Origin of the sequence: Anabaena lutea FACHB-196 (assembly GCF_014698305.1) — a bacterium.
In the GTDB taxonomy this organism is placed as follows: Bacteria; Cyanobacteriota; Cyanobacteriia; order Cyanobacteriales; family Nostocaceae; genus Anabaena; species Anabaena lutea.
Map to the genome: position 1 here is coordinate 1 of NZ_JACJST010000028.1, position 57,671 is coordinate 57,671.

48 protein-coding genes and 1 pseudogene are annotated in these 57,671 nt (G+C 40.1%); 31 read left to right on the top strand and 18 right to left on the bottom strand.

Annotated features, from left to right (window positions below):
• Positions 1-211 precede the first annotated feature (211 nt).
• Complete coding sequence (locus H6G59_RS22995) at positions 212-634, top strand: response regulator (protein WP_190718977.1); 423 nt, start codon at positions 212-214, stop codon at positions 632-634.
• 568 nt (positions 635-1,202) lie between these two features.
• Positions 1,203-2,804 (top strand): hybrid sensor histidine kinase/response regulator, encoded by a 1,602-nt coding sequence (locus tag H6G59_RS23000; RefSeq protein ID WP_190718979.1) that lies wholly within the window; start codon positions 1,203-1,205, stop codon positions 2,802-2,804.
• A gap of 526 nt (positions 2,805-3,330) precedes the next feature.
• Here the strand turns inward: H6G59_RS23000 and miaB are convergent.
• The 4 genes and pseudogenes from miaB to H6G59_RS23020 form a co-directional block, all read right to left on the bottom strand.
• Positions 3,331-4,695, bottom strand: coding sequence for a tRNA (N6-isopentenyl adenosine(37)-C2)-methylthiotransferase MiaB (gene miaB / locus H6G59_RS23005; protein ID WP_190718982.1), 1,365 nt, complete (start codon positions 4,693-4,695; stop codon positions 3,331-3,333).
• A gap of 163 nt (positions 4,696-4,858) precedes the next feature.
• The gene (locus tag H6G59_RS23010; protein WP_190718985.1) at positions 4,859-5,221 is read right to left on the bottom strand and encodes a four-helix bundle copper-binding protein; all 363 of its coding nucleotides are present in this window, start codon (positions 5,219-5,221) and stop codon (positions 4,859-4,861) included.
• Between the two features lie 404 nt (positions 5,222-5,625).
• Positions 5,626-6,774: pseudogene (locus H6G59_RS23015) on the bottom strand (cystathionine gamma-synthase); the annotation flags it as partial.
• Positions 6,775-6,848: 74 nt separating this feature from the next.
• Positions 6,849-8,210 carry a cystathionine beta-synthase gene (locus H6G59_RS23020; RefSeq protein ID WP_190718991.1) on the bottom strand — a complete coding sequence of 454 codons (1,362 nt, stop codon included), beginning with the start codon at positions 8,208-8,210 and terminating at the stop codon, positions 6,849-6,851.
• Positions 8,211-8,451: 241 nt separating this feature from the next.
• Between H6G59_RS23020 and H6G59_RS23025 the strand changes: the two genes are divergently transcribed.
• The 3 genes from H6G59_RS23025 (at position 8,452) to H6G59_RS27885 (ending at position 12,550) form a co-directional block, all read left to right on the top strand.
• The gene (locus H6G59_RS23025; protein ID WP_190718994.1) at positions 8,452-9,075 is read left to right on the top strand and encodes an MBL fold metallo-hydrolase; all 624 of its coding nucleotides are present in this window, start codon (positions 8,452-8,454) and stop codon (positions 9,073-9,075) included.
• 195 nt (positions 9,076-9,270) lie between these two features.
• Positions 9,271-12,258, top strand: coding sequence for a hypothetical protein (locus tag H6G59_RS23030; RefSeq protein WP_190718997.1), 2,988 nt, complete (start codon positions 9,271-9,273; stop codon positions 12,256-12,258).
• A gap of 190 nt (positions 12,259-12,448) precedes the next feature.
• Positions 12,449-12,550 (top strand): element excision factor XisI family protein, encoded by a 102-nt coding sequence (locus tag H6G59_RS27885; protein ID WP_422602989.1) that lies wholly within the window; start codon positions 12,449-12,451, stop codon positions 12,548-12,550.
• A gap of 120 nt (positions 12,551-12,670) precedes the next feature.
• Here the strand turns inward: H6G59_RS27885 and H6G59_RS23040 are convergent, their stop codons facing one another.
• The 3 genes from H6G59_RS23040 to H6G59_RS23050 all read right to left on the bottom strand — a co-directional run bounded on the left by H6G59_RS23040 (position 12,671) and on the right by H6G59_RS23050 (position 14,529).
• Positions 12,671-13,009: a hypothetical protein gene (locus H6G59_RS23040; protein WP_190719000.1), complete on the bottom strand. Its 339-nt coding sequence runs from the start codon at positions 13,007-13,009 to the stop codon at positions 12,671-12,673.
• Positions 13,010-13,183: 174 nt separating this feature from the next.
• On the bottom strand, positions 13,184-13,678 hold the full coding sequence (gene msrB, locus H6G59_RS23045) for a peptide-methionine (R)-S-oxide reductase MsrB (protein ID WP_190719003.1): 495 nt from the start codon (positions 13,676-13,678) through the stop codon (positions 13,184-13,186).
• A gap of 323 nt (positions 13,679-14,001) precedes the next feature.
• Positions 14,002-14,529 carry an MgtC/SapB family protein gene (locus H6G59_RS23050; protein WP_190719007.1) on the bottom strand — a complete coding sequence of 176 codons (528 nt, stop codon included), beginning with the start codon at positions 14,527-14,529 and terminating at the stop codon, positions 14,002-14,004.
• Between the two features lie 387 nt (positions 14,530-14,916).
• On the opposite strand from H6G59_RS23050, the gene H6G59_RS23055 reads away from it, so the two are divergent.
• On the top strand, positions 14,917-15,696 hold the full coding sequence (locus H6G59_RS23055; RefSeq protein WP_190719010.1) for a class II glutamine amidotransferase: 780 nt from the start codon (positions 14,917-14,919) through the stop codon (positions 15,694-15,696).
• 21 nt (positions 15,697-15,717) lie between these two features.
• Here H6G59_RS23055 and H6G59_RS23060 read toward each other — a convergent pair whose 3' ends face one another.
• Together H6G59_RS23060 and H6G59_RS23065 are read right to left on the bottom strand one after the other, a co-directional pair.
• Entirely contained in the window at positions 15,718-16,899 is a 1,182-nt protein-coding gene (locus H6G59_RS23060; RefSeq protein ID WP_190719013.1) for a response regulator, read from the bottom strand.
• A 463-nt stretch (positions 16,900-17,362) separates the two neighbouring features.
• Entirely contained in the window at positions 17,363-18,466 is a 1,104-nt protein-coding gene (locus tag H6G59_RS23065) for a sulfate ABC transporter substrate-binding protein (protein WP_190719016.1), read from the bottom strand.
• Between the two features lie 518 nt (positions 18,467-18,984).
• On the opposite strand from H6G59_RS23065, the gene H6G59_RS23070 reads away from it, so the two are divergent.
• From H6G59_RS23070 to H6G59_RS23085, 4 genes are all read left to right on the top strand, one after another.
• Positions 18,985-20,112, top strand: a complete 1,128-nt coding sequence (locus H6G59_RS23070; RefSeq protein WP_190719019.1) for a sulfate ABC transporter substrate-binding protein — start codon at positions 18,985-18,987, stop codon at positions 20,110-20,112.
• Positions 20,113-20,154: 42 nt separating this feature from the next.
• Positions 20,155-21,024 (top strand): sulfate ABC transporter permease subunit CysT, encoded by an 870-nt coding sequence (gene cysT, locus H6G59_RS23075; RefSeq protein WP_190719022.1) that lies wholly within the window; start codon positions 20,155-20,157, stop codon positions 21,022-21,024.
• Positions 21,011-21,850 (top strand): sulfate ABC transporter permease subunit CysW, encoded by an 840-nt coding sequence (gene cysW, locus H6G59_RS23080; protein WP_190719025.1) that lies wholly within the window; start codon positions 21,011-21,013, stop codon positions 21,848-21,850. Before cysT ends, cysW begins: the two co-directional genes overlap by 14 nt.
• A 209-nt stretch (positions 21,851-22,059) precedes the next feature.
• Positions 22,060-22,326 carry an NIL domain-containing protein gene (locus H6G59_RS23085; RefSeq protein ID WP_127051985.1) on the top strand — a complete coding sequence of 89 codons (267 nt, stop codon included), beginning with the start codon at positions 22,060-22,062 and terminating at the stop codon, positions 22,324-22,326.
• Between the two features lie 135 nt (positions 22,327-22,461).
• Here the strand turns inward: H6G59_RS23085 and H6G59_RS23090 are convergent, their stop codons facing one another.
• Entirely contained in the window at positions 22,462-23,001 is a 540-nt protein-coding gene (locus tag H6G59_RS23090) for a Uma2 family endonuclease (RefSeq protein WP_190719028.1), read from the bottom strand.
• 104 nt (positions 23,002-23,105) lie between these two features.
• Between H6G59_RS23090 and H6G59_RS23095 the strand changes: the two genes are divergently transcribed.
• The 4 genes from H6G59_RS23095 (at position 23,106) to H6G59_RS23110 (ending at position 26,174) form a co-directional block, all read left to right on the top strand.
• On the top strand, positions 23,106-23,885 hold the full coding sequence (locus tag H6G59_RS23095) for a GTP-binding protein (RefSeq protein ID WP_190719032.1): 780 nt from the start codon (positions 23,106-23,108) through the stop codon (positions 23,883-23,885).
• Positions 23,882-24,694 carry a metallophosphoesterase family protein gene (locus H6G59_RS23100; protein ID WP_190719035.1) on the top strand — a complete coding sequence of 271 codons (813 nt, stop codon included), beginning with the start codon at positions 23,882-23,884 and terminating at the stop codon, positions 24,692-24,694. The genes H6G59_RS23095 and H6G59_RS23100 overlap by 4 nt, the downstream gene beginning before the upstream one ends.
• Before the next feature lie 191 nt (positions 24,695-24,885).
• Complete coding sequence (locus H6G59_RS23105) at positions 24,886-25,635, top strand: metallophosphoesterase family protein (RefSeq protein WP_190719038.1); 750 nt, start codon at positions 24,886-24,888, stop codon at positions 25,633-25,635.
• 167 nt (positions 25,636-25,802) lie between these two features.
• The gene (locus H6G59_RS23110) at positions 25,803-26,174 is read left to right on the top strand and encodes a hypothetical protein (RefSeq protein WP_190719041.1); all 372 of its coding nucleotides are present in this window, start codon (positions 25,803-25,805) and stop codon (positions 26,172-26,174) included.
• A 205-nt stretch (positions 26,175-26,379) separates the two neighbouring features.
• Here the strand turns inward: H6G59_RS23110 and psaK are convergent, their stop codons facing one another.
• Positions 26,380-26,640 carry a photosystem I reaction center subunit PsaK gene (psaK, locus tag H6G59_RS23115; protein ID WP_190719134.1) on the bottom strand — a complete coding sequence of 87 codons (261 nt, stop codon included), beginning with the start codon at positions 26,638-26,640 and terminating at the stop codon, positions 26,380-26,382.
• Between the two features lie 284 nt (positions 26,641-26,924).
• Here psaK and H6G59_RS23120 point away from each other — a divergent pair, with 284 nt between their 5' ends.
• The 13 genes from H6G59_RS23120 (at position 26,925) to H6G59_RS23180 (ending at position 39,356) form a co-directional block, all read left to right on the top strand.
• Positions 26,925-27,359 carry a SufE family protein gene (locus H6G59_RS23120; protein ID WP_127051990.1) on the top strand — a complete coding sequence of 145 codons (435 nt, stop codon included), beginning with the start codon at positions 26,925-26,927 and terminating at the stop codon, positions 27,357-27,359.
• 87 nt (positions 27,360-27,446) lie between these two features.
• Positions 27,447-28,355: an alpha/beta fold hydrolase gene (locus H6G59_RS23125; protein ID WP_190719043.1), complete on the top strand. Its 909-nt coding sequence runs from the start codon at positions 27,447-27,449 to the stop codon at positions 28,353-28,355.
• A gap of 44 nt (positions 28,356-28,399) precedes the next feature.
• On the top strand, positions 28,400-29,371 hold the full coding sequence (locus tag H6G59_RS23130; protein WP_190719046.1) for a CobW family GTP-binding protein: 972 nt from the start codon (positions 28,400-28,402) through the stop codon (positions 29,369-29,371).
• A 269-nt stretch (positions 29,372-29,640) separates the two neighbouring features.
• Positions 29,641-30,696, top strand: coding sequence for a WD40 repeat domain-containing protein (locus H6G59_RS23135; protein ID WP_190719049.1), 1,056 nt, complete (start codon positions 29,641-29,643; stop codon positions 30,694-30,696).
• Positions 30,697-30,746: 50 nt separating this feature from the next.
• Complete coding sequence (locus H6G59_RS23140; protein WP_190719051.1) at positions 30,747-31,010, top strand: hypothetical protein; 264 nt, start codon at positions 30,747-30,749, stop codon at positions 31,008-31,010.
• A gap of 89 nt (positions 31,011-31,099) precedes the next feature.
• The gene (locus H6G59_RS23145; protein ID WP_190719054.1) at positions 31,100-32,107 is read left to right on the top strand and encodes a metal ABC transporter solute-binding protein, Zn/Mn family; all 1,008 of its coding nucleotides are present in this window, start codon (positions 31,100-31,102) and stop codon (positions 32,105-32,107) included.
• Between the two features lie 6 nt (positions 32,108-32,113).
• Positions 32,114-33,355, top strand: a complete 1,242-nt coding sequence (locus tag H6G59_RS23150) for an acetate kinase (RefSeq protein ID WP_190719057.1) — start codon at positions 32,114-32,116, stop codon at positions 33,353-33,355.
• A gap of 259 nt (positions 33,356-33,614) precedes the next feature.
• The gene (locus H6G59_RS23155) at positions 33,615-34,400 is read left to right on the top strand and encodes a hypothetical protein (protein WP_190719060.1); all 786 of its coding nucleotides are present in this window, start codon (positions 33,615-33,617) and stop codon (positions 34,398-34,400) included.
• Between the two features lie 116 nt (positions 34,401-34,516).
• Complete coding sequence (locus tag H6G59_RS23160; RefSeq protein ID WP_190719064.1) at positions 34,517-35,308, top strand: aminotransferase class IV; 792 nt, start codon at positions 34,517-34,519, stop codon at positions 35,306-35,308.
• A gap of 114 nt (positions 35,309-35,422) precedes the next feature.
• Positions 35,423-37,264, top strand: a complete 1,842-nt coding sequence (ftsH3, locus tag H6G59_RS23165) for an ATP-dependent zinc metalloprotease FtsH3 (RefSeq protein ID WP_190719068.1) — start codon at positions 35,423-35,425, stop codon at positions 37,262-37,264.
• A gap of 138 nt (positions 37,265-37,402) precedes the next feature.
• On the top strand, positions 37,403-37,648 hold the full coding sequence (locus tag H6G59_RS23170) for an AbrB/MazE/SpoVT family DNA-binding domain-containing protein (RefSeq protein WP_190719070.1): 246 nt from the start codon (positions 37,403-37,405) through the stop codon (positions 37,646-37,648).
• Positions 37,635-38,021 carry a PIN domain-containing protein gene (locus H6G59_RS23175; RefSeq protein ID WP_190719073.1) on the top strand — a complete coding sequence of 129 codons (387 nt, stop codon included), beginning with the start codon at positions 37,635-37,637 and terminating at the stop codon, positions 38,019-38,021. Before H6G59_RS23170 ends, H6G59_RS23175 begins: the two co-directional genes overlap by 14 nt.
• Before the next feature lie 138 nt (positions 38,022-38,159).
• Positions 38,160-39,356 carry a pentapeptide repeat-containing protein gene (locus H6G59_RS23180; RefSeq protein WP_242038960.1) on the top strand — a complete coding sequence of 399 codons (1,197 nt, stop codon included), beginning with the start codon at positions 38,160-38,162 and terminating at the stop codon, positions 39,354-39,356.
• Between the two features lie 105 nt (positions 39,357-39,461).
• Here the strand turns inward: H6G59_RS23180 and H6G59_RS23190 are convergent, their stop codons facing one another.
• Entirely contained in the window at positions 39,462-40,100 is a 639-nt protein-coding gene (locus H6G59_RS23190) for a hypothetical protein (RefSeq protein ID WP_190719077.1), read from the bottom strand.
• A 436-nt stretch (positions 40,101-40,536) separates the two neighbouring features.
• A complete protein-coding gene (locus tag H6G59_RS23195; RefSeq protein ID WP_190719081.1) occupies positions 40,537-41,952 on the bottom strand; it encodes a hypothetical protein in 1,416 nt (471 codons plus the stop codon).
• A 156-nt stretch (positions 41,953-42,108) separates the two neighbouring features.
• On the opposite strand from H6G59_RS23195, the gene uvsE reads away from it, so the two are divergent.
• Entirely contained in the window at positions 42,109-43,053 is a 945-nt protein-coding gene (gene uvsE / locus H6G59_RS23200; protein ID WP_190719085.1) for a UV DNA damage repair endonuclease UvsE, read from the top strand.
• A 61-nt stretch (positions 43,054-43,114) separates the two neighbouring features.
• Complete coding sequence (locus H6G59_RS23205; protein ID WP_190719088.1) at positions 43,115-44,713, top strand: Hsp70 family protein; 1,599 nt, start codon at positions 43,115-43,117, stop codon at positions 44,711-44,713.
• Between the two features lie 51 nt (positions 44,714-44,764).
• Here the strand turns inward: H6G59_RS23205 and H6G59_RS23210 are convergent, their stop codons facing one another.
• The 4 genes from H6G59_RS23210 to H6G59_RS23225 form a co-directional block, all read right to left on the bottom strand.
• Entirely contained in the window at positions 44,765-45,298 is a 534-nt protein-coding gene (locus tag H6G59_RS23210; protein ID WP_190719091.1) for a L,D-transpeptidase, read from the bottom strand.
• Positions 45,299-45,584: 286 nt separating this feature from the next.
• Positions 45,585-46,094, bottom strand: a complete 510-nt coding sequence (locus tag H6G59_RS23215; RefSeq protein ID WP_190719095.1) for a L,D-transpeptidase — start codon at positions 46,092-46,094, stop codon at positions 45,585-45,587.
• 76 nt (positions 46,095-46,170) lie between these two features.
• Positions 46,171-46,803: a bifunctional 4-hydroxy-2-oxoglutarate aldolase/2-dehydro-3-deoxy-phosphogluconate aldolase gene (locus tag H6G59_RS23220; RefSeq protein ID WP_190719098.1), complete on the bottom strand. Its 633-nt coding sequence runs from the start codon at positions 46,801-46,803 to the stop codon at positions 46,171-46,173.
• Between the two features lie 433 nt (positions 46,804-47,236).
• Complete coding sequence (locus H6G59_RS23225; protein ID WP_190719100.1) at positions 47,237-49,108, bottom strand: hybrid sensor histidine kinase/response regulator; 1,872 nt, start codon at positions 49,106-49,108, stop codon at positions 47,237-47,239.
• Between the two features lie 309 nt (positions 49,109-49,417).
• On the opposite strand from H6G59_RS23225, the gene H6G59_RS23230 reads away from it, so the two are divergent.
• Positions 49,418-49,795: a response regulator transcription factor gene (locus H6G59_RS23230; RefSeq protein WP_190719103.1), complete on the top strand. Its 378-nt coding sequence runs from the start codon at positions 49,418-49,420 to the stop codon at positions 49,793-49,795.
• A complete protein-coding gene (locus tag H6G59_RS23235) occupies positions 49,792-51,243 on the top strand; it encodes a sensor histidine kinase (RefSeq protein ID WP_190719106.1) in 1,452 nt (483 codons plus the stop codon). The genes H6G59_RS23230 and H6G59_RS23235 overlap by 4 nt, the downstream gene beginning before the upstream one ends.
• On the opposite strand, the gene H6G59_RS23240 is transcribed toward H6G59_RS23235, so the two are convergent.
• Positions 51,240-57,032: a HAMP domain-containing protein gene (locus H6G59_RS23240; RefSeq protein ID WP_190719109.1), complete on the bottom strand. Its 5,793-nt coding sequence runs from the start codon at positions 57,030-57,032 to the stop codon at positions 51,240-51,242. The genes H6G59_RS23235 and H6G59_RS23240 overlap by 4 nt on opposite strands.
• Positions 57,033-57,671 lie beyond the last annotated feature (639 nt).

The following is a 57,671-nucleotide window of genomic DNA, read 5'->3' on the forward strand; positions in this document are numbered from 1 at the left end:
TAACAATTATATGATTCGAGTTCTCAGTTCCTGTTTCATTGACTCTACATTAGATTCCTCTCATCCCTTATGTCAAGCCTAATTGAGATGCTCTTACCCTGATGCTCTAATACCGAACAGATGATTGAGAAAGAGGGAGAAAAAATTTTCCTATCTTCAAAAAATCTTTAAACCTTTTGTGTACAGTAAAAATATCTGAGGTTAAAAGTCAATGGAAAGTCAGCTACAATCTTGTGTTCTTAATAAAGATGTTAAGAAAAGAATTTTGGTGATTGATGATAACGCTGATACCTTAATCTTATTACAGTGTGTTTTAGAAGATATATGTAAATGGGATGTAATCACAGTCAAATCAGCAGATGAAGGGTTAGTTAAAGCGACAACAGAAACATTAGATGTAATTATTCTCGATGGGGTCATGCCAGAAATGGATGCTTTAAATTTTTTAACCCAATTGAGAAGTAATCCAAACACGCAGACTTTACCAGTAATTCTGTTAACTGGGAGTATAATTATAGCCGAGCAAATTTCGTTTTTAGATTATAACGTTTCGGGAGTAATTATTAAACCCTTTGATCCTCTTTCTCTCTGTGAACAGGTGGCTCAATTTCTCGGTTGGACAATAGCAATGTAAGTAGGTTAGCGTTAAAAATTGTCGTTATGGCAAGGCAAAAAGCAAGATGCAAAAAGCAAGAGTCAAGAGAGTTTTACTTTGATTTTTTCACGCCGTTTTACTTAAAACTTTTTGCACAATTTTATAGCTGTAGCCAGGATAATTAGGACATTATTAATCCTTGAAACCTAGATACAGCACTTCCCGGTGTAATGAGGTACAAAAACCCAACCCATCCCCGCAAGCGATGAGGGGGCTATGATGTACTTCATAACAAAGGGATCTGCTGTATAACAAGGCTTTCCCTCCAGCAAGACAGCCTTCTGCCTCCTGCTATAGAACCAACCTCATAAGCTGTTGTGCATTTAATTTGTACAAGTCTGGTGTGCAGGATGCCGACCCCACAGGATTTAACCATTTTAGGATTATCCAATTTAGGTGCGTAACAGCTTACCATTTACCCCCCGGTTTCGCTGTCCCCCATTGCTAAGGGAGGTCTATGGCAATTGAGCTTTTTTTGATGTGTATTACTTTTACTGAACTGTATTACCACTACCAGGTAAGTTGAAGTCAAGGAGGTTCGGTTTTTATGTGTAATAAAATACCAAGGAATACACCAAATCATACCTTATGTAGTTATGTTTCCAGAGTGGAAGTATCAGAGAAGAAACTGGTAAAAAACGCTGATAGTAAAACTTATACTTGTAATGCTAGTGATATGTTGCGTCAATTTGCAGAGAACATTACTGATGCAGTATTTTGGATGTCAGATATCCAGAATCATCAACTCCTTTACGTTAGTCCTACTTATGAACGCATTTGGGGACGCTCTTGTTCTCTCTTATATGCCAATTTTTATGATTGGCTAGAAGCAATTCATACAGAAGACCGTGAGCAGGTACGAACTATTTTCTGTGAGCAAGCGCATATAGGTGGTTATGACCAGGAGTATCGAATTATCCGTCCCGATGGCGAGATGCGGTGGATACGAGACCGGGGATTTCCAATTAAAGATGAATCGGGAGAACCTTATCGAGTAGTAGGTATAGCCGAAGACATTACTAACCGTAAACAAGCTGAAGTAGAAAAACAACTTTTGCTGCAACGAGAACAAGTTGAGGGGGCAGATGCAGAGAAAGCTAACCGCCTCAGAGATGATTTTTTCGCCATTATTTCTCACGAACTTCGTACCCCACTAAGTCCGATTCTGGGGTGGACTAAACTACTGATGAGCGGCAAGTTAAATGGGGAACAGACAACAGAAGCCTTAAAAAGTATTGAGCGCAATACACAGGCTCAAGTGAAATTGATTGAAGATTTGCTAGATGTCTCCCGCATTCTCCACGGGAAAATTAGGCTGAATATTTGTCCAGTAAATTTGAGTTCTATCATCTCTACTGCTATAGAAAAAGTCCGCCAGTCTACTGCAATTAATTCAATTCAACTAATTACTGATATAGACCCCGATGTAGGGCAAGTTAGCGGTGATTTAACTCGCTTACAGCAGCTAATTGATCATCTCTTATCCAATGCTATTAAGTTTACGCCAGAGGGAGGAAGAGTTATCGTTGAACTGTCAAAAGTCATAGAAACTAAAAAACCATTAACAGAGAGAAATTCAATTTCGGCTACCGATTATCCTGCTTATGCTCAAATCAAAATTAGCGATACAGGTAAAGGTATTAGCCCAGAATTTTTGCCACAAATATTTGAATATTTTAGGCAAGAGGATAGCACAATTACCAGAAAATTTAACGGGTTAGGGTTGGGACTGGCAATTGTTCGTAACTTAGTTGAATTACACAACGGCACTGTTGAAGCAGAAAGTTCTGGTGTTGGCCACGGTGCAACCTTTACTGTCAGGCTACCGCTATTGGCTGCTGATGGCAACTTTCCTGATACTTGCCAGAGCCAGCCGACTAATGTATCTTTTAACTTGAGTGGCATGAAAATATTGGTTGTAGATGATGATACTGATTCACGGGACTTTGTTGCCTTTGTGCTGAAACAGTCTGGAGCAGAAGTTACAGCAGTATCCGATGCCTTAAGCGGACTGCAAGCAATACCACAGTTAAAACCCAATGTTTTGATTAGTGATATTGGCATGCCGCACATGAATGGCTATGAACTGGTCAGAGAAATTAGAACCTGGACACTTGAACAAGGGGAAAAATTCCCGCGATCGCCCTGACTGCATATACTGAAGAATTTGAGCAACGACAGGCATTGGAGGCGGGGTTTCAAATGCATATATCCAAACCAGTAGAACCAGAGGCTTTAACAACTGCTGTTGGGCAAGTGTTAGGGATAGCAACAGAGATATGAACTATTTGCACAATGAACCCAGTGCGGCTGATAATCCTCCATCTGGTGCTTTTTCTTGTAACGCTTGCCATAGACGGCATTTTTACAATAGTTGATCATTTAAAGTCTTATTTTTTAATTGGCTTGTAGTCAGGGCTACAGCCTTACTGTGAATTGCCAAAGTTCAGGCAGCGCCTTTTTTGACAAGCCCCTTCGGAGCGAGAAGAGGAAACAGAAAAGAGAATTAGCCCAGAAGAAAGGTTTAAAGCCGAACTTCGTTCCGCTGCGAAGTTAGCCCCTTGTGGGCGGCTTAGTTTTCCCTGTTGCCCGTTGCCTGTTCCCTATTCCCTTTCATCCTACATCATGGAATCATGTCGTCTCCGTGTCTGGAGCGTCTGTAAAGTGAAATGGAATTACACTGTTACGACTTGCCGTACTTCCACTGGTTCCCCAGTCAAGCTAAAGGGGCGAACTTCAGTAATTTTCACTTTTACTATTTGCCCTTTAAGTTCATTGATATCGCCGCTGAAGAAAGTCAGACGATTACCGCGAGTGCGTCCCATTACTTGGGTTTGATCTTTGGTATTTTGGTCTTCAACTAGTATTTCTTCAATTCTGCCAAAATAACGTTGCGATCGCTCGGCGGCTTTGACATTGACGAGATGATTTAATCTTTGCAAGCGATCGCTCTTGACTTCTTCACTCAATTGATTATCCCACAAGGCCGCAGGTGTTCCCGGACGAGGTGAATAAGCAGCAGTATTCAACAAATCAAAACCAATATCATCCACCAATTTCAGCGTATTTTCAAACTGTTCCTCTGTCTCTCCCGGAAAACCCACAATTGCATCTCCACTAATCGACGCATCGGGCATATAGCGGCGGATAGTATCAATAATCCGGCGATATTTCTCTTGGGTATAACCTCGTGACATCGCCTTTAATAGCTCGTTATCCCCAGATTGAAAAGGAATATGAAAATGTTCGCACACCTTCGGCAACTCTGCACAAGCCTTAATTAGTCGTTCTGTAAAATAACGGGGATGACTTGTAGCAAAACGTAACCGTTCAATCCCTGGCACATCATGTACATAATACAGTAAATCTGTCAATGTGTGCAGGTGACGACCTTCAGGAGTTGCACCTGGTAAATCTCTGCCGTAAGCATCAATATTTTGACCGAGTAGGGTAATTTCTTTATAACCTTGTTTACCTAATTCTGTGATTTCCGCCCGAATAGCCTCTGGTGTCCGAGACTGTTCCACACCACGCACGTTAGGAACTACGCAATAAGTACAACGTTCGTTACAGCCATAAATCACATTTACCCAAGCTGTCACCTGACTATCTCGGCGTGGTTGGGTGATATCTTCCATGATATGCACCTCTTCTGTAGCCACAACCTGATTGCCTTCAAAAACTGACTCTAGCAAATCTTTGAGACGATTAGCGTGTTGTGGCCCCATCACCAAATCTAATTCTGGCACACGTCGCAATAAAGCTTCTCCTTCCTGCTGGGCAACGCAACCAGCTACAATTAAAGTTAAATCTGGCTGTTCATGTTTGCGCTTTGCTTGTCTACCAAGATAAGAATAAACTTTCTGCTCGGCATTATCCCGAATTGTACAAGTATTATAAAGAATTACATCTGCATGATTTGGGTCTTCTGACCACTCAAAGCCCATGTCTTCTAAGATGCCTGCCATGCGCTCTGAGTCGGCTTTATTCATTTGGCAACCGAAGGTAGTAATGTGGTAGCGGCGGGATGAAGTGGTCATGGGGAATTACGCTTAGTCAGTTATTGTATTTTACGTCCATTTATCATTCTATCGAAAGCTCTAGGTTACAGTGTAGATGGTTCACAAGTGTAAGCGCCCAAACTGAAACAGCCTGAGCGCTTGACTAATAGGTTGCAGAGAAAATTCTGCTGTGTGAATCGAATTAAACAGGCATCATTTGCATAGATCTGCAAGATTCAGCACACTTGCGACAAGCAGCAGCACATTCCATCATTTTTCTATCGTCGCTCATCTTTTCACAAGCTGTTGCACAGCGATCGCACATTTCTGCACAAAGCATACAAGTGCGTCCCATTAACTCGGAACCACTCATGATCATATTTGTACACATCATGCACATTTCCGAGCAATCGCGCATTATGCTCATCATGGTCATATCCATATGCTTACCGCCTTTGCTCATACAGTAAGCCATAGTTTCCATGCACATTTTGTGACATTCCATGCAAGCGTTCATAGCTGTTTGCATTTGGGAAGTCATAGATTCATTCATCATCATCATCATAGGAAGTACTCCTGATTTTCTGATATATATTGACAGCCCTTAGTTGGACTTACTTCAACATTAGTTCAAATTTTTTAAGAGTCAATAGGGTTTTTGATCCTGAATTCATAAGCTCATAATTCCGATATAATTACCGGACTTTATTTAAGGTTATATATAAGTTAGTGATGATTTTTTCCGAAGTTCTTACAAAATAAGGCTGACAACCTCTCGTATCCAACTTGAGATTCGTCAACCCATTAAACTTCACAGATAGGAATCCAAACAGAAAGCTATTTATTACTAAATATTAATGTCATCAATTTTTGATATTTGTGCCAAAATGGCTTTTATTCAATTCTATAAAGGCAGAAGTTTTAGTTTTTAGATAACATCTTTTTAGCTTCTGCCATCTACCTTAGAGCTTATTTATCAGCCAAAGCATTTTCCACATCAGCTTGCAAATCTAGATAATGCTCAATTCCCACAGAAAGTCTGACTAAATTATCCTTAATACCCCGTTTTAGTCTTTCTGCTTCTGGTAAAGAACCATGAGTCATTTTGGCTGGATAGCAAAGTAATGATTCCACTCCTCCTAAACTTTCTGCTAACAAAAATAATTGCAGTCGAGAAGCAAATCTTTCTACTTCCGTCAAACCACCCTTTAATTCCAAACTAATCATCCCCCCAAAGCCAGACATTTGCTCTTTTGCCAGATGATATTGTTCATGAGTTGGCAAACCTGGATAATAAATACGTTCAACTTTGGGATGCTTTTCTAAATATTTCGCCAAAAACAAAGCATTTTTTTCATGTTCGCGCATTCGCACCGCTAAAGTTTTAATTCCTCGCAACACTAACCAACTATCAAAGGGACTGGGAACCGCACCAATGGCATTTTGATAAAACTTGAGTTGTTGGTATAGTTCCTCATTAGAGGTGACAACTGCACCACCAATAATATCGCTATGTCCACCTAGATATTTAGTTGTGCTGTGAACAACAATATCTGCACCTAAATTTAAAGGTTGTTGGAAATAAGGACTAGCAAAGGTATTATCAACTACTAAGATGATATTATTTTGATGGGCAAAATTTGCCAATGCAGCAATATCAATAATTTTTAATAGCGGGTTTGTTGGTGTTTCAATCCAAATCAATTTTGTATTAGATTGAATGGCGCTTTCAAAATCATGGATGTTATCAATATCGACATAAGTCGTATCTACGCCCCAATTTTTGACTACCTTTTCTAATAACCGATAAGTTCCTCCATACAAATCATCACCAGCAACAATATGATCACCTGTTTTCAGAAGACTTAATACAGTTGTAGTTGCAGCCAAACCAGAAGCAAAAGCCAACCCGAATTTAGCATTTTCCAGAGAAGCTAAAGCATCTTCCAAAGCTTGGCGGGTGGGGTTTCCTGTGCGAGAATATTCATAACCTTTGTGCTGGCCAATTGCTTCTTGTTCATAGGTAGAAGTTAAATAAATTGGTACAATTACCGCTCCAGTTTGAGGATCTGGTTTTTGTCCTTCGTGAATTGCTCTAGTTTCAAATTCCATTATTTTCTCTTTCTTATTCCTGGGGTTTTAACTGTGTCAGCCTAATGTGTAATTACGAATTACGAATTACGAATTACGAATTACGAATTAGTTTGACTAATCCAATATTTAATTAAATCGGCTCTGGTAATTAAGCCAGTGGGGACATCATCATGGGTAATTATAATTCCTGTTGTTCCTGATAATAGAACTCGGTAAGCTTCAGAAATATCAACTTCTTCATCTAATAGCGGTAATGGTTTACCCATAACTGCGGAAACTTCTTGATTAGAAAAGTTGATCCCATCATGTAAACATTTCATCAAAGATGCTTCATTCAAACTACCTAATACATGATGATTATCAATTACAGGTAACTGGGAAATATTTAGTTTTTGCAGTAAGTTGGTAGCCGTGCTTAAAGTGTCACGAGAAGTAACGGAAATGAGTGAGGGGAAATCTGTTTTTTGTGAGAGAATTTCTCCTACTCTAATAGTTCTGGCTTTTGTTCCTTCCCAAAAACCATTTTCCTGCATCCAAACATCAGAATAAATTTTATTGATGTAGTTTCTGCCTGTGTCTGGTAACAGCACAACAATATATTTAGGTTCGGTTAATCTGGCTGCATATTTGAGAGCGGCAGCTACTGCTGTTCCACAAGAACCTCCCACTAATAAGCCTTCTTCTCGTGCGAGACGACGCGCCATATTAAAGGATTCTTTATCACTGACGCGAACCATTTCATCAACTAATTGACGATTAAATGTTTTAGGAATAAAGTCTTCGCCAATGCCTTCAACTTTGTAAGATTTGGGACTATCACCAGAGAGAATTGATCCTTCAGGATCTGCACCGACAATGGTAATATTGGGGTTTTGTTCTTTGAGATATTTAGCAACTCCAGAAATTGTTCCTCCTGTTCCCATGCCGGCGACAAAAACATCTATTTTTCCGTTACTATCTGCCCAAATTTCTGGGGCTGTGCTGAGATAATGGGCAAGGGGATTATTGGGGTTTTCAAATTGATTTGGTCGATACGCACCGGGAATTTCTTTAGCGAGTCTATCGGCTACGCCGTTATAACTTTCGGGTGAATCGGGTGCTACAGATGTGGGGGTAACTACAACTTCTGCGCCGTAAGCTTTGAGCAGATTTATTTTATCTTGGCTCATTTTATCGGGCATAACAAATATGCAACGATATTTTTTGACTGCGGCGATAAGTGCAAGTCCGACTCCTGTGTTACCTGCGGTGGCTTCGATGATGGTTCCACCTGGTTGTAATTGTCCTGATGTTTCGGCGGCTTCTATCATGGACAGGGCGATTCTATCTTTGGTACTCCCGCCAGGATTGAGATATTCGACTTTGGTGTAAATGGTTGAGGAAATGTCTTCTGTAATGCGGTTGAGTTTGACTAATGGGGTTCTGCCGATGGTTTGTAGGATATTATCGTAGGTTGCCATGATTCCTCGTTGTTAGTGAGAGGATTTTGGTGGTGATGGATTTTTAAGAGAAAGGAACCGCAGAGGCGCTGAGAACGCAGAGAGAATGGGCAACATTTAAATTACTAAAATTCGATAGTGTTAATGTAGTATATCCGATTTTGACTTTAAGGAATACAAGTTTTGAACTTATAGATTGATTCTTGATACAGTATTGATGCTGACCTATAGGAACTATTGAAGGTTATCAACCCGAATCACCATGAAATCTCTGCATCGTCCTGATTTATATAGCTGGTCTTGTTTCAACCCTGCAAGGAATATTGATTTTAATGGGTTCGCCTGGATTCGTCCAGAGGGTAATATCTTGATTGATCCAGTAGCTTTATCAAACCATGATTGGAATCATCTGGAATCTCTCGGTGGTGTGGTTTGGATTATTTTGACGAATTCGGATCATTTGAGATCAGCCAAGGAAATTGCTAATCAAACCTATGCCAAGATTGCTGTCCCTGCTGGGGAAAAAGAGTATTTTCCGATTTTATGCGATGCCTGCGGTGATGGAAGCTATCGCTGGTTGACTGATGGTGAGGAGTTTGTCCCTGGACTGAAGGTGATAGAAATGCAAGGTTCTAAAACTCCTGGTGAGTTGGCGTTGCTGTTGGAGGAAACGACCTTGATTACTGGGGATTTAGTGCGATCGCACAAAGCCGGTACTTTAACTATTTTACCAGATGAAAAGCTGATGAATCGAGATCAAGCTGTGGCTTCTGTTCGCAGGTTGGCAGGTTTGGAGAAGGTGGAAGCGGTGCTAGTAGGTGATGGTTGGTCTGTTTTTCGAGATGGTAGGGAACGATTGCAGGAGTTGGTAGCGACTTTGGGGTGATGTGGAGGACGGAGAGCGATCGCATGACTTCAGAACAACATGGTACAAAATTTAACGTAGGCTGGAAAATGCTCACTTTATACTGTGTAAGTATCTACTACTCTAATTAAGAAGCCTTTTCAAGTTAGACATATTCGCCTAAAAACTGCCTTCTTTCATTTTGAAAAATTTCAGTTGATTAGAATACATATGATTGTGAAAAAACTCAAAACCTATTGGTCAGGTGCTTTGAAAAATCTGCAAGTATTTCAGGCTTGGAATCAGAGAAGTTTAGCGAACCAAAAAATCATTTTGTATGGAGCTTACTTCTTAATCGGTATGAGTTTAGGCTCTCTTTTGGGATTATTTAAACATAATTTAATTATTCTTAATAGTTCATCTATTTTTTCCTGGATTCAATCTTGTTTAAATTGGATAATTTCTATATCACCTAACACTGGCTTCCTCTCAGATATAGTAGCTTTTCAAGGGGCAATAATTGCTATTGCTATACCTCTCAGCTTAGAAATTATTTCTAGAATATCTGAGCGATATCAATCAGGAGTTATTACCAAGAAATTTAGCCAAGAGTCGGAAATTAAGCTGCTACCAATATTGTTAACTATAGATATCATAGCTGCTATTTTTATAAAATTTTTCACCCCTGCTGATTCAATTTCTGGTTATTGGAAAATAATTGCATGGATTACTTTTATAGTATTTATATTTACGATTTATATACTCTATAAATTTTTTGCTACCCTGCGACGTTATATAACTGATACTAATTTCTTATTAGATGAGCTTTTCAATGATATGGGAGAATCACTTACTCTCCAAACTCAAAATAATAAAGTAGATAATCAAGGTTTGAAATTAAAACAAAAACAATTTGTTGAAGCCCTGGAAGCTACTGGTGATATTTTAGTATTTGAAACAAAGAATAAGAAAGGAGAAGAAAAAATCAAAATAGGACTAAATAGAATTAGAGAGAAAATGAGACAATTTCTTGATATGCAAAAAAGTAGTCCTAAAGAATTTGAACGCTTACTTTTATCTCAAGATTTTTTTGATGTATATGATCAGGATAAAACTAATGCTACACTACTATTAACATTCAATCCTAAAAAACATCTTGTTTCATTTACAGCAGCAGTAAATCAACTTTTGAGAATCCGCGAAGCAGCTTTAGAAGTAAACAATAGTGAAATTGAGCGGTTTGCAACTGATCATATTATTTCGTTACTTACAGATATATCTCAGATTCCTAATAATAATTTGCTTGTAGAACAATTGCTTCAAAATCTTGCCGAAATCAGAAGAAGTATTAAAGAAAATCAAAGCAGTTCAGCACATCTGGTTTCAACAAGCTGGTACATTGATATAGTATTTAATCCTTTGTTTGATATTTCATATTTGCATCTATTTGATAGATACTTTTTTTATGAAATTCAAGATATTATTTCTAATGAGAAACCTTCTTTCTTCAAAGGAATTGTTTCTATTTTAAAAGATTCTGGTATGCTTAAATGTTACCCTAACTTACCTGATTCTGCTTCAAAGATTGTTGTTTATGAAGATTTCCTTATTAATTACAACACAGAAAATTATTATGAATTAGAACAAAATTATGAAGCAATCAATAAATTAGAATCTCTTAAAAAGATTCTTGAAAATGTGCGTACCATAGAAACCATAGAAAATCTAGATAGTTGTCTCGTAAATATTGATGAAATAGAAATTTTATTAAAGCCTTATTTTGAACCTTTTCCAAAGATAGAGTATCAGAGATATCAGAAATATGAAGATATAGGAAACAACATTAGAGGAATTATAAAATTAAATTTCAAGCGTAATAATCTTCAGAGTATTATATTTAATGCTGGAGCATACTGTATTTTCAAAAAACGATTTGACTATATTCAATATTTATGGGAATATAATCTACCTTCTGATGCTGATGCAATACGGTTAAATCATGATATTTATCCTATAACTGTTGGGGGTTTGATAAATTTCGGAATAAATGCTATTCAGATTGCTTCATTTTGGGAAGATCATCACGAAAGTAAAATATATCATCAAAAATATTTATTGTTTCTCTTAATTCGAGAAATTCAGAGAAATAATAAGCAAGAAATTATTGATAACTTTAGATTTTCAGAAGCTCTAGATTCCCGCGAATTAGATAATATAAGTTACTCGGTAGATAGTTTTATCGAACTTGCTAATAAACTCAAAGAAGATACTGAAAATTTAACAATACTTGGACTGGACATTAATAATATTGAATCTGCATTAATTCCATTTTTGGAAAGTTTAAAACCAAAAGTAGAAGAACGGATAAAAAGTTTACTAAGAACTAAAAATATAAGTTCTCAAAAAGTCGATCAATTTAAACAAGATTTTACTGATAACTTTGATAAATCAACAATAATTAGAAATATTCTCAGTTATCATGGATTGTATGAAGATAGAATTCATGCGGGTTTAGAAATTGGAATTAATCCATTTGGTATCATAGAGGTTTCAGAAAAAGCTGCTTTCTTTGAAGAATGGTATTTGCAATATTCTGATATGGGTATTACCTACGGTAGAGAGTTAGCAATATGCGAAAATTTAAGAATTATAGAAGAAATAGAAAATTTGTGCCACGAGATTGATATCAGTCAGTTCGACGCAGCAATTGATGTATTTAAAGAAAATTTAGGAAATATAATTATTCTAACTATAAATTTGGATATGAATAGTCTTCTTAAAAATAGAGACAATTTCAAATCCAAGCAGCAAAATGATTGTCCAAAAATAGAATTGAAAGGTTTTCAGGGATGCTATACAATTGAAAATTTTGATATTCCAGTCTTTACTGTGTATGACAATACTGGTAACAAGAGAATTTTAATCTTTGATAAATCTAGGCTAGGTAAACTAGTTCAATATTCACCCAGCAATGAGAGCGAGACGGAAGAATTGACAGGTATATTTCATATTAGTATCCAGTCTTTTTCAGAAAATCAAGAAATAATGAATGATTTACTACAAAATCCACCAACCTGGTTAACAGATTTGGGTGATCAAATCAAACAAAAAGAATATCTGGAGGAAAAAGTTAAAATCGAAATTTATGAAAAATTCCAATTGGAGAAACATCAAGACTTTCAGGGGTATTTAATAAAATTACCTCATCAAGATTCCTCTAATTGAGATCATGTTAGAGGGTGTTTGAAAAGTCTACGGTTGTATCAAGATCCCCTCTAACCCCCCTTAGCAAGGGGGGAACAACCTACTCAAAGTCCTCATTTTTAAGGAGGATTTAGGAGGATCTAAAGTTTTTAATATATCTGGAAAAATTGAAGTAGAGACAATCTTCGATACACAAAGGGATCATGATCAGATTGTCCATATTGGCAGGGAAAATAAATGTCGAGTATATGGCTGTTCTCTGCAACTCGACATCAAAAATGAAAAAATCTGGATTCAATGGAATGGAAAATAAGTTGATATTGCTGAAGAATTAGTTCAACTTAGTGTTCCCAAATAAGACATTGTTATCGGGTTTCATTCCCCTTAATATGCGAAAATTTACCGATTATGTAGTAAGTTAAGCTAAAACCTCTTACAATTCAATCAACTTAAAGCCCCAAATTTTTAAAACAGTAGTTGCTATTTCTGGATCTACACCATCATAAGCCTCCCATTCCGAGTTCTTATCTTTAGGATGTCCATCACCTACATGACCTGCAACTTTTATCACCGGGACACCCACCATATAATCACGTTCCATCCCTTTGGGGAGAGCTAGTTGAATTCTGCGGCCTACGAACTTTGATGTACTAGTTTTAGCCACAGATTCACGAACTAGACAAATATCACCAGCAGTCCCCCAAGTAGTTTGGTAGATGTGGAGGAACGATATATAACTTTCTGGTCTGATGGCTCTTTTGAGAACTTGCATTATCTAATCCTTACTTATCGTTTTTGATTCAACAATTTCATTAAAACCTCATCAGAAACAACTACAAGTTTCAATACTAGACACGGTTTCTATGACAATTTCCTCCTTATAATAAAATAAAACAAGGAGTTTAACCCCCTTGTTAAAATTTAAAAGTTTAGGCTTATTAGTAATCTACGCAGGTGTAAACTGCAACGATACACCGTTCATACAGTAACGCAAGCCTGTTGGTTTAGGTCCATCATTGAACACGTGGCCTAAATGTCCACCGCAGTTACTGCAATGTACTTCCACTCTAGTCATGAAAAATGACCGATCTGTAGTAGTTGCGATCGCACCCTCAATCGGTTTAAAAAAGCTCGGCCAGCCAGTACCACTGTCAAACTTGGTTTCTGAAGTAAACAAAGCCTGTCCACACCCTGCACAAACATAAGTACCTGGGGCATAATTTTTGTCTAGAGGGCTAGTGTGGGCGCGTTCTGTGCCATGTTTCCGCAACACCTGAAACTGTTCCGGCGTTAAAATTGATTTCCACTCGTTTTCAGGTTTCGTCACTGCAAACTCACTCTGAGAAGTTGCCATAGTTTCTGAACTCCAATTGATATAACGTGAAAAAAAGGCCGTACCAACTAGAACGGCACTAATTTGCAAAAAATGGCGTTTGTCCATATATCTATTATTTGCTATTTTTCTCTTCTAGAGCCAACCCACTTCAGCCAGACATTCACCGAAGAGGACGCGGGAACGCGGGGACGCGGAGAGTTCCCTTGTCAGATGCCAGACGCGGGACATGAAGCCCCCTCAACTTCGATCCAGACGCTTGGAATTGAGCGGGGTTGCAATCCTCGTCCAATTCCTGTCTCCGCGTCTCCTCATCTGGAGCGTAAGAGCGTCTCTTCATGAACTAGCATCCGCGATCGCCCTGAATTACTCCTGAGAGAATAATTAAAATTTGCTCAAAAATTTGCTCAAAAATTGCCGAAAAAAGCGCATCAATCGTCATCATCAACGACTGTTAACTCCTGAGTTGTTTCCTGATTACCCTGACGAATTAAAACCTTAAATAGACGATTTAACCGCTTCACCCCACTTAGGGTAATCAGAGTTAGAAACGCTCCCAATAATCCCATTTGCCAAAGACCACAGCCAATGGCCGCCCCCAACCCAGCCGCAGTCCACACACAAGCTGCTGTAGTTAAACCCCGCACTTTTGGCACTTCATCTCTTCTGGGCGATTCTTGGAGTATCAATCCGGCTCCCAGAAATCCGACCCCAGTTGCTACACCCTGAATCGTCCGACTCAATGCATTGGTAGCTGCATAGGGGCTTTCACCTTCAGCCTGTAAAGGAATCATCACAAATAGGGCAGCACCCATACTCACCAACATGAATGTTCGCATACCCGCTGGTCTACCGCCTTTTTGACGGTTTAATCCAATAATACAACCCACCAAGAGCGCCAGCGTTAATCTGAATGCTATGTGTGGCAAATCATTGGCAGCTAGAAACATTGGATTCATCTCAACCTCCAGGAAATTTTGCGCCTATTGCCAGTAGGCTGGATGGCTACCCAAAGTTATGGGTGTAAATATAAATACCAAAAGTCTATAGGATTATAGTTGTTTATGTTTAGTTTAACAGTAGGTTAAAAATAAGTAAATTCATATACGTCATACAACATTTATGTGGCGCAATCTCACATATAGCAGTCCTAAATGATTCATGAACACTTCTGTTCCCTATTAAGAGTTCCCTAGAATTGGTATAAAACCCTTTTCCCCTGCTCCCTGCCTTATAATCGCTAAGTGTGAAATACTTAAAGTAAAGCGATCGCATCAACATAGATCAGCTATTGTGAAGTATCTTTGTAAAAAGTCACTAATTTAAACCTCAGAACTGCAACACTAATGTGTCAACTGCTGGGAATGAACTGCAATGTACCAACGGATATTTGCTTTTCCTTTGAAGGGTTTTCTGCACGAGGAGGCAAAACCGATGAACATAGTGATGGTTGGGGTATTGCTTTTTTTGAAGGTAAAGGATGCCGGATTTTTCTCGATGCTAAACCCTCTATCGATTCTCCACTAGCAGAGTTAGTGCGGCGCTATCCTATCCATTCTACCCATGTGATTGCCCATATCCGCAAAGCTACTCAAGGTGAAGTCACCCTAGAAAACTGTCATCCTTTCCGTCGGGAACTATGGGGAAGATATTGGGTATTTGCCCACAATGGTAACTTGCCAGATTTTCAAGTAGAACGTAAAGGTATTTTTCAACCTGTAGGTGACACAGATAGCGAACAAGCATTTTGCTTGATGCTCAACACTTTACGAGAAAATTTTCCTCAAGGACAACCCCCGTTAGAAGAACTTTATCAAGTACTGCGTAAAATTACGGAACAAATAGCATCAATAGGAGTTTTTAACTATCTACTATCAGATGGAAAACATTTCTTTACTCATTGTTCAACCAAACTCTGCTACATTATCCGACAAGCACCTTTTGCAGCTGCTCACTTGATTGATGAAGATATGACTGTCGATTTTAGTGAATTGACAACACAGCGCGATCGCGTTGCTATCATCGCTACTACACCCCTGACGGATAACGAAGTTTGGACACCAATCCAACCAGGAGAACTATTAGTATTTCAGGACGGATTACCACTCAAATTCACTCACATTTAAGTAATTCCTTGAGAAGAATATCTAATCAGATAATATCAACTCAGGTATATTTATTATCTCTGATGATTTAGTCTGTAAATACTGATACACTATTTGCATTACGTTATCATTATATACAGGTTTGTTAATAAAATCGTCCGCCCCAAATACCTTAGCCCTGAATCTATCGAAAACACCTTCGCTACCTGTTAATATGACAATTGGCGTATTAGCAAAATAAGAACAGCGTCGTAATTGTTCGCAAATTTGATAACCACTACTAACGGGCATAATCAAATCTAAAAATATCAGATTTGGTTGATGCTGAATTAAAATCGGTAGAGCTTGTAATGGATCTTGAATGCCAAGAAATCTCATACCGTTAGATACAATAATCCTCTCTAATATTTTACACGCTAGCAGACTATCATCAATACAGGCAATAAGAGGCGAATTTCCTTTATTTAGTTGTTTATAGTTAAAGCTTTGTTGAATTTTTCTTATTGATGATGGCAAATCAGGTACTTCTATAAGTTCGACAATTCCTTTATCAATAAACATCCGCAATGAATAAGTGATAGCTAACACACTTTGCCGCATTTTCGCAGCTAAATCTAATAGAGTATATTGACCATTTATTAACCTTTCAAAGTTTTTGTAGAAACTTTTACTTACTTGCTGTCTAAGTTTTTCCGGCTGCCGAATAACTGGAGATAAATTAGGTGAAATCCTTCTTAAACCAGCTTGCGACCAGTTATGCCAGGCATCTTGCATTGCCTTAATAAACATATTTGTACTGGTGGAAATCATCAGTGCTTTTAAAATTGTGTCTTGATTGATTTCGCAGATGAAGTCAGCAACATTCACCTGTTGAGCTAAATCAAATAAAATTTCCTCTATAGTATGGGTGACAAAATCATTAAATTGTTTCTGCTTGATCTGTCCTGTATGATATAAGTTTTCTAGCAGTAAATAATCCCAATACTCAATTAAGATATTCTCATCCCGCAGATCAATTTTATCAATATCAATTTCTGGGCAAATTAAATCCATATTTCTCAGCCAACGTCTACGAGGATGAACTCCTCCTGTTGCCCAAACTATCTGTCCTAATTGATAATAAAAAGTCCATTTATTTCCCTGTATACCTTGAATAATTAGCTGTCCATTGTGTTGTAATAGACTGCATTTTTTAAATTCTTGCAATAATGTATTCAAGTTCATGACTTTTTACTTAATTACAACCTAGTTATTTGTATCATTTTGTAGTGTTTATTAAGTATCAACCAGGTTAAATTTTGTTTAAAACTAAGTTATTACCCTGTTAGTCAATTTTAAAAATAATTGTGATATGTAGAAAACTGCAAAACTTATAGAGTCGGTATTATACAATCCGAAATGACATAAGATGTTCTAATTTTTTGCTTTTGTTGAGAATCTTATAGTTTAATTTGCGTGGTGTTAGCGCTAAACACTCTAAATTACGTAGGTTGGATTGTAGCTTGTTTCCCCATAAGAGGAAAACAAAAACCAACAAAATTACGAAAATGTTATACCAACAGCACACTAAGCGTTTGCGTTAGCTGTCTGTCAGCACGACACTATCGTTTTACCCAACCTCACATTAGCCTCAATTTAACTGTATCATCTTCATCATCTTAGTGTGTAAGTCTTAAGATAGATAAATTTAACGCCGTCCACCTTGAATTTTATCAAAGATAGCACCATCATTAAAGAACTTCTTCTGTACAGCATCCCAACCACCAAGACTTCCGACAGTGTAGAGTTGAGTAATTTTGGGGAATTTATTCTGCACTTCTTTGGCCACAGTGGCGTTAACTGGTCTAAAACCAACTTTAGCAAACTCACGCTGTGCTTCTGGAGTGAAAAGAAACTTAACGAAAGCTTCTGAAACCGCACGGGTTCCATGCTTATCAACGTTTTTATCCACAACTGCCACAGGGCCTTCTATGGAAATATTGACAGAAGGAACTTCGTAAGAAACATCAGTCTTTCCTTGTTGTGCAGCTAAGATGACTTCGTTTTCATAATTTAGTAAGACATCCCCCTGACCTTTTTTGTAAAAAGCATCACTAGATTCTCTCGCGTCTTTGGGTAAAACAACTACATTTCTAAACACATCATTTACAAATTTTAAAGCCTGGGTTTCATTTCCCCCATTCTTAGTCACTGCACCCCACAAAGCTAAGAAATTCCATCTAGCACCACCAGAGGTTTTGGGATTAGCTGTGACAATCTTCACACCTGGTTTGATTAAATCATTCCAAGTTTTAATCTTTTTGGGATTACCAGCACGAGTTTCGAGTGCAACTACTGAACGGGTAATAATTGAACCATTGGGGGCTTCTTTCTCCCAACCTGGGTTAATCAATCCTGCTTGTTCAATTTTTTTGGTATCTAGTGCTAATGCCAGAGCTACCACATCTGCGGGTAAGCCATCAATCACAGCACGAGTTTGGGAGCCAGAACCACCATAGCTCTGCCTAATTACCACTTCTTGACCTTTTTCCTTCTTCCATTTCGCCACAAAATTAGGAATGATTTTTTCATAAGCAGCTTTAGTGACTGCGTAACTAACTAAGGTAATTTCAACTTTTTTACCACCTTGACTAATGAGTTGGGTTTTTTGGGCTGTACCTGCAAACACTGGCAGGATACTGCTTATACTCAACCCTGCTGCTAAAAATAACGCAGAAGAAGATTTAAAAGGTGAAAAGAGTGGTTTTCTTGTTGGCAGGAATTGGGAAGTTTTTGAGAAATTATGTGTCATGGATTTGCCTTGCATAAGGATAAATACAATTAACGGTTATTTGGTCGAGTTACCGTAGTTGCTGTCTAAAAAAGAGCGTATCAGATGCGACATAGAAAATCAATAGTTTTTACACTTAAAAACAACTATTTTCCAATCGGGCATTGTATGTATTTTTTGTTACTATTTAAAAATAAAAATACTTATAGGCTTGAATTGTTGATAAATGATTTATTTCTAGAAATTGGGGAAATAAAATCTGGAATATACTTTAAAACCAATATTGATAATTTGTATAAAATATAACTAGACGCTTAGTGAAAAATGTATGATTTGACTAAATAATTATGGTCATAAATTGATACTAGCTAATTTATGGTATTGTAATTTTTCATGAAACTGCTAAAATCCCCATATTACCTATCGCTAATGTGATGTTTTGTCTAGGATTCATAACTAGATACCTGCGATCGCGTATTAGCATAAAGTATATGTACTTTATTTCTATCAACTAACTGTAGTTTAACAGGAGGAAAAAAATGAATTTATGGCAGCGCTTACTGAAACAATGGCAACTTAGGTTAAGACCAAATTCGCTCAAAGGCTTTGTATCACTATTTTTAGTTGGGGGAATTTTGACTGTAGCACTTGCTTCTTGCTCTGGTGCGAATAACACTGCTGCGAATAACACTAGTACTACCACTGAAACTGCTGCTGGCGAAAAGAAGCAAAATGTAGAACTAACCCTTGTCTCTTTTGCTGTCACCAAAGCTGCTCACGAAGCCATTATTCCTAAATTTGTGGAAAAATGGCAAAAAGAACATAACCAAACTGTCACCTTTAAACAAAGTTATGGTGGTTCTGGTTCTCAAACTCGCGCCGTCATTGATGGTTTAGAAGCAGATGTTGTTCACTTAGCACTGGCTGGGGACACATCAAAAATTGAAAAAGCGGGATTAATTCAGCCAGGATGGGAAAAAGAAAGTCCCAATAATGCTATTGTTTCTAAGTCTGTAGCAGCTTTAGTCACTCGTGAAGGCAACCCGAAAGGTATCAAGAATTGGGCAGATTTAGCAAAAGATAATGTTAAACTGATTACCGCTGATCCCAAAACTTCAGGAGTTGCACGTTGGAATTTTCTGGCATTGTGGAACTCAGTCATTAAAACTGGTGGAGATGAAGCCAAAGCCACTGATTTTGTGACTAAAGTTTACAACAATGTTCCCATCTTGACAAAAGATGCTCGTGAAGCTACAGATGCATTTTTCAAGCAAGGTCAAGGTGATGCGCTGATCAACTATGAAAATGAAATTGTACTAGCAGAACAAAAGGGTGAAAAAGTGACTGCGATTATCCCTGATGTGAATATTTCCATTGATAATCCCATCGCTGTTGTAGATAAGAATGTTGATAAACACGGTAATCGTGAAGTAGCAGAAGGTTTCGTCAAATTCCTATTTACTCCAGAAGCACAACAGGAATTTGCCAAGGTGGGATTTCGTCCTGTAGATGATACTGTTGCTAAAACTAAGGAATTTGCCGATAAATATCCTCCAGTAAAAACTTTGGGTACAGTTGAGGACTTCGGTGGTTGGGATGCAGTTCAGAATAAGTTTTTTGCTGACGGGACAGTTTTTGACCAAATCCAAGCCAAAAAGAAGCGGTAATTGGTAATTTGTGAAAAATAACTATTGACTCAATTATGAATTATGACTGTATCTTCTCCTGTGCAAGCTAACATTAAACCTTCTGTTTGGAAGGTATTCTTAGATAATGTGATTCACCTTCCTTGGACTTGGCGAATTACCATAGGATACCTATTTGTGATGTTGTTTGTTCCCATAACGGCCATGTTCCTCAAAGCCAGTACGGAACCTCCGGCTAAGTTTTGGGAAATCGCTACCAATGAGTTAGCATTGTCCACTTACAATGTTACTTTTGTAACTTCACTGTTTGCGGCGCTACTCAATGGTGTGTTTGGAACTTTGATTGCTTGGGTATTGGTACGTTATGATTTCCCTTTCAAACGGATAATTGATGCCACGGTTGATTTACCTTTTGCTTTACCAACATCAGTTGCTGGTTTAACTTTAGCAACTGTTTACAGCGATAATGGTTGGATTGGTTCACTGTTAGCACCACTGGGAATTAAGGTATCTTTTACCCGGTTGGGGGTTGGGGTAGCAATGATATTTATATCTCTGCCTTTTATCGTGCGGACTGTGCAACCTGTGCTTCAGGAAATGGAACATGAAATTGAAGAAGCAGCTTGGTGTCTGGGTGCGACTCAATGGCAGACTTTCTGGAAAGTAATTTTACCGCCTTTATTTCCCACAATTTTGACGGGTGTGGCTTTGGGTTTTTCCCGCGCAGTCGGGGAGTATGGTTCAACGGTAATTATTTCTTCCAATACCTCTTTTAAAGATTTGATTGCACCTGTGCTAATTTTTCAGCGCTTGGAACAGTATGACTATTCTGGTGCAACAGTCATTGGTGTGGTTTTACTAGCAATTTCTTTAGTGCTGTTACTGGCAATTAATTTCTTACAAGCTTGGGCGAGAAGATATGACAACAGATAAGAGGAATAGTACTAAACAGCAAAGTTGGGTTCCAGGTGTTTTGATTGCGATCGCGATCGCTTATTTATTTTTAGTCCAATATATCCCAACGATCAACCTTTTTTTTGAAGCTTTCAAAAAAGGATTCACCCCATTTCTATCTAACCTCACAAAACCGGAATTTCTCCATGCCGCTTGGCTAACTTTGTTACTGGCTTTAATTGCTTTGCCTGTAAATACAGTATTTGGTTTATGTGCCGCTTGGGCGATCGCTCGCCATAAATTCCCAGGACGCGCTATAGTTCTGAGTATAATCGACCTCCCCTTTTCTATTTCCCCAGTCGTAGCTGGTTTAATGATTGTGCTACTTTATGGAAGACAAGGCTGGTTTGGCCCTTGGCTTCAGGCACATAATATCCAGATTATCTTTGCATTTCCCGGCATGGTTCTAGCTACAGCATTTGTGAGTATGCCTTTTGTAGCCAGAGAAGTAATTCCCATCTTAGAAGAATATGGCAAAGATCAAGAAGAAGCAGCTAGAACCCTAGGTGCAAATGATTGGCAGACATTTTGGCGTGTCACCTTACCCAGTATCCGTTGGGGCTTACTCTATGGCTTAATTTTAACCAATGCCAGAGCAATGGGTGAATTTGGGGCTGTTTCCGTCGTATCTGGTAACATTGCCAACACAACTCAGAGTCTACCGTTATTTGTAGAAGACGCTTATAAACAGTATGAATCCGAAGCTGCTTTTTCAGCGGCTGTAATTTTGGCGCTTTTAGCAGTAGTAACTTTGGTACTGAAAGAGATTCTAGAACGGAAAACCAAAATTAAAGAAGTTGAATAATTCGTAATTGCAATGATTGAAATATCAATGGATTTCATAATTTTGTGCAGCCTTATATCATATCCAGTTTAATACTTATCATTTAGACTGACGCGGAGACGCGGGGACGCGGAGAATTTTTTTGATAAGTGATGAGGCGGACATGATATTACATAAAATTGGCATTACTAGAAAAAATATCAAATTCCTTTCTTTGCAAGAGGTTTTTTATGGCTAGTGAAAATGCACTTATCTATCAAAGAATTCGGGTGAGAATTCCTAAAGACTATCACCAAGAACCTGTAATTTCTCGTTTAGTATCTGACTACGGACTGACTGTGAATATCAAAGTAGCAATTCTAGGACGTGATGCTATTGGTGATGGTTGGTTTGAGCTAGATTTACAAGGAACAAAAGCACAAATTCAAAACGGGTTAATCTATCTCCAAGAACTGGATTTAGAAGTTTGGGATGATAAAAAAATTAGTCATTGGTGATTACAGCAGTTTTCACTCATAGCATTTCCTAGTCTAATGAAGTACAAAATTATCTGCGTTCATCTGCGTTTAATGATTACTGCTTGTACCTCACTTGAATAGGAATTGCTATATAATGATTAGGAAGCAATGGATTTACTCAAACACTGGCGACCAAATATCAGAAATTGCTACTTCCCAACCAGGTAATAAATTAGGAAGAGTTAGAATATCACCATCTTTCAATATTAGTTTTTCACCAGAATTGTAAACTTCTAAAGTTCTAGTTTTCGGATTAATTAAAATCCCAACTTGAGAACCAAGACTGATAAATTCTTGAATTTTGGTGCGGAGTTTTTCTAAAGAATCAGTTTTTGATTTTACCTCAACCACCAAATCAGGAACTAATTCCGCATAGTCTTCCGTCGAACGTTTTAACCTGTCAGCCCGCACAAAAGAAACATCAGGCGCTCGTAAATCTGTATTCGGTAATCTAAAACCCGCACTCGAACCAACTACACGCCCTAGTTTACGCGGTCTTACCCAGTTACCTAACATTCTCGCAAACTCGGTTCCTACTTCTTCAGACTCATAACCTGACGGACTCATAACAATTATGCTCCCATCGACTAATTCCATGCGATAGTCAGGATAAGCTACCTGCATTTTCTCTAGGTCTTGGACAGTCAGAGACATAAGGCTTGCTCCTCAAGTATCTAAATCTATTTTGGCATTTCTGGTGAACTTTATATTACCTGACTTAACTTGGCAAAATACACAATAATGATTATCATTAAAATATGAATATACCAATTATCACAGTTGTTGCTGGACTCGCAGGCTGTGGGAAAACTACCTGGATTTGCCAAAAGTTGCAAAATACCGCCTCCCTTGACAATGTAATTTATTATAGTCCTGGAAATGGCAAAGTTCCCATAGACCAAACACGCCTAGCTGCGGAATTCCCAGAAGTAAAAATCTTTGGAGATGGTCAAGAAATCGAATTTTATACCCAGCTAGAAACCGCCAAACTAGCCTATATTGAACTGGGGTTTTATTTGGAATTAACGGCAATTCAGCAAATATTAAACGATGTACCTTATATTTCTATAGCTATTTTACCACCACACCTCAAAGATTCTGAATATCATAATTGGGCAGAAAAAATTATCACAGGTGCAAATATTGATATCAGTATTTCCCCAAGTCAACTTTGGCGCGTTCCCAGTAGTGGTCAAGTTATTGACGAAGACAGTTTACATGATTTTTGGTATGAAATTACTCATCATGCTTATGGTCAAGTTACCCGTGCTAAAGGTATCTTTGATGTAGCTGATGGTCGGTCAATTTACGGTGATTTTGTCGCGGGTATCCCCACTACAGATTTTCTGGAATTGGATATTCCACGTCATTTAGAAGGCAGACCACAGCGCTTTAGTGGTATAGAAGTATGGGGTAAAAATTTAGACGAGTCAGCAATTAAACAAACTTTACAAGATTGTTATTTGTCAGACATGGGCATCAAACAATACCAAGAACAGGTCAAACAGATTTTATCAGAAGGGGAGATAACTCAGTGAAAATAGCAATTATGTCCTGTATTCATGGCAATTCTGAAGCTTTGGATGCAGTTTTATTAGATATCGATCACCAAAAAGCTGAAAAAATCTTTTGTCTGGGAGATTTAGTCGGATATGGCCCCTATCCAAATGAGGTAGTAACACAAATTCGTGCTTTGGATATTCCTACTTGTGCTGGTTGTTGGGATGAAGATATTGTTGAAGGTTTAAATGCTTGTGATTGCAGTTATCCTTCGTTATTAGCTGAAAACAGGGGTAAAATAGCTCATGAATGGACTAATAAACAAATCAATCTCGAAAATAGAGAATTTTTAGCCCAATTACCCCATAGTTTCCGTGAGGAAAATTTAGCTTTTGTTCACGGTAGTCCTCACAGCAATCACGAATACTTGTTACCTGAACTTGACGCTTTTACCGCTTTAGAACGAGTACTTTTTACAGATGCAGATGTGCTATTTTGTGGTCATACTCATGTCCCTTATGTCCGTAATTTGGATGCAGGTAGTTTGCAAGTGCGTGTTCAAGGTGAAGGTACAGAAGCAAGGGAAATCAATTTTACAGCTAACCTGAAACGGATTATTAATGTTGGTTCTGTGGGAGAACCTCGACATGGAAGACCTAATGCAACTTATGTGATTTATGACACCGATAATCAAGAAGTGAAGCTGAGGGAAGTTGCTTACGATTATCAAAAAACCTGTGCCGCGATTATTGAGAAGGGTTTACCTGCTATTTTTGCTTGGCGTTTGTCTCAAGGTTTGGAATATGCTGAAAGGGCTGATGATGCAACTCATGTTTGTACTAAGTAAGTGGGCGTTAAAAAATATAAGATCAACCTAACTCCCAACTCCCTACCTCTTTCTTTGTACGGAGAGGTTTTATAAGAAGTAATTAAACGCAAATAAACGCAGATAAACGCAGATAAATGCAGATGATATCTGGATGATGGCAAAAGTTGATTCAAACCGCTGAGGCGCAGGGGGCGCAGAGAAAGAAGAAAATGACTAAATGGGCTATTTTAAGCGGAATTGAGGGTAATTTAGCGGCTTATGAGGCTGTAATGGCTGATGTTAAGCGTCTGCGGGATGTTGAGGCTTTATATATTTTGGGTGATTTGGTGGGGCCAAATCAAGATTCTGAGAAGTTGGTTGCAAGAGTTCGTAATCCAAAGCGCGGGGAGTTGGAACCTTTAGTTTGTAAGGGTTGGTGGGAAGAACAATGTTTTATTCTGCACGGTGTGGCTGGGACTGGGGAACCGACGGAGTTAATGGCTAAGTATGGGGGAGATACTGTTAAGTTACTTTGGGATTCGGTTTCTCGTCCGACTGTGCAATGGTTGCGAAATTTGGATTTTGGTTTTTTTGAACTTGATTGTTTATTAATTCACGGTTCAACGGTAGCAATTGATGAAACACTAACGCCGGAAACACCTCCTATCCAAATGCTTGACCGTTTGGGACGTATGCAAGCAAATAATTTATTCTGCGGTCGTTCTGGTTTAGCTTTTAGATATCAGCTAGAAGCAGGTTCTATTACTACGGGTGTGACAACTTTGGATAGTTCTCCTACTCCTGAAACTGTGGAAATTTCTCCGCGTCAAGTTATAGGTGTGGGTAATGTGGGCAGAAATCCAGGAGAAGCAATTTATACTGTTTATGATCCAGAGACGAATTTTGTAGAATTTAAAACTGTACGTTACGGAGTTGGAAAAGGTTTTCAGGTTTCAACTAAGGTAATTTCTGCTGGGTAATTTTTGGTTTTGTTTCCCAACCAGAAGCCAAGATAGAACTACTGTATAGATGATATTGAATTAACTCAGATATTTTTAGCTAATTTGGCTAAGATGGACTGATTGACAATCAACTGGTCTGAAAAGATGGTTGGTTTATTTTCCTAGCCATAAACTTTTTTCCTGAAATGAACAGAAAATTTATCTTGGCCTTGCTTTCTAGTCCTGTCTTGTTTACGTCTATGCTATCTATGGTGATGATGGCTAGACCAGCCCATGCTAGTCAAACAGTTACCCCTGTTGGCACTCATCTTTCTTGTGTCCGTTCTCCCCACTCAGCAACTGTACGTCAGGTATGTATACAGGTGGATAATGTTACTCCTACGACGGTTAAACCAAATATAGAATTGGCGCAAGTTCAACCTGCTCAAAATCAGTCAGATGAGCTAGAATTCACTGATGCAGAAAGTGATGAAGCGATTAAGTTGTTTGGCTGTGATTGCCCAGTTTGTCTTAATGCTGTGCGTCAGTTGCATGGTGTAGCACCTTTACCCGTGTAGTTTTTAAAACCGTATTTATGCATAATTGAACTTCATCAAAAAATACAGATGATAGGCAAGTAACTGTGAATATCTGTTGTTGAGATGCTCCCGTTTTGCAGGAGGCATGAGTCAAGGAGAAAAAGCCAGAAATCAAGTTTTCTGGCTTTTAGCTGGAAAAATAAACAATAAATCGATTTAATACAAGCGAAGTTGGGACTCAAGCTTAGATTCTGCCGATGTTGTGGAGTCCGAGGATGATTCCTGTACCTAAGATGTGACCAAAGGCGGTGGTTGCTAATACAGCAGGTAAACCAAAACCACCAAAGAAATTGGGTGCGGGTAGAGCAGGTTCTGCGTTAGGATATTTGATTGTAAATTTGCCGATAGCGATCGCTAGAATGTTGGCGAGAATCATGATGATGCCAACAGTAGGACTCCATTCTAGGGTTGTGGGTACAGTAGCGAGTAAGCTAGAGGTCAACATCTGGTTTTCTCCTGAGATTATTGAATCATTGAGAATATAATCTTCAAAATTCATCGGAAAAATCAACAACAAGCCGATTTTTGCAGCAATATTTAACAGTTGTTGCCAATACTTAATAAAAACAATCACTCTACTGATGCCATTTGGTCATCAGCAATACAATTACCAGATAAATTGTCTTTTTTTGACTCAGAATACAATGAGCGATGGGTAAACTGAATACGGGCGATCGCTCTCCAGATAATTTAAACTCAAGATGAGACTGATTATTTCCTGAATTTATTATGTCCTCAACTCTTGATTCCTTGCCACCAGCTTTAGCTAAAATCGTCCAACGCTTCCAACGTGCTGCTGAACCGAAGCGACGTTATGAACAGTTAATTTGGTATGCTCAGAAGTTGCCAGAGTTTCCCGAAGCTGATAAATTACCCGAAAACAAAGTTCCTGGTTGCGTCTCACAGGTATATGTGACAGCATCACTAGATGATGGGAAAGTGGTTTTTCAGGGAGATTCTGATTCCCAGCTAACTAAGGGATTAGTCGCACTTTTGGTAGAAGGATTAAACGGACTCACACCCACACAAATCGTCCAATTAACTCCTGATTTTATTCAAGCTACTGGTTTAAATGTTAGCTTGACACCTTCCCGCGCTAACGGTTTTTACAACATTTTCAAAACCATGCAGAAAAAAGCTTTGGAATGTAAATTAGAAAATTAGGGACGCGGTGACTGGGGACTGGGGAGGAAATTTCTTCACCAATGACTAATGACTAATGACTAATGACTAATGACTAATTAAATCAAGATGTCTACCAATTTATTAACAAAGCCTGCTGGTGCATTTGGTGGTGAAGTTCAAGAATTTCTCTGGAATTGGGAAAATCAACAATTGCAGGTGATTTATGAAACTCTTGGCCAAGGTTCTCCGCTTTTGTTGCTTCCCGCTTTTAGTAGTGTTTCTACAAGAGGAGAAATGGGAGAACTTGCTAAATTACTCGCTTCCCATTTTCAAGTTACAGCTTTAGACTGGCCAGGTTTTGGGGAATCTTCCCGACTAAAATTAGATTACAACCCAGCAATATATCAGCAATTTTTGGCAGATTTTGTGAAATCTGTGTTTAATATCCCTATTATTGTAGTTGCTGCTGGTCATGCTGCTGGTTATGTGCTGCAACTAGCCGTTAAACAGCCAAATGCTTTTTCGCGGATTGTTTTGGTAGCACCAACTTGGCGTGGCCCTCTACCGACAATGGGGGCAAATGCAAATATAGCTGCTATGGTGAGGGGATTAGTGCGATCGCCCATTCTCGGTCAAGCACTCTATAAACTTAATACTACCCCATCTTTCTTAAGTTGGATGTACAGCCGCCATGTCTTCACCGATACAGCGAAACTTACACCCAGTTTCATCACCGAAAAATGGCAAAGCACTCAACAACCAAACGCCAGATTTGCTTCTGCGGCCTTTGTCACCGGCAATATAGATACTATTCATAGTCAAACAGAGTTTCTATCCCTAGTGCAGTCCTTATCCGCCCCACTAATGGCGGTAATTGGCGAATTTAGCCCCCCGAAGTCACGGCAAGAAATGGACGCATTGGCGGCTTTACCAGGAGTTAGCAGCGTTGTGGTTCCTGGTTCTTTGGGATTGCATGAAGAATACCCAGCAGTGGTTTTTGAGGCAATATTACCATTTTTAACAAGGGTGTGTTAAACAGATAATGATTATCAACAAATCATCAAATTTGGTTTAAGATTATGATGGCTTCAGAAACATTCACGACCGTGCCTGTAACCGTTTTAACTGGCTATTTAGGTGCAGGTAAAACTACTTTACTCAATCACATTCTGACTTACGAACACGGGAAAAAAGTTGCTGTCATCGTCAATGAATTTGGGGAAGTAGGCATTGATAATCAACTAGTTATTGATGCAGACGAAGAAATCTTTGAAATGAACAACGGCTGTATTTGTTGTACAGTTCGGGGTGACTTAATTCGCATCATCGGCAATTTGATGAAACGTCGTGATAAATTTGACCATTTAGTCATTGAAACCACTGGATTAGCAGATCCTGCACCTGTAATTCAGACATTCTTTGTAGATGAAGATATGCAGAGTCAATTGTCACTAGATGCAGTAGTTACAGTTGTCGATGCCAAGCATATTTGGCAACATTGGGAAGCAGACGAAGCCCAAGAACAAATTGCATTTGCTGATGTAATTTTATTGAATAAAACCGATTTAGTCAGCCCAGAAAATTTAGAAGAATTAGAAAAGCGGATTCGGTCGATGAATGCGATCGCAAAAATCTACCGCACCCAAAACTCAGAATTAGGAATGGATGCATTATTAGGTGTAAAAGCCTTTGACTTAGACCGCGCTTTAGAAATTGATCCCAACTTCTTAGGTGAAGATGCTCACGTACATGATGAAAGCGTTTATTCTGTAGCTTTTGTAGAAAAAGGCGAAATAGACGGACAAAAATTAAACGAATGGTTAAGTGAATTATTGCGTACTCAAGGAATAGATATCTTTCGCATGAAAGGCATTCTAAACATTGCAGGAGAAGATGACCGCTTTGTTTTCCAAGGAGTACACATGATATTTGATGGTAAACCAGATAGACCTTGGAAAGCCAGCGAAACCCGGAAAAATGAACTTGTATTCATCGGTAGAAACCTAGATGAAGCCAAACTAAAACAAGATTTTCTAGCCTGTCTAGCGTAAATCCAAATATTCTTCTTCCTTCTTCCTTCTTCCTTCTTCCTTCTTCCTTCTTCTTCCTTCTTCCTTCGCGCTCTTCGCGCCTTCGCGGTTCATTTAATCATTATTCTTCAGACGTAAATCGAGATAGAGTAATAGTCAAAAAACTCAAAAATAGGCGTTGGTGAATAAAAATGAGAAACTCATATCCTAAATCAACAACGCCATTTTTTTCTCTGCGTCCTCTGCGTCTCTGCGGTTAGAAAAAATAATATTGCCCATCATATTTACACATGAACTACACAACTAGTAAAACTCAAGAATTTACACCCTACTATTCAGGTCAGCTTGCAGATTATGTTACATCTTTAACTTGGTCACACCAAGGAGAAAAACTAGCTGCAACTTCCGCTGCTGGAGAAGTTATTCTTTGGGAAAATAGCGAAATCACAACCTTACAAACTGCCACAGGTAAATCAGTAGATTGCGTGGCATTTTCTGCCGATAGTAAATATTTAGCCGTCGGTGGACAAGATGGAAAAGTGAAAATATGGCGAGAAAATCAATTAATTACTACTTTAGAAAATGCCCCTGCTTGGGTTGATAAATTAGCTTGGAATCATATAACTAACCAACTAGCTTTTAGTTTAGGGCGCTGCGTTCAAGTATGGGATGCGGACGCAGAAGAAATTGTTGTCACGCTGAATTTTGAAAACTCATCAATTTTAGGGATTGATTGGCGTAAAGATGGACAATATTTAGCCATTAGCGGTTATCAAGGAGTGAAAATTTGGAATACTCAAGATTGGGATGAAGAACCTTATATTTTAGCTACGACTACAGTCAGTGTAGCAATGGCTTGGTCGCCTGATGGCAAATACTTAGCTTCTGGCAATATGGATCGTAGTGTCACCGTGTTGGAATGGGGAAATCCCGATCCTTGGCTAATGCGAGGCTTTCCGGGTAAAATTCGCCAATTAGCTTGGTCAGAAGCCACTACAGCCGCTGGTGCGCCGCTTTTAGCTTCTTCCAGTGTTGAGGGTATAGTAGTTTGGGAGAAATCCGAGGATGAGTCATTGGGTTGGGAAGCGCGCATATTGACTAATCATGTGGATATAATTAATGCGATCGCATTCGCACCCCAAAGTTTTCTTCTCGCTTCCGCAGCAGCTGATGGTTGGTTGTGTTTGTGGAACCAAGCCACAGAAGTATCCCAAATTCTCACAGGTGTCAGTGCAGGATTTTCTACCCTAGCTTGGCATCCCAGTAGGGGTGGGGTTTCCCCACCCTTAATAGCCGCAGGTGGGGAACAAGGGGAACTACTTATTTGGTCAAAAACTACTGACTAATGACTAATAATTGGCTATGCTGTATCAGCAGCGGCCTCTAAGTGTGAACTATGAACATAGCCAAACTCATTTTGCTTGCTTGTCCAGTCTTTCTGGCATCTCTGCTACTAGTAGCTAATCCAGCCCATGCATTGGGTAGAAACGGAGTCATCACTCTAGCTACACCATCTGCACCCAACAATATTGAACTAACAGCACCACATTTTGGTTTAGTAACCAATCCAATTATTGATCAATTAGGTTGCGGTTGCTCTACTTGTGTTCAGGCTAAATTTCAGATGTTACAAGGCAAGTTGCCTGCTGCTGATTTTTAATAAAGTTAGCAGTTCTGAAAATTTCCAAGGCACAGCATCACTGTGCCTTTATTAATTTGAGATGTGTCAGTTGTCAGGATCATTAGAGGATGTTAGAAAAGTCGAAAAACATACTATTTAATAAATTATTAAATGCTGGTTTTTTTACTCTTGCACTTGGATTCGCCGGGTGTGGAAATCGAACTATAAATACAGCATATACCCGAACTAATCAAACCAACAGCATTAACAGAAATCTTCCCCAAGTTGTAGCAACGACTAGTATACTCTGTGATTTAACTCAACAGATTGCCGGGACAAGTATTAACCTTACCTGCTTGATTCCTCCTGGTTTAGATCCCCGCTTTTATCAACCCACTCCAGAAGATAGACAAGCCATTGAACAGGCTAATCTTATTTTATATCATGGCTATAATTTTGAATCAGGTTTAATCAAAATCATTAAAGCAAAACAAAACCGAACGCGGAAAATAGCTGTTGCCCAACTTGCTGTACCACAGCCACAAAAATTACGAAATAATGGTCAAGAATTCACAGAACCACATATTTGGCACAATACAAAGAATACTATCCAGATAGTAGAGGTAATTAATAGTAATTTAGCTAAAATTTCCCCTAAAAATGCAAAAGCCTATAACAGCAATACCGCAAAACTTACCAAAGAATTAAACCAACTAAATAGCTGGATTAAAACTAGACTGGCCAGTATTCCCACAAAAAACCGCAAAATACTGACAACCCATCAAGCAATAATTTATTATGTCAAAGCTTATGGTTTTCCCTATAAAGGAAGTTGGCTAAATATTAGCGATGAAGAGAATTTAAGCAATATAAAAGTTAAAAATATGGCTAAATATATTCAAAAATCTAAAGTCATAACAATTTTTGCAGACACAAAAACCAACTCCAATGTGCTTGAACCTATAGCCAAAGAAGCTAATGTAAAACTTTTTCCCAGACAACTTTATATAGATGGACTTGGTGAACCTGGTAGTGATGGAGAAACCTATCAAAAAATGATGGATGCTAACACACGCAGCATTGTAGAAGGACTGGGTGGAACTTATCTGAAATTTGCACCGAACATTTCTAAGTAAGCAATTATGATCATATTAGTATTAAATGCCGGCTCAAGTAGCCAAAAAGTCTGTCTGTATGAAATTACAGATATGACTGTTCTCAACCAAGCACCACAACCTCTTTGGGAAGGGAAAATAAACTGGATTCAAGACAAAAGTGGAGCAGAAATAGAGGTAAAAACAGCAACGGGTGCAGTGTTGCAAGAATATATCGAGGGTGACTCCCACAGCGCACATTTTGCTTATATACTCCATACTCTTAGTCACGGTGCGACTAAGGTGATAAGTCAGTTGTCAGAAATCGATGTAGTCGGACATCGGGTAGTACATGGTGGACAAGACTACCGTAACACAGTGGTAATTACAGAAGATGTCAAAAACGCTATCTCTCGTCTTTCTACCCTGGCTCCAGCCCATAATCCAGCCGCTGTAGAGGGCATAGAAGCCATTGAAAAAAGCTTGGGAGATGTTACCCAAGTCGCAGTATTTGATACTAGCTTCCATAGTACTTTACCAGATGCAGCCGCTATTTATCCTGGCCCCTATGAATGGGTAGAACAAGGTATCCGCCGCTACGGGTTTCATGGTATTAGTCATCAGTACTGTTCTACCCTTGCAGCACAAATCCTGGGTCGAGATTTAAACGAACTGCGGTTAATAACCTGTCATTTAGGTAATGGTTGCTCTTTGGCGGCGGTTAAACATGGTCGCAGTATTGATACAACTATGGGTTTTACGCCTATTGATGGCTTAATGATGGGCAGTCGTTGTGGATCAATTGATCCAGGGATTCTGATTTACCTATTGCGCCAATGTGATTACTCAGCAGAAAGGCTAGACTATGTTTTAAATAAAGCTTCTGGATTACGGGGAATTTCGGGCGTTTCTAATGATTTACGGGAAGTAATAGCCGCAAAGGAGCAAGGTAATGAACGCGCCCAATTAGCCTGGGATATATACGTACATCGCTTGCAGGCTGGTATCGGTTCTATGCTGGCTAGTTTGGGGGGTTTAGATGCTTTAGTTTTCACCGGTGGGGTGGGGGAAAAATCTCCCGGAATTCGTCAAGAGGCAAGTGCCGCCTGGGAATTTTTGGGATTGAAAATAGATGCTGTCAAAAATCAGCAGCAGCCAATTAATGTTGATATTGCTACATCTGATTCGGCTGTGCGAGTATTAGTTATACATACTCAAGAAGATTGGGCTATAGCACAACAGTGTTGGGAATTACAGCAGGGAATAGGGAATAGGGTTGAAAGTCTCTAGGCATAAGGCTTTGTTCTTAAATTTTGTATCTCCTGCAACCTAAAATCTGCTGTATGTAAAATCAACAAGTAGTAATTTAAAAGAAAGTGTATTATATATAGGAATCATAAATGATATTTGCAAAATTTTAAGTAGTCTAGATAAGGCTATGCCTTACAGAACCAGGATATCGTGGGCAATGCCCACCCTACGTAAAATTTCAAAAATCAAATATTAGTCCTATACAATGATGTAAATTGTCTGAAAAATCAGAAAGAGTATGTTTATATCTCGTGAAGATATTACTACACCTTTGGTAGCCTGTTTGTGCATCTTAGGAATTAGCTTAAGTCAATTACCTAGATTGCAAAAATTGTTAATTAGTAAAGAAAATACATCTTTAGAAAGCTTACAAAAAAACCTAGAAAAAGAAAATTTACGGCTTAATTTACTCGAAAAATTCCCTAGTTTTAGTTATGAAAACGTGATTGCTGATTGGACATATATCGATTTTTTGCAATATTTTGGCGATAATCCAGTTAGAGATAAAACAGGTTACAGCTTGAGTCCAGAATATTTTGAAGTTATACTAGGACGAGATCCGAGATTTTTAGCAGCTTATTTGGGTCTTTCTATCAGCACTTCTTTATATGCTGGTATGCCAGAGAAGACTATTGGCTTAATAGAGAATGGTTTAAAATCTCTATCTCCTACCGTACCGAATAAATCTTACTATGTATGGCGATATAAAGGAACAGATGAGTTATTATTTTTAGGCAAATCCCAAGCTGCAAAGGAATCTTTTTTACAAGCTGCTAATTGGGCAAATGTTCAAACTGATCAAGAAAGTAAAAAAGCGGCTTTTATATCTGCAAAAACTGCTGAATTTTTGAGTAATAATCCTGATAGTAAATTTGCCCGCATTGCTGGTTGGACAATGGTTTTACAGAATAATGTTGATGTGAAAACTCGTAAAAGAGCAATTAGAGAAATTGAAAATCTAGGAGGTAAGGTAGTGATTAATGCTGAGGGATTCCCTGTGATTAATCTCCCTGAGAAAGATTAAAATAATTCGTAATTCGTAAACAGAGAATTCTTAATTTTCCCCGCGTCCCCGTGTCCCCGCGTCTCCGCGTCCCCGTGTCCCCGCGTCTCCGTCTCCCCTGCCCCTCTTCCCTATTTATGTATTGGTATTGTGGTGAATTAATTGAATCCCAAAAGTTGGAATTAGATATTAATGATCCAGGTTTACTTTATGGGGCAACGGTTTTTACGACACTGCGGATTTATGGTGATTCCCTTGATAGTAGTTTAACTAATTGGCAAGCACACTGCGATCGCTTGAAATTTAGTTTACACGCTTTCGGCTGGACAGAACCAGACTGGAATTTTGTCCGTCAAGGTGCAGAAATCCTGTTGAAACATTTTCCAGTTCTCAGAATCACGATTTTTCCTGATGGTAGAGAATGGATCATGGGCAGATTATTACCACCTAACTTGACAGAAAAGCAAAGTCATGGTATCGTGTGCGCCCTTGCTGAACCAGAATTAGCTCGTTCTCTTCCTGATCATAAAACTGGCAACTACTTGAGCGCTTGGTTAGCAAAAAATATTGTTCAAACCTTAACAGCCGAAGAAGCGATTTTAGTAAATTCTCAAGGAAATTGGCTAGAAACTAGCACTGGCAATCTTTGGGGATGGGGGGAAGGCTGTTGGTGGACACCACCTTTAGAAGCGGGAATTTTACCAGGAATAGAGCGATCGCATTTGCTCAAAGAACTAAAAAACCGTCAAATCAGCGTACAGCAGGAACCTTGGACACCGGAACTAGTCAAGAGATTGGCAGCGATCGCCTACACTAATAGTGTTGTAGAGATTATTCCCATCCATACCGTGCAACAGCCGACAGGGTCGCTACAATATAATCCCTACCACGATTGTTTATCAAAACTCAAAGAATTATTTTTACCATGACACGAACACCATTTTGGTATACGTTAAGATAAGTTAACATAATTCTAATAATGCCCTCTCTTCTTTAGAAGAAGTTACGCGCAAGCACAAAAAAAATCAGGAGGAAAGACCTCGGTGAATAAAAAATGGAGAAATGCTGGGCTGTATGCGCTACTTTTTATAGTTGTAATTGCTTTAGGGACTGCGTTCTTTGACAACCAACCCCCTCAAGTAGAAACATGGCGCTACAGTCAGTTTATTCAAGAAGTTGAAAGCGGCAAAGTAGAAAAGGTCAGTCTCAGTTCAGACCGTTCTACAGCAATGGTTACGCCTAAATACGACCCCAATAAAAAGCGCGTCACCTTAGTTAATGACCCAGACTTAATCAATACTCTGACAGCTAAAGGTGTTGATATTGCCGTATTACCCCAAACCGACGAAGGGTTTTGGTTTAAAGCACTCAGCAGTTTATTTTTCCCTGTATTGCTTTTAGTTGGTTTATTTTTCTTGTTACGTCGCGCTCAAAGTGGCCCCGGTAGCCAAGCGATGAACTTTGGTAAATCTAAAGCCAGAGTGCAAATGGAGCCACAAACCCAAGTTACATTTGGTGACGTTGCTGGTATTGACCAAGCCAAATTGGAATTAAACGAAGTTGTAGACTTTCTGAAAAACGCCGACCGCTTTACCGCCATTGGTGCCAAAATTCCTAAAGGTGTACTCTTAGTTGGCCCTCCAGGTACAGGTAAAACCCTCCTCGCTCGTGCTGTAGCTGGGGAAGCTGGTGTACCCTTCTTCAGTATCTCCGGTTCTGAATTTGTGGAAATGTTCGTTGGTGTGGGTGCTTCCCGCGTCCGCGATTTATTTGAACAAGCTAAATCTAACGCTCCCTGTATCGTCTTTATTGATGAAATTGACGCAGTCGGTCGTCAACGGGGTGCTGGTTTAGGTGGTGGTAACGATGAACGGGAACAAACCCTCAACCAGTTACTGACCGAAATGGATGGTTTTGAAGGTAACACCGGCATCATCATCATTGCTGCTACCAACCGTCCTGATGTACTTGATGCAGCTTTATTGCGTCCCGGTCGTTTTGACCGTCAAGTTGTCGTAGACCGTCCTGACTACGGTGGACGCAGCGAAATCCTCAAAGTTCACGCACGTGGTAAAACTTTATCGAAAGATGTGGACTTGGATAAAATCGCTCGTCGTACCCCTGGTTTTACAGGTGCAGATTTATCTAACTTGTTGAATGAAGCCGCAATTTTAGCAGCACGTCGCAACTTAACCGAAATTTCGATGGATGAAATCAATGATGCCATCGACCGCGTATTAGCTGGACCAGAGAAGAAAGACCGAGTCATGAGCGAAAAGCGCAAAACCTTGGTTGCATATCACGAAGCTGGTCACGCTTTAGTTGGGGCTTTGATGCCTGACTATGACCCTGTACAGAAGATTAGCATTATTCCCCGTGGTCGTGCCGGTGGGTTGACTTGGTTTACTCCTAGCGAAGACCGCATGGATACAGGTTTATATAGCCGTGCTTATCTCGAAAATCAGATGGCCGTGGCTTTAGGTGGTCGTTTAGCTGAAGAGATTATCTTTGGTGAAGAAGAAGTTACCACAGGTGCTTCCAATGACTTGCAACAGGTAGCACGAGTTGCTAAACAGATGATAACTCGGTTTGGGATGAGCGATCGCTTGGGTCCTGTGGCTTTAGGTCGTCAACAAGGTAATATGTTCCTCGGTCGAGATATCATGTCTGAACGTGATTTCTCCGAAGAAACCGCAGCCGCAATTGATGAAGAAGTTCGGAAATTAGTCGATACAGCTTATATTCGCGCTAAAGAAGTGTTGGTCAACAACCGCCACATTTTAGATGAAATCGCGCAAATGTTGGTGGATAAAGAAACAGTAGACGCTGATGAATTGCAAGAAATTCTCGCAAATAACGATGTCAGAACTGCTGCTTTTGCATAGTAGTTAATCAGTTTTTAAGGTTGGGGTATTTCTGGTTTTTCTGGAAGTACCTCAATTTTTTTATCTCACGCAGAGTCGCAGAGGCGCAGAGAGGTTTGTTATCCTTAAAGTAAGGAAATTTAGTAAGGAGGGTAAGTAATGACTAGTGCAACAATTACCACAAAAGGACAAGTCACTATACCTAAAGAAATTAGGGATTATCTGAATTTGGATACAGGAAGTAAGGTTGATTTTGTGATTGATGAAAATGGGATAGTGAAACTTATCCCCCTGAATATACCTATCAAAAAATTATCTGGGATTCTGCATAGAGAAGGGATGGAGTCTGCAACTTTAGAAGAAATGGAAAAAACAATTAGTGAGGCTGCAAGTGATTGGACTTGATACAAATATTTTAGTACGCTACCTCACAAAAGATGATGATCAGCAATGGGAAAAAGCTGTTGAGATTGTAGAAGGCGGAGAACAGTGTTTCGTTGCTAATGTTGTTATCTGTGAATTAATCTGGGTTTTGCGTGGTAAGCCTTATTCTTTTAGTAAAGAAGAAATTAGCAATACTATAGAAATGATGTTGCAATGTGCTGTTTTTGAATGGGAAAATCGGTCTGTAATTTATCAGGCGTTGCAGCGTTTTAAACAGGGAAATGCAGATTTTTCAGATTATTTAATCGGTGCAGTTGCTCAACAGTCTGGTTGTACTATAACAGCGACGTTTGATAGAAAGTTGAGAGGTGAAAAAGGTTTTGATTGCCTTTAGTTATTTCATCATCCCCAAAAATCGCATTTTTGTGAAAAAAAGGCGCTATTTTGATTAAACCTTGTTTATTCCATTTTGAGCTTAATGAACTTAGGTTAAAATCCGAATACTGGCAAGTTTAAGTATAAAAATTAGATTATGGCAAATGAAGAGCATTTAGAAATACTCAAGCAAGGGGTAGAAGTTTGGAATAAGTGGAGAGATGAAAATCAAGATATCAGACCTTACCTAACAGGTGTAGAGTTAATAGATACTGATTTAACAGGAGCTAACCTTAGAGAAGCTTTTCTTATGAATGCTACTCTTTGGGGAGTCAATTTAAGTAAAGCTGATCTTAGAGATGCTTACCTTGCGGGTGCTTCTCTTTGTGAAACTGAATTTCGAGAAGCTAACCTAAGTAAAGCTGACCTTAGTCACGTTGATCTGACAGCTACAGACCTAAGTGGTGCAACTCTTAGTAATGCTAATCTTAGTGGGAGTAACGTTAATTTTGAACATCCGAAGAGTGTAAATTTCAACAAAGCAAACCTCAGCCATGCTAACTTAAGCTATGCAGAACTTGCCTGTTCTAACTTTAGTGAATCTGACCTCAGTGGATCAAATCTTTCCAATTCTAACTTAAATCATACCGATATTAGTAACGCTAATATTTGTCATGCTAATTTATTTCAATCTCAGGTAATAGCTACAAATTTTTATAATTCAAACCTAACAGGTGCTTGTATAAAAGATTGGCATATTAATAAAGAAACTAACTTGGACGGAGTAATTTGTGAATACGTTTTTATTGGACTTGAGAATATTTATTTTAATCCTCACAAAACAGAAAGACGACCTATAAATGGTAATTTTGCACCAGGAGAATTTGCCAGTTTATATAAAAAGATTATAGAAAATACAGATTTAATTTTACGTAAAACTCCCCAAAATGATAATAATATCAATAATCAAGGAGTTCAATTTTATTCAAACTCAACAATTCACACTTGGCAAAATCTACGCTTTCGCTCAAAAACAGAAATCAAAATTGCTGAAGCATTAGACCGCGCTGGAGTTTTATTTGTACCCAACTCATTAGCACGACTCAACACACCCAAAGGGAGAGCAAATAAAGAGGCTGATTTTCTCATTTGTTATAACGGTAAATGGGGTGTTTTAGAAGTTGATGGACCCCATCACACCGCAGAACGCAGAGTAGAAGAACAAGAAAGAGAACGAATTTTTAAGAGAAATGGTATTAAAGTTGTAGAAAGATTTGATGCTGAAAGGTGTTATAACAATCCCGATGAAGTAATGCAGGATTTTTTCAAACTGATAGAAATTGGATATTCTTAAAATGCTGAAAAAATAATTTTCTCATCTATATATTCGGGATATTTTATAGATGAGATACTGAATTTTAGATTATTCTGAATTATTTGGAATTAACCTTTTTAAAACTTACAAACTTTCAGTATCTACACCCATAGCCTGACGATTTGGTAATAATTTAATCAAAAATAAACCAGTAATGCCACCGTAGATGAATCCACTCACCATGCTACCTGCTACTGTAGCCGAAAATAAAATTGGAATCAGTGTCTCTAAACCGCCTATAAATATCTTCTCAGCAGTAACAGCCGCCAGAATACAGGCCAATGAACCTATACCTGCGCCTACTATGACACCTATAGTAGTGGCAATCAGCCAGTTAAGAGTCTTTTCTCTCGGCCATTTCATAACTAGCGCTTGGGCAAAACTCAGGGAAATAATGCCACTGACTATGCCCAAAATTGGACTCATAATGGCATTAGAAGTAATCACAAGTATTAGCCCACCAATCCCACAGCCCATGCTGAAACCGAACGTTGTAGCTAATATCCATTTAGCAGAAACTTTCTTGCGTAAAACTAACTTTTGGGCAATACCCACACACAAACCACCCAATGCGCCACCCCAAAAACCTGAAATTCCAGATAAAGGAGAGTTTATCGCCAGCAAGCTAGAAAAAAAGCCTAAGAAAAAGCCAAGACAAACGCCAATAGTAGTAGCTAATACCCACCGCCACCAAAATTTCCATCTCACAGTTGAGGTTGACATAGATTTTATAAGTAGATGGGCGTTAAAAAATATAACATAGACCTAACCCCCCAGCCCTCACAAAAGTAGGTATTTTACATTGTCGTGAGGGCTAGACTTGGTGGACAAGGAAGGACAGTGGACAAGGGAGGAAAACCGTACAAAATCATATTCTCTTGGTAACAAGAACAGTCCGTCAAAAGACCATTGTGCGTATAAAATCTTCCTTGTCTACCTTCCCTCCTTGTCTTCCAAGTCCTGCCTTCACAGATAATATTAAAAACCTACCCTTGTGAGACCCCCCAGCCCCCTTCCCTACCAGGGAAGTGGGAGTCAAAGCCTCTCCCCTGGTAGGGGAGCCAGTGCGTTGCGGGGGTTCCCGCCGTTGTAGCAACTGGCGTGAGAGGTTTGGAGAGAGGTTTTATATTTAATTGCGCCAAGTTACTTATAAAAGAATTTAGATTTCTGGATTATAAGTGGGAAGATGTCGGTTATTATCCCAACCATACCAATGACGCACTGCTAACCACGCAACTGAAAGTAAACCTGCAAGGCTAAGAGTTAAACCACTCCAGGGTATCAATAATCCAAATACAGGTAAAATTGCTCCAGCAATAGTACAGATAATGGCAGCTAAGGAAGCATGACGATTTGACCCTAAACCATAGGTCAAAATTAGTAAGATAAATGAAATCATGATCCAAGCTAATTCGGCATTGATTAACCGCGCCATGTAGGTTAAAATTAGTAAACAAGCAAAGAAAATCCCTCCAGTTATAGCCACATTTTTTAAACTCATTGGTAGAGATAAATACAGTAGTAATATCCACCATAAAAATAATGCTGGCGCTAATAGTAATAATCTAGGAATAATGCCAGTATTTCTAATTGCTTGAGTACTGGTAAAGACCCCAAAAGGATTTTTCACAGAAACATTGTCATCAAAAATCCAAGTAAATTCAGTGCCGTCACCAGCGATTTTTTTCTTATTAGTGGGTTCAATGCCACTAGCAAAGTCAGCATTACTAAAATTGGCTGTTGCTGTGAGGCGGAATTGAGAAAGTATTTGATTGGCTGCATTATAAACCCAACGTGGACCACCTCGTGCCTGATAAGTAACTCTAAATGTTGTTTCTTCGCCCGGTTCTAAACGAAAGGGAAAACCATAATCACCGGGATTAGTTTGTTTTAATCTTGTTCCGTTCCGTTCTAGTTTGTAATTAGTTAAAAGTGAGTAACCGTAAGGTGGTGGTGCTTCAAAGAAAAAACTATTTATATCACTTAGTTGGTTAACAACTTTGTAATCAGCAGTGTAGTCTGTCAGATAAATAGAACTACGATTTTGAACGTTGACACTTTGGTCAATTTTGACTTGAATTTGTGAGCCAGATAATGTTAGATAACGGGTGACTTTTTGTTTATCGTTGACTTTGACTATTTTGCCGTCAACTTGGGTGGTATAGGTGTATGGTTCTTCGGTAATGTAACGGATTTGAGGTGCGGTTTGTTCTAATTTATCACCTGCAACAGTTTCGGCAATTTGTGAGACTTTAGCTTGTTCCCAGTGGTGGTAACGGTTGCTTAAAGTTGAAGTTAGGAAAAATCCGGTGACTAAGAGAACTAAAATTAGAGCTAAATGCTGTAGTCCCCGCAATAATTGAGAATAGCGAATTGCCCATTCACCAAAGAAAACCGCTTGTTCGACAGTATTTCGTCTGAGGGAAAAACTTATTAGTGCGATCGCTATTCCTAAAGCTACAATCAAAAATACAAATAACAGTGAACCTTGAAGTACTTGAGTGCCAAATTGTACTAATTCATTGGGATGTGTCAAATCTGGCAATCCGGGAATGCCTTGAGCAGAAGGAGACATGGGCAGATATGGAGATTTTTAGATAATTTAAGCAACTTGACAGATGTAATCTCACAAAAGTTTCTGCAAAAATACTAGGAATAGATTGTTAAATTTAGTCAACCACCCACCACTGACTTGAGTATAGCTATGGTGGGGGTATGCTGGAGGTTGGAGATGACTAAAATTCAGTTACAAAAAATCAATGCACAGCAGCAACCGATCACTGTGCCGTACTTAGGTTTGGTTTGCATTACTTCTGATCAGCAAGTGCGCTTTCGGACTATTACCCGCACCCGTTATTTAAAACTATCTCTTCAACAACGAGAAGACACCCTGAAAGAACTTTATCAACATAATTTGCGGTGCTTGGATGGGGCTTTGTCTTTTTGTCAAAAGCAGAATATTCGGCTTTATCGAATGTCATCAGCTTTATTTCCTCTCAGTGATATGGAAGATGAAATTGGCGCAAATATTTTGGAACAGATGAGCGCCGATTTAGGTAAAATTGGTCAAAAAGCCCAAAGTTTAGCAATCAGAATGGTGTTGCATCCAGATCAATTTGTAGTGTTGAGTTCTGATTCATCTGAAGTCGTGCAGAACAGTATTAAAATTTTAGCAAGGCACGCCCGCACATTAGATTTACTCGGTTTACCCCAGTCAAATTGGGCGTTAATGAATATTCATGGTGGCAAGTCTAAACGTGGAGAAAAATTGGTAAAAGTAATTTCTGAACTACCACCAGGTATCAAAAACCGCTTGACTTTAGAAAATGATGAATATGCCTATAACGCTCAGGATATTTTAGCTGTATGTCAACAGGCGAAAATAGCGATGGTCTTTGATGCTCATCACCATATTTGTTATGAAAATTTAGATACTTATAATCATCCCAGCATAGAGTCTACGCTTTTGGCAGCACGAGAAACTTGGTCAAATCCAGATTGGCAGTTAGTACATATTTCCAATGGTGACTCAGGTTTTAATGATCGAAAGCACAGTGATTTAATTACTGCTATGCCTGATGCTTACTACCAAGTGCCTTGGATAGAGGTAGAAGCCAAACACAAGGAAAAAGCCATAACTCATTTGCAAGATTGGTGGTTAATGCCCAATAATTAAGGATATATTAACTATACTTACGTATTTTCATGCTGCTAAGAAAGAATAAATAAAATAAAATATGGCGATCGCTATCGATTTTGGAACTAGTAACACTGTCATTACCCGCTGGAATCCCGTCACCCAGCGGCCAGAAACCATAAATTTACCCGGTTTATCGATTCAGCAAAATCTTAATCCCCCGCTGATTCCTAGCTTGGTTTATGTGGAACAAGCAACCCAAGATCAAGTCTTAGTTGGGCAACAAGTGCGCGATCGCGGTTTGGATATCAAAAGTGACAGTAGATTCTTCCGCAGCTTTAAACGGGGAATTGGGGCAAATATCCAAGGCTTCTTGCCCGAACTAGACGGAGAAAATATAACTTTTGAACAAGTAGGAACATGGTTCTTAACCAAGATAATTTCTGAACTAGCTCGCACAGAAGGTGGTTTAGATTCCTTAGTTTTGACAGTACCTGTAGATAGCTTTGAAACATATCGTTACTGGTTAGGCAACGTTTGTCAAGCACTGCCTGTTGAAGAAGTGAGAATGTTGGATGAACCCACAGCCGCAGCTTTAGGCTATGGTTTGGCAGAACAAGAAAATTTGTTGGTAATTGATTTTGGTGGCGGTACCTTAGATCTATCTTTAGTGTGTATAGAAAAAAATGCCCAAGCTAATACTAAACCAGTGGGATTTTTACTCAAATGGGGTAATAAATCTCTGGCTGAAGATTCTCAGCAAAAGGTAAAAACTGCCCGTGTCTTGGCTAAAGCTGGACAAAATTTAGGCGGTACAGATATTGATAATTGGATAGTTGATTACTTTGCTAAAATCCAAGGATTGCCGATTAATTCCCTGACGACTCGACTGGCAGAACGGTTAAAAATTCAGCTATCTACCCAAGATAGAGCTAGTGAATTTTTTTTTGATAATGAGACTTTTGAAAGCTATGAAATGGAACTTAACCGCAAGGGACTAGAAGAACTCCTCAAAGAACACGGATTTTTTGACAGATTACATGAGGCAATGATGGCACTGTTGCAGCAAGCCAGACGACAAGGAATAGAACTTGATGATATTAATGCAGTTTTGTTAGTTGGCGGTTCTGTGCAATTACACGCAGTGCAAACATGGGTGAACCAATATTTTGAGCCAGAAAAAATCCGCTTTGAACGTCCTTTTGAAGCGATCGCTCAAGGTGCGCTGCAAATCACCCAAGGAATGGAAATCAAAGACTATCTCTATCACAGTTATGGTGTACGTTACTGGGATCGTCGCCACCAGCGTCACAGCTGGCAACCAATTGTTAAAGCTGGTCAGGCTTATCCCTTGACTCAACCAGTAGAATTAGTTTTGGGGGCTTCTGTGGAAAATCAACCGAGTATAGAGTTAATTTTGGGCGAATTGGGAACAGACACCGGCAGCACAGAAGTTTATTTTGATGGAGATCGCCTCATTACTCGCAATATTAAGTGTTTAACAACCCCAGTCAAACCCCTCAACGACAAAGAAGGTGCTAGAAAAATTGCCCAACTATCACCCCCAGGATTTCCGGGGAGCGATCGCATTAAAATCCTCTTTCAAGTTGATGATAAATGCTGTTTACGCATCACCGTTGAGGACTTGTTGACAAATGACACCCTGGTTGAAAATCAACTTGTGGCACAGTTGAAATGAAACTTTCGACTCAAGGGATTGTGGTTTATTCTCAAATCCACAATTGAAAGCCTACCGACGCACAACCACCACAGTTCCCATCGAAGCCCAATTATATAACTTACGCGCTTGACTAACTGGCAAATTAACGCAACCATGACTAACTGGAGTGCCAAAACGGTTATGCCAGTAAGCACCGTGAATAGCATAGCCTTGATGAAAATACATGGCGTAAGGAACATCAGGAATGTCGTAACCTCTACCACGCATCCGGTTAATGCGATATTTAGAATTAATTTGAAACCTACCAACGGGTGTAGGGGTTTTACTCTTTCCAGTAGAAATTCGGTAGGAATACACTAAATTCTTACCTTCCCATGCCCGTAATCTCTGCTCAGATAAATCAATTTCGATCCAGCGAGATAGAGAGATTTGCTGATTTTTAGATACAGTCATGCTTTGATTTACTGTATAAGCATTAGCTGTAGTAGTTTTGGGGTTATTAGTTGGTGATGACCAAGAAAAGAAAGTCATCAGCATCAACACTATACTTGTACAAAAAGTTCCAGAGGAACGTATTAAAGCACTGCGAATCCAGCTTGGCATAATCCAATTACCTTTTAATTATCTAATTAGTACAGGCGAACTTTTCTAGATTGAAGATTTGCAATTATCAGTTCGCGCAGGATTCATCAGGATTTACGCCAAATTCTGGAAAACAGAGATTCTCAATTCTCCCTCTATCTTACTTGTCCTAGAGAACAGCGAACTGTTTAATTGTTTTGATTTCTTGTGATTTGAGGACTGGGGGAAGGTGACAGGTGACAGGTGACAAGTGACAGGGAAGAGATTTTTACCAGTTACCAATTACCAATTACCAATCACCAATCACCTATTTCTGCACTACTACTGGAGTTCCTACATCAGCCCAATCAAATACCCATTTAGCATGATTAGGTGCAAGATTTACACAGCCATGACTCACAGGAGTACCAAATCTGTTGTGCCAGTAGGCTCCATGAATGGCATAACCGCCTTGATAATACATAGTATGGGGGACATTGGCGACATCATAACCTCTACCGCGCATCCGAGTTTTTTTCAATTTAGTTTGAATCTTAAAAGTCCCAATGCGAGTAGGTGTAGATCGTTTCCCAGAAGAAATGGTGATCGCATAAACAGGATTGCTACCTTCCCAAGCAATTAAATTTTGCTTTGAGAGGTTAATTTGAATCCAGCGTTGATCAGATTGTTTCAGTGTTTGAATAGCTGTAGCAATTTTGTTGTCGGAATTTGCCCAAACTTCTCCAGATCCGGGACTGACAATACTAGCAGAGACAAAAGCACCCGCGAGTAAAATTTTTAAAGGACGCATCCACTGAGGATTAATAAGATTTGTCATGATAAACACACTCCTCTTCACTAATGGGGAATTGGTCATTGGGGAAAACTATTACCCCTACCCACTCCCCTAACTACTAATTTAACGTCCGTATGAGATTTTTGGCTTGAAGAGCGATCGCACGCCAATTTTCCTCTAATACCCATTTCTTCGGGAATAATTCCCCACTTAAGCCCACAGCTACTGCTCCAACTTGTAAAAAATCTTTAGCATTTTGTAACGTTACACCCCCAGTAGGAATTAGGGGAATATGACCAAGAGGAGCTTGTAAACTTTGAATATAGCTAGTTCCCCCAACTGATTGTACCGGGAAGACTTTGACACAACTTGCACCCTGCGTCCAAGCAGTAACAATTTCAGTAGGTGTAAGTGCGCCCGGAATAATCGGCACATCTTTAGCAACCGCGGCTTTAATCATTTCTGGGTCAGTATGGGGAGTGAAGAGAAATTGCGACCCAGCGGCGATCGCATCTTGTAACTGCTGGACATTAAACAGTGTTCCTGTACCAATTAGACAGTGCGGTAACTGAGTACGGAGTTGAGAAATTAAATCAGCTGCGCGATCGCTATTCCAGGTAATTTCTATGAGATGCATACCTCCATCAGCCACAGAAGAAGCCATTTTTTCACCCCATACCATTTTAGGAGCGCGAATAACTGCGATCGCTCGATTTTGCAGCAACTGTGATAACCAAACTTGATTCGACATTTTGACTGTGACTGATACAGCAGGGAACAGGGAATAGCATTGAAAGTCTATTGGTATATGGTTTTGTTGTTAAATTTTGTCAATCATTTACCTGCAATATGCTGTAATTGGCGTAATTTAGATAAAAAATAGGATTGCTATATTTTTTTTGTCAACAACAAACACAACAAAAATTACCCCAATTATTTTTTAATCGAGGTAAATTACAAGTTTATAACTAATAGCTATTTTTTGACATACTCACCGACCTAAAGGCGCGGTGATTCTTGACGCTTCACCGACTGACGCTAACTGTTGCTAGTCTTACTCTGTCTCTGCGCCCGTTTAGAGTCGTGGCAATGCCCTATCCCGACTTTATTTATATTTTTTGCGGCGTTCTCATCTCGGTCGTGTTCAGCCCCACAATTCAAGCAAGGACACTTTATACCTGGCGCTACGCATCTCGGTATAATTCCTTTTCTAAACTGGGCTTTAGACCCAGAACTAAAGTTTTCATTGATACTTCCACCTCCTGCCCTCTGCCTCCTAACTCCTGCCTTTTTTGTAATGGCTCTAGGGAAACTGAACAATTGGGATCTATTGTTTCCACTATTTTTTTAGTTACACCAGAAGCCTTGTGTGGCAGACTATTTTCTGCTTCTAAAAGTGGCAATCTCACAGTAAAGGTCGAGCCTAGCCCTTCACCAGGACTCTCTGCATAGACGCTGCCGCCATGTAGTTCTACCAAATGGCGGACAATTGCCAACCCCAGTCCCAGTCCCGTTTGGCTTCTAGTTATGCTGCCATCAGCTTGACGAAAGCTCTCAAAAACACATTCTATAAAGTCTGGTTTGATGCCAATACCCGTATCAGTAACTTGGATCTGAGCGTACCTCTGCTCTGTCTGCTGTGTTTCTTGGTTACTGAGAACTGATAGACTAATTTCTACTTTACCGTCTTGGGGCGTGAACTTAATGGCGTTAGTAAGTAGGTTCCAAACAATTTGCTGCAACCGTTCTTGATCACCTGAAACCCTAAAAGTTAAGACGGGGGAGATAGAGGTAGATGATAGCGGTGAACAAGTAAGTTCTTCCTGATTTATTGGGGTTATTGTCCTATGTTGCCCCGTATCGGTGACGACAAAAAAACTAAATAAAATATTTTTAGCTTGAGCTTGCAGATGCACAGTATTTAATGCAGCTTCAATTACAGATAATATATTAACGGGGCCGATATTTAAAGATAACTTGCCATGAATAATCCGTGAGACATCTAAAATATCCTCAATAAGTTGCTCTTGGGAAAGTGCATTGCGTTCAATTGTTTCCAAAGCACGCGCAGTGGTTTTCTCATCTAATTTGCGATTGCGGAGTAGTTTAGACCAACCCAGTATCGAGTTGAGAGGTGTACGGAGTTCGTGAGAAAGGGTAGCTAAAAACTCATCTTTCATGCGGTTTGCGGCTTCCGCTTCTTGGAGCGCTGCTTGCTGAAGAAGTGATTTGGTGCGTTCTTCTTCAGCTTGTTTGCGATCGCTAATGTCTTCGACTGTACCCACATAACCGATGATTTTGCCTTGATCAGAAAGCATTGGTGATGAGTGAAAATTTACCCAACGCATAATTTCTGCTGGCCTCAGTATGCGAAACTCACGGGAATATTCCCTACCTTCGCGGATGCAGTCCAACCATTCTGCAAGTACCTGTTCTCGGTCTTGTGGATGTACCGATCGCAACCACCCTTCTCCTAAACTTTTCTCAAGTGTAATGCCCAAAATATTTTGGTAGCGGGGGTTTGTGTATGTACACTTGCCAGCTATATCTGTTAAGAAAATACCCACAGGCGAGCAAGCACTTAAACAACGAAACTGTTCTTCACTTCTTCTGAGTTGGGCATTGGCGATGATCAGTTCTGCTGCTTGTTGTTTTACCTCCACCGTTTTCTGAAACAATTCTACAAATGCTGCCACCTTAAATTTTAATATTTCCGGGTCAATTGGCTTGAACAGATAGTCTACTGCCCCTAAGGAATACCCCTTGAACACCATCGACTCACTACTACTAAATGCTGTTAAGAAAATTATTGGGGTGTATTGCGATCGCTCTCGTTGTCTAATTAAAGCTGCTGTCTCAAATCCATCCATATCTGGCATTTGCACATCGAGTAAAATTACGGCAAAATCTTGAGTAAGCAGATATCTCAAAGCTTGGGTTCCTGATGTAGCCTTCACCAGATTGTGACCAAGGCTTTGAAGTATCGCCTCTAAAGCCAGCAGATTCTCTGAATGGTCATCTACCATGAGAATGTTTACTTTTGCACTGGATACCATAGAAAAAATATTTTTTTGGATATAAAAAAACGCCGTTCAGCTTTTAGTTAACCACTCTCTACCTTTTGCTTGTTATGTTGCAACTACCTAAAGTTACAAATTTCTGCCAAATGAAGTCTGATTCGCAGTTACATGATTGTTTATCAAGAAATAACGCAGCATTAAAGATTTTGAACTCCTGACCGAAGAGGCATGGAAGCCGGATGCCGGGAGAATTTGGATCTCAGCCTGCCAAATTTATTCCCTGAGAAGGATGCTGGGGCGAGAATCCCTTGAGAGTCTGTAATAAGAACGCAGTACTTTTGTAAAATGCCACATATCTTAATAGTAGATGATGAAGCACCCCTACGCGAAAGCCTCACCTACACCCTGCAAAAAGAAGGCTACACCGTGACAACAGCAGCAGACGGACACAGTGCCATCAAACAGTTTCACAAGGTAGTCCCAGATGTAATTTTGCTCGACCTCATGCTCCCGGAAGTTGACGGCATGGAAGTATGCTGGCGAATTCGGGCATTTTCAGATATTCCTATTGTCATGCTCACAGCCAAAGATCAGGATATTGAGAAAATTTGGGGCTTGGAGGCAGGTGCAGATGATTATGTCACCAAGCCATTTAACACCCGGGAACTGCTAGCACGAATAAAAGCAGTTTTGCGCCGTCGTTCGGCGAAAGATTCTGAATGAAAGACTGGTTTCCTGGTAAAAAGTTAAATACCATTCATGCCAAGCTGTTAGCCACATACCTGCTACTGATAACCTTGGGAACTTCTTTGATGGCAGGCTACATCCTGTGGTCATTCCATCTCTACTTGATGCGAACACGAGAAGCGGATTTGGATAACTGGACAATTGCCTTGAGCGAGAGTGCAGGAGATGCTTTAGCGGAAATGAATCTTCAGCAGGTAGAATTGCTGGTAAAGCGGTATGGTGCGCCACAAAATGTGACCCTTCGCATTTTTAATCAACAAGGTCGTCTGTTAGCTACTTCCGATCCCCAGTTAGATAAAAAAATCACAGACTGGTACAAGGTTCCTGGTGTATGGGAAGCTCTGCAAAATCGTCCCCAACAAGGTGTGGCAAAAGGAATTTTATCAACAGAAGATCGCCTATACGTCGCTAGACCAATTGTGCGTAACGGTCAATTACTCGGTATAGTGCGAATGTCGATCACGTTAAAACAGGTTCAGAACCAGTTTACTAGAGTGATTTGGAACGTTTTGGGGACACTATCGCTGACCATTTTGCTATGTGCGCTGATCAGCACTCGCTTTGCTCGCAGTCTCTCAAAACCGATTGAAACTATGCAAAACTTTGCGATTCGCTTGGGTAGTGGTGATTTTGGCGATAAGCTGGAAATCCGTGAAAACAATGAGCTAGATCAGTTAGCGACAGAACTAAACCGGATGAGTGAACGGTTAGCTTCGCTGGACCAAGAGCGTCGGGTGTTTCTAGCAAATGTCTCTCACGAACTTCGTACACCGATCAGCAATGTTCAGGTAACACTAGACGCACTGAGAAATGGCGCATACGAAGAACCTCAATTGCGCGATCGCTTTTTCCAAACTATCGAGAACGAGATCAAACGCTTATCACGACTGGTTCATGACTTGCTCGATTTAGGACGTTTGGAAGCGGGTGTCTCTCAACTGGAACAACAACCTATCTCACTGCGGAATTTGATTAACCGTGCTGTTGGGACAATGGAACCCAGAATGCAATCTGTCGGCATCTCTGCGCGAGTAAATGTGGTTGATTTACTGCTACAAGGCGATCCGGAGCGGCTATTACAAGCGATTTTAAATGTACTCGACAATGCTATAAAACACTCAGTGCCAAATTCCCAGGTCTTTATTTCTGGCTACAACGAGGGTAAACTAGCAGTTGTGAAAATTCAAGACCAGGGGACAGGCATCACTGAGAATGATTTACCCCGGATTTTTGAGCAGTTTTACACGACTAATCCCTCCCGTCAAGGTAATAGCAACGGTTTGGGATTAGCGATCGCCAAACGGATTTTAGAAGCTCATCATGGTAGCATCACAGCCAACAGCACACCCAATCAAGGGGCAACTTTTACGATTTGCTTGCCTCTGACAAGGATAATAGAATCAACTGATGCAGATTTACTTTAACGGTATAGCCAAACACGCAACAGTGAAAGTAACTGTTCAATATCTACGGGTTTGGTGATGTAATCTGATGCACCTGCCTCAAGACACTTTTCGCGATCGCCGATCATGGCTTTAGCAGTCAGCGCAATGATTGGCAAAGATTTAAATCGGGCGTTCTGGCGGATTAAGCGTGTTGTTTCATAACCATCCATTTCTGGCATCATTACATCCATCAAAATTACCTCAATGTCTGGTGTATCCTCTAAGATTTTCATACCGCCTCTGCCGTTTTCACCGTATAACACCTGCATTTGATGACGTTCCAGCATACTAGTAAGAGCGAAGATATTGCGGATATCATCGTCTATAATCAGCACTTTCTTACCAGCGAGGGAGTTTTCTGTTAAATGCAATTGTTCTAGCAATTGACGCTTGGGTTCAGGTAAATTTGCCTGAACGCGATGCAGGACTAATGCTGTTTCATCGAGCAGACGTTCAGGAGTTCGCACGTCTTTGACGATGATTGTCTCCGCTATCCGCTTAAGTTCAGTTTCTTTGTCGGTGGAAATTTCTGTACTGGTATAGACAATAATTGGTAAAGCTTCGCCATTGGGGTGTTGCTTGAGCTGCTCGATCATTTCAAAACCGGTCATATCCGGTAGCCCTAAATCGAGGACAAGGCAATCAAAAAGCTGAGAGTTAATAGCTTCCATCGCTGCGGCACCAGTACCAACAGCAGTGATCCTCACATCATTGCTGCCAATGAGTTCGACAATACTCCGCCGCTGATCCTCGTCGTCTTCGACTACCAGCAAATCTTTTACCCGGCGCTGAATAAAACCTTTAATTTTTGTCAATGCCTCAGATACTGTCTCGCTAGTTACGGGTTTCTGCACATATGCGATCGCGCCTAATTGCAAACTGCGTTGTCGCCCTTCTTCAACTGTCATAATATGTACAGGAATATGACGCGTGTGTGGGTTATGCTTCAAGCGATCTAACACCGTCCAACCATCCATTTCTGGCAACCGCACATCTAGCAAAATGGCTGTAGGCTGGTATTCCTGTGCTAAAGTTAAGCCGATTCTGCCGTTTTGGGCGGCAATTACCTTAAATCCTTGCTGCCGTGCTAAATCTAGCAAGATGCGGGCAAAGTGAATATCATCCTCGACAATCAGTAACACATAGTCTTCTTCTTCAATAGAAGTGCGATCGTCATTCAAGAGCGCTGATTGCTGATTGCTGATTGCTCTTAGCGTAGAAGCGTGCAGTAAACTCTGTTGAGTTAACAGCGGTGGCGATGTAGACTCAGAACTCAGCATTCCTAGCTCAGAACTGAATTGCGGCAAGTAGAACGTGAAAGTGCTACCTTGATCAGGGTGACTAACAAGTTTAATTTCTCCACCAAAGAGGCGGGCAATTTCCCGGCTAATTGACAATCCCAATCCTGTACCGCCGTATTTACGACTAGTAGTACCATCGGCTTGCTGAAACGCCTCGAAAATCACCTTCTGCTTATCGGGAGCAATGCCAATACCAGTATCGCTGACTGAGAAGGCAATCACAATCTGGGAGCGATTTAAGGTTTCTTGGTTGAGGCTCCATCCCTGTTTTGCTACCTCAATCCCCAACCTTACTTCTCCAAGCTCTGTAAATTTAAAAGCATTAGAGAGCAGATTTTTGATCACTTGTTGTAAGCGTTTGGCATCAGTATAGATGGTTCTTGGTAATTCAGGAGCCAATTCAATCGTGAAGGTCAGCCCTTTGTCCTGAGCTATTTGCCGAAAGGTGCGCTCAATATGGTCGCCCAACTCTGTTAACAGCATTTGGGTCATGTTAATTGACATCGTTCCCGATTCGATTTTGGCCAGATCCAAAATGTCATTAATCAGCGCCAAAAGGTCAGTACCTGCTGAGTAAATTGTGCGGCTATATTCGACTTGCTTGGCGGTGAGATTGCCCTCGACGTTATCTGCTAACAGCCTAGCCAAAATCAACAAACTATTCAGCGGTGTCCGTAGTTCATGGGACATATTGGCGAGAAACTCGGACTTATATTTTGACGAAAGGGCTAGTTGTTCAGCTTTTTCTTCTAAAGACCGTCTAGCCTGTTCAATTTCTCGATTTTTGCGCTCGACTTCTTTTTTTTGCAGCGCTAACAACTTGGCTTTTTCTTCTAACTCGGCGTTGGTTTGTTGTAACTCGTCTTGCTGTCCTTTTAATAAATCTTCGGAAGTTTTGAGTGATTGGGCTTGCTGTTCTAGGCGCTTGTTGGTTTCCCGCAGTTCATTTTGCTGGGTTTGCAGTTCCTCCGCTAAAGACTGGGACTGCTTGAGCAATTCTTCAGTCCGCATTGAAGCGGCAATTGTGTTTAAGACGATGGCAATACTTTCGGTGAGTTGATCAAAGAATGTCAAATGAATTTCGCTAAAGCGGCGGAAAGAAGCTAATTCAATCACCGCTGTCACCTGTCCTTCAAATAACACGGGTAAAACCACGGCATTGAGTGGGGTTGATTCTCCTAAACCAGAGGTGATTTTCACATAATCACTCGGTACTTCTGTGAGCAAAATTCTTTCTCTTTCTAAAGCACATTGTCCTACTAAGCCTTCACCCAAGTAAAAGCGGTTAGCTAGATGCTTGCGTTCGCGATAAGCGTAGCTACTAAGTAATTTTAGATATGCGGCATTTTCTCCACTGTCCATTAAGTAGAATACGCCTTGTTGCGCTCCTACCAGCGGTGCTAATTCCGAAAGAATAAGTTTGGATACTGTTTCCAAGTCTCGCTGACCTTGCAGCATTCGCGTAAACTTGGCTAAGTTCGTTTTTAACCAATCTTGTTCTGTGTTTTTCTGCGTTGTTTCCCGCAGGTTGGCAATCATCTGGTTGATATTGTCTTTGAGGATTGCTACTTCCCCTAGTGCCTCGACAGCAATTGAGCGAGTTAAATCACCCTTAGTCACAGCTGTAGCCACTTCTGCGATCGCTCTTAACTGCGTTGTCAGGGTGGCTGCGAGTTCGTTGACGTTGTCTGTCAAATCTTTCCAAGTCCCTGCCGCCCCAGGCACTCTGGCTTGTCCACCCAATTTACCTTCAATTCCCACTTCCCTTGCTACGGTAGTTACTTGATTAGCAAAGGTTGCTAAAGTATCAATCATTTCGTTGATTGTCTCTGCCAAGGTTTCAATTTCTCCCTTAGCATCTAGCATCAGTTTCCGCTTCAAGTCACCGTTAGCAACTGCTGTCACAACTCTAGCAATACCGCGCACTTGTGCTGTCAAGTTCCCCGCCATTGAGTTCACATTATCTGTCAAATCTTTCCAAGTCCCTGCCACACCTTCCACTTGCGCTTGACCGCCCAATTTACCTTCGGTTCCCACTTCACGGGCTACCCGCGTTACTTCCGACGCAAAGGAACTCAGTTGATCCACCATTGTGTTAATGGTATTTTTTAACTCTAGAATTTCGCCTTTGACATCAACGGTGATTTTCTTGGAGAGGTCGCCATTCGCCACCGCCTTTGTCACTTCGGCAATATTCCGCACCTGTGCCGTTAAGTTACCCGCCATTGAGTTAACGTTATCTGTCAAATCTTTCCATGTACCAGCTACTCCCCTGACATAAGCCTGTACGCCCAATTTACCTTCGCTTCCCACTTCCCGTGCCACCCGCGTTACTTCCGAGGCAAAGGAGTTAAGCTGATCCACCATTGTGTTAATGGTATTTTTTAACTCTAGAATTTCGCCTTTGACATCAACGGTGATTTTCTTAGAAAGGTCGCCATTTGCTACTGCTGTTGTCACTTCGGCGATGTTCCGTACTTGTGCCGTCAAACTTCCCGCCATGAAATTCACGCTATCGGTCAAGTCTTTCCAAGTACCAGCCACTCCTTTCACTTCGGCTTGCACACCCAGCTTACCTTCGGTTCCCACTTCCCTAGCCACCCGCGTTACTTCTGATGCAAAGGAGTTGAGTTGATCCACCATCGTATTAACAGTGTTCTTTAACTCTAAAATTTCGCCTTTGACATCGACGGTAATTTTCTTGGAAAGGTCGCCATTTGCTACTGCTGTTGTCACTTCCGCGATATTACGTACTTGCGCCGTCAAACTTCCCGCCATGAAATTGACGCTATCGGTCAAGTCTTTCCAAGTTCCAGCCACACCCCGAACATCTGCTTGAACACCCAGTTTGCCTTCACTTCCGACTTCACGGGCTACCCGCGTCACTTCCGAGGCAAAGGAACTGAGTTGATCTACCATGATGTTGATCGTGTTCTTCAGTTCAAAAATTTCGCCTCTGACATCAACGGTGATTTTTTTGGAAAGGTCGCCATTGGCGATCGCTGTAGCAACTTCGGCAATGTTTCGCACCTGTCCTGTGAGATTACCTGCCATCAAGTTGACGTTGTCTGTCAAGTCTTTCCAGGTTCCCGCTACCCCTCGGACTTCGGCTTGCACTCCCAGTTTACCTTCGGTTCCCACTTCCCTAGCCACCCGCGTTACTTCTGATGCAAAGGAGTTGAGTTGATCCACCATTGTGTTAATGGTATTTTTTAACTCTAGAATTTCGCCTTTGACATCAACGGTGATTTTCTTGGAAAGGTCACCGTTTGCTACTGCTGTTGTGACTTCGGCAATATTCCGTACTTGTGCTGTCAAGCTTCCCGCCATGAAATTTACACTATCGGTCAAGTCTTTCCATGTTCCCGCTACTCCCCGAACTTCTGCTTGACCGCCTAACTTTCCTTCTGCACCCACTTCCCTAGCCACCCTGGTCACTTCCGATGCAAAGGAATTCAGTTGATCCACCATGATGTTGACGGTGTTTTTCAACTCCAAAATTTCGCCTTTGACATTCACGGTGATTTTTTTGGAGAGGTCGCCATTTGCCACAGCTGTGGTCACTTCGGCAATATTTCGGACTTGGGCGGTCAGATTACCTGCCATCAAGTTGACGTTATCAGTCAAGTCTTTCCAGGTTCCCGCTACCCCTCGGACTTCGGCTTGCACACCCAGCTTACCTTCGGTTCCCACTTCCCTTGCCACCCGTGTTACTTCCGATGCAAAGGAGTTAAGTTGATCTACCATCGTGTTGACGGTGTTTTTGAGTTCGAGAATTTCACCTTTAACATCAACAGTAATTTTCTTGGAAAGGTCACCATTAGCGATCGCAGTTGCCACTTCGGCGATATTCCGCACCTGTCCGGTCAGATTACCCGCCATCAAGTTCACGTTGTCTGTCAAGTCCTTCCAAGTTCCAGCAACTCCTTTAACTTCGGCTTGTACGCCCAACTTTCCTTCCGTTCCCACTTCCCGCGCTACTCGTGTCACTTCCGATGCAAAGGAACCAAGCCGATCTACCATTGTGTTAACAATATTGGCAGTTTGGAGAAACTCTCCCTGGAGGGGTCTACCCTCAATTTCTGTAGCGATGGTCTGAGATAAATCGCCATTGGCTACAGCCCTAATCACACGAGTAGTTTCGGCAGTCGGTTGAACTAAATCTGTAATTAGAGTATTGACAGAAGTAACACAATCTAACCAAGAACCGCGCACATTTCCTAAAGAGGCGCGTTCGGTGATTTTACCTTCTTTGCCAACAATATTGCCGATTCGCTGTAGCTCTGTAGCCATGCGTTCATTCTGGTCAATAATATCATTGAGCGTATCGGCTATTTTCCCCGCGATGCCAGTTTGATCTATAGGCAACCGAACAGAAAAGTCACCTTTTTTAACAGCATTCAATGTTGTCAGTAGCTGTTTTAAATCTAGATTATCGCTATCTCTAGTTAACTGTTCAGTTACCATAGTCTAATCCTTAAGAAATTTTTTGATGTTTTCTGCACTCTGTACCTGAAGAAGGAGTACTTTCAGGCTGATTCTATTTCTATAGTTGATTGCACTGTAATCCTATGTTAAAGATTTAAGACTCGTATGTAAGGAACCATTATCCTGGACTATCACGGTGAGAAATCTGAGTTATGCCAGCGTTTGTCAGGCTTGCTGTGCGATGTTTTGAGTCCCAAAAGTAAACTTATACATTTTAACCCCCCAGAGTGAAGTAGATAGACACAAATAAACCGAAGTATGTAACGAAATATAAAATACTCGATTGTAATTGCTGAAGCCTCCGGCACGCTTCGCGAACACTTTGCTTCGTTCGCAATGACATAGTTATAAATTTTCTCACTTTCTCACTTACCTGACTTGACAATCGGGGTAGGTGAAATGACTTATTTTCATCCATCCTGGTGTCCGCAGTTCATGATGATTACTTAGTGAAAATCAATATTCCTAATTAAATTTAAAATCTAATTCCATCTACAAAGATTTATTCAAATTTGTGAAAATTCAACCTCAAACTGCTGTGATTTGTTAGCCAGAATGCCCTGATTTTCCTGACTCATTAATTGATATCCAGTGGTTTCCCCATTAAATTTCGTTTAT

Excerpts from the sequence above, each read along its gene's own strand:
- H6G59_RS22995 (WP_190718977.1), top strand. The coding sequence starts at position 212 with ATGGAAAGTCAGCTACAATCTTGTGTTCTTAATAAAGATGTTAAGAAA.
- H6G59_RS23000 (WP_190718979.1), top strand. The coding sequence starts at position 1,203 with ATGTGTAATAAAATACCAAGGAATACACCAAATCATACCTTATGTAGT.
- miaB (WP_190718982.1), bottom strand. The coding sequence starts at position 4,695 with ATGACCACTTCATCCCGCCGCTACCACATTACTACCTTCGGTTGCCAA.
- H6G59_RS23010 (WP_190718985.1), bottom strand. The coding sequence starts at position 5,221 with ATGATGATGATGATGAATGAATCTATGACTTCCCAAATGCAAACAGCT.
- H6G59_RS23020 (WP_190718991.1), bottom strand. The coding sequence starts at position 8,210 with ATGGCAACCTACGATAATATCCTACAAACCATCGGCAGAACCCCATTA.
- H6G59_RS23025 (WP_190718994.1), top strand. The coding sequence starts at position 8,452 with ATGAAATCTCTGCATCGTCCTGATTTATATAGCTGGTCTTGTTTCAAC.
- H6G59_RS23040 (WP_190719000.1), bottom strand. The coding sequence starts at position 13,009 with ATGCAAGTTCTCAAAAGAGCCATCAGACCAGAAAGTTATATATCGTTC.
- msrB (WP_190719003.1), bottom strand. The coding sequence starts at position 13,678 with ATGGACAAACGCCATTTTTTGCAAATTAGTGCCGTTCTAGTTGGTACG.
- H6G59_RS23050 (WP_190719007.1), bottom strand. The coding sequence starts at position 14,529 with ATGAATCCAATGTTTCTAGCTGCCAATGATTTGCCACACATAGCATTC.
- H6G59_RS23055 (WP_190719010.1), top strand. The coding sequence starts at position 14,917 with ATGTGTCAACTGCTGGGAATGAACTGCAATGTACCAACGGATATTTGC.
- H6G59_RS23060 (WP_190719013.1), bottom strand. The coding sequence starts at position 16,899 with ATGAACTTGAATACATTATTGCAAGAATTTAAAAAATGCAGTCTATTA.
- H6G59_RS23065 (WP_190719016.1), bottom strand. The coding sequence starts at position 18,466 with ATGACACATAATTTCTCAAAAACTTCCCAATTCCTGCCAACAAGAAAA.
- H6G59_RS23070 (WP_190719019.1), top strand. The coding sequence starts at position 18,985 with ATGAATTTATGGCAGCGCTTACTGAAACAATGGCAACTTAGGTTAAGA.
- cysT (WP_190719022.1), top strand. The coding sequence starts at position 20,155 with ATGACTGTATCTTCTCCTGTGCAAGCTAACATTAAACCTTCTGTTTGG.
- cysW (WP_190719025.1), top strand. The coding sequence starts at position 21,011 with ATGACAACAGATAAGAGGAATAGTACTAAACAGCAAAGTTGGGTTCCA.
- H6G59_RS23085 (WP_127051985.1), top strand. The coding sequence starts at position 22,060 with ATGGCTAGTGAAAATGCACTTATCTATCAAAGAATTCGGGTGAGAATT.
- H6G59_RS23090 (WP_190719028.1), bottom strand. The coding sequence starts at position 23,001 with ATGTCTCTGACTGTCCAAGACCTAGAGAAAATGCAGGTAGCTTATCCT.
- H6G59_RS23095 (WP_190719032.1), top strand. The coding sequence starts at position 23,106 with ATGAATATACCAATTATCACAGTTGTTGCTGGACTCGCAGGCTGTGGG.
- H6G59_RS23105 (WP_190719038.1), top strand. The coding sequence starts at position 24,886 with ATGACTAAATGGGCTATTTTAAGCGGAATTGAGGGTAATTTAGCGGCT.
- H6G59_RS23110 (WP_190719041.1), top strand. The coding sequence starts at position 25,803 with ATGAACAGAAAATTTATCTTGGCCTTGCTTTCTAGTCCTGTCTTGTTT.
- psaK (WP_190719134.1), bottom strand. The coding sequence starts at position 26,640 with ATGTTGACCTCTAGCTTACTCGCTACTGTACCCACAACCCTAGAATGG.
- H6G59_RS23120 (WP_127051990.1), top strand. The coding sequence starts at position 26,925 with ATGTCCTCAACTCTTGATTCCTTGCCACCAGCTTTAGCTAAAATCGTC.
- H6G59_RS23125 (WP_190719043.1), top strand. The coding sequence starts at position 27,447 with ATGTCTACCAATTTATTAACAAAGCCTGCTGGTGCATTTGGTGGTGAA.
- H6G59_RS23130 (WP_190719046.1), top strand. The coding sequence starts at position 28,400 with ATGATGGCTTCAGAAACATTCACGACCGTGCCTGTAACCGTTTTAACT.
- H6G59_RS23135 (WP_190719049.1), top strand. The coding sequence starts at position 29,641 with ATGAACTACACAACTAGTAAAACTCAAGAATTTACACCCTACTATTCA.
- H6G59_RS23140 (WP_190719051.1), top strand. The coding sequence starts at position 30,747 with ATGAACATAGCCAAACTCATTTTGCTTGCTTGTCCAGTCTTTCTGGCA.
- H6G59_RS23145 (WP_190719054.1), top strand. The coding sequence starts at position 31,100 with ATGTTAGAAAAGTCGAAAAACATACTATTTAATAAATTATTAAATGCT.
- H6G59_RS23150 (WP_190719057.1), top strand. The coding sequence starts at position 32,114 with ATGATCATATTAGTATTAAATGCCGGCTCAAGTAGCCAAAAAGTCTGT.
- H6G59_RS23155 (WP_190719060.1), top strand. The coding sequence starts at position 33,615 with ATGTTTATATCTCGTGAAGATATTACTACACCTTTGGTAGCCTGTTTG.
- H6G59_RS23160 (WP_190719064.1), top strand. The coding sequence starts at position 34,517 with ATGTATTGGTATTGTGGTGAATTAATTGAATCCCAAAAGTTGGAATTA.
- H6G59_RS23170 (WP_190719070.1), top strand. The coding sequence starts at position 37,403 with ATGACTAGTGCAACAATTACCACAAAAGGACAAGTCACTATACCTAAA.
- H6G59_RS23180 (WP_242038960.1), top strand. The coding sequence starts at position 38,160 with ATGGCAAATGAAGAGCATTTAGAAATACTCAAGCAAGGGGTAGAAGTT.
- H6G59_RS23190 (WP_190719077.1), bottom strand. The coding sequence starts at position 40,100 with ATGTCAACCTCAACTGTGAGATGGAAATTTTGGTGGCGGTGGGTATTA.
- H6G59_RS23195 (WP_190719081.1), bottom strand. The coding sequence starts at position 41,952 with ATGTCTCCTTCTGCTCAAGGCATTCCCGGATTGCCAGATTTGACACAT.
- uvsE (WP_190719085.1), top strand. The coding sequence starts at position 42,109 with ATGACTAAAATTCAGTTACAAAAAATCAATGCACAGCAGCAACCGATC.
- H6G59_RS23205 (WP_190719088.1), top strand. The coding sequence starts at position 43,115 with ATGGCGATCGCTATCGATTTTGGAACTAGTAACACTGTCATTACCCGC.
- H6G59_RS23210 (WP_190719091.1), bottom strand. The coding sequence starts at position 45,298 with ATGCCAAGCTGGATTCGCAGTGCTTTAATACGTTCCTCTGGAACTTTT.
- H6G59_RS23215 (WP_190719095.1), bottom strand. The coding sequence starts at position 46,094 with ATGACAAATCTTATTAATCCTCAGTGGATGCGTCCTTTAAAAATTTTA.
- H6G59_RS23220 (WP_190719098.1), bottom strand. The coding sequence starts at position 46,803 with ATGTCGAATCAAGTTTGGTTATCACAGTTGCTGCAAAATCGAGCGATC.
- H6G59_RS23225 (WP_190719100.1), bottom strand. The coding sequence starts at position 49,108 with ATGGTATCCAGTGCAAAAGTAAACATTCTCATGGTAGATGACCATTCA.
- H6G59_RS23230 (WP_190719103.1), top strand. The coding sequence starts at position 49,418 with ATGCCACATATCTTAATAGTAGATGATGAAGCACCCCTACGCGAAAGC.
- H6G59_RS23235 (WP_190719106.1), top strand. The coding sequence starts at position 49,792 with ATGAAAGACTGGTTTCCTGGTAAAAAGTTAAATACCATTCATGCCAAG.
- H6G59_RS23240 (WP_190719109.1), bottom strand. The coding sequence starts at position 57,032 with ATGGTAACTGAACAGTTAACTAGAGATAGCGATAATCTAGATTTAAAA.